The organism is Micromonospora palythoicola, assembly GCF_036689795.1.
GTDB lineage: Bacteria > Actinomycetota > Actinomycetes > Mycobacteriales > Micromonosporaceae > Micromonospora > Micromonospora palythoicola.
Map to the genome: position 1 here is coordinate 1 of NZ_JBAGKI010000015.1, position 55,271 is coordinate 55,271.

General features: G+C 71.6%; 59 protein-coding genes, 1 pseudogene and 1 riboswitch (1 of these 61 running past the window's edge). Of the genes and pseudogenes, 22 read left to right on the forward strand and 38 right to left on the reverse strand.

What is annotated here, in order from left to right; all coding sequences use genetic code 11:
• Positions 1-301: 301 nt before the first annotated feature.
• The 5 genes from dusB to V5O40_RS09205 all read right to left on the reverse strand — a co-directional run bounded on the left by dusB (position 302) and on the right by V5O40_RS09205 (position 5,048).
• A complete protein-coding gene (gene dusB, locus V5O40_RS09185; protein ID WP_332905160.1) occupies positions 302-1,450 on the reverse strand; it encodes a tRNA dihydrouridine synthase DusB in 1,149 nt (382 codons plus the stop codon).
• A 54-nt stretch (positions 1,451-1,504) separates the two neighbouring features.
• Positions 1,505-2,356 (reverse strand): hypothetical protein, encoded by an 852-nt coding sequence (locus V5O40_RS09190; protein WP_332905085.1) that lies wholly within the window; start codon positions 2,354-2,356, stop codon positions 1,505-1,507.
• Positions 2,357-2,478: 122 nt separating this feature from the next.
• The gene (locus tag V5O40_RS09195) at positions 2,479-3,858 is read right to left on the reverse strand and encodes a glycine--tRNA ligase (protein WP_269737765.1); all 1,380 of its coding nucleotides are present in this window, start codon (positions 3,856-3,858) and stop codon (positions 2,479-2,481) included.
• A gap of 112 nt (positions 3,859-3,970) precedes the next feature.
• Positions 3,971-4,468 (reverse strand): Rv0361 family membrane protein, encoded by a 498-nt coding sequence (locus V5O40_RS09200; RefSeq protein WP_408631848.1) that lies wholly within the window; start codon positions 4,466-4,468, stop codon positions 3,971-3,973.
• A gap of 238 nt (positions 4,469-4,706) precedes the next feature.
• Positions 4,707-5,048, reverse strand: a complete 342-nt coding sequence (locus V5O40_RS09205) for an antibiotic biosynthesis monooxygenase (protein WP_164449440.1) — start codon at positions 5,046-5,048, stop codon at positions 4,707-4,709.
• 29 nt (positions 5,049-5,077) lie between these two features.
• On the opposite strand from V5O40_RS09205, the gene V5O40_RS09210 reads away from it, so the two are divergent.
• From V5O40_RS09210 to V5O40_RS09240, 7 genes are all read left to right on the forward strand, one after another.
• Positions 5,078-5,335, forward strand: coding sequence for a hypothetical protein (locus tag V5O40_RS09210; RefSeq protein ID WP_269737767.1), 258 nt, complete (start codon positions 5,078-5,080; stop codon positions 5,333-5,335).
• A 54-nt stretch (positions 5,336-5,389) separates the two neighbouring features.
• A complete protein-coding gene (locus V5O40_RS09215; RefSeq protein ID WP_332905086.1) occupies positions 5,390-6,397 on the forward strand; it encodes a metal ABC transporter substrate-binding protein in 1,008 nt (335 codons plus the stop codon).
• Positions 6,394-7,158, forward strand: coding sequence for a metal ABC transporter ATP-binding protein (locus V5O40_RS09220; RefSeq protein WP_332905087.1), 765 nt, complete (start codon positions 6,394-6,396; stop codon positions 7,156-7,158). The genes V5O40_RS09215 and V5O40_RS09220 overlap by 4 nt, the downstream gene beginning before the upstream one ends.
• A complete protein-coding gene (locus tag V5O40_RS09225) occupies positions 7,155-8,024 on the forward strand; it encodes a metal ABC transporter permease (protein WP_332905088.1) in 870 nt (289 codons plus the stop codon). Before V5O40_RS09220 ends, V5O40_RS09225 begins: the two co-directional genes overlap by 4 nt.
• A 37-nt stretch (positions 8,025-8,061) precedes the next feature.
• Positions 8,062-8,361 (forward strand): ArsR/SmtB family transcription factor, encoded by a 300-nt coding sequence (locus V5O40_RS09230; RefSeq protein WP_093407467.1) that lies wholly within the window; start codon positions 8,062-8,064, stop codon positions 8,359-8,361.
• Between the two features lie 236 nt (positions 8,362-8,597).
• A complete protein-coding gene (locus V5O40_RS09235) occupies positions 8,598-8,996 on the forward strand; it encodes a Fur family transcriptional regulator (protein ID WP_210941453.1) in 399 nt (132 codons plus the stop codon).
• Between the two features lie 165 nt (positions 8,997-9,161).
• Complete coding sequence (locus V5O40_RS09240) at positions 9,162-9,773, forward strand: hypothetical protein (RefSeq protein ID WP_281603250.1); 612 nt, start codon at positions 9,162-9,164, stop codon at positions 9,771-9,773.
• 92 nt (positions 9,774-9,865) lie between these two features.
• Here V5O40_RS09240 and V5O40_RS09245 read toward each other — a convergent pair whose 3' ends face one another.
• From V5O40_RS09245 to V5O40_RS09280, 8 genes are all read right to left on the reverse strand, one after another.
• Positions 9,866-11,776, reverse strand: coding sequence for an acyl-CoA dehydrogenase family protein (locus V5O40_RS09245; RefSeq protein WP_332905162.1), 1,911 nt, complete (start codon positions 11,774-11,776; stop codon positions 9,866-9,868).
• 213 nt (positions 11,777-11,989) lie between these two features.
• Positions 11,990-12,490: a DUF6328 family protein gene (locus V5O40_RS09250; RefSeq protein ID WP_332905089.1), complete on the reverse strand. Its 501-nt coding sequence runs from the start codon at positions 12,488-12,490 to the stop codon at positions 11,990-11,992.
• A 109-nt stretch (positions 12,491-12,599) separates the two neighbouring features.
• Entirely contained in the window at positions 12,600-13,430 is an 831-nt protein-coding gene (locus V5O40_RS09255) for an alpha/beta fold hydrolase (RefSeq protein WP_332905090.1), read from the reverse strand.
• Positions 13,431-13,525: 95 nt separating this feature from the next.
• Positions 13,526-14,305 carry a MerR family transcriptional regulator gene (locus V5O40_RS09260; protein ID WP_332905091.1) on the reverse strand — a complete coding sequence of 260 codons (780 nt, stop codon included), beginning with the start codon at positions 14,303-14,305 and terminating at the stop codon, positions 13,526-13,528.
• Positions 14,306-14,349: 44 nt separating this feature from the next.
• A complete protein-coding gene (locus tag V5O40_RS09265; protein WP_332905092.1) occupies positions 14,350-15,111 on the reverse strand; it encodes an ABC transporter permease in 762 nt (253 codons plus the stop codon).
• Positions 15,108-15,905: an ABC transporter ATP-binding protein gene (locus tag V5O40_RS09270; protein WP_332905093.1), complete on the reverse strand. Its 798-nt coding sequence runs from the start codon at positions 15,903-15,905 to the stop codon at positions 15,108-15,110. Before V5O40_RS09270 ends, V5O40_RS09265 begins: the two co-directional genes overlap by 4 nt.
• A 78-nt stretch (positions 15,906-15,983) precedes the next feature.
• Positions 15,984-16,889: a TIGR03943 family putative permease subunit gene (locus tag V5O40_RS09275; RefSeq protein ID WP_332905094.1), complete on the reverse strand. Its 906-nt coding sequence runs from the start codon at positions 16,887-16,889 to the stop codon at positions 15,984-15,986.
• Positions 16,886-17,827 (reverse strand): permease, encoded by a 942-nt coding sequence (locus V5O40_RS09280; protein ID WP_332905163.1) that lies wholly within the window; start codon positions 17,825-17,827, stop codon positions 16,886-16,888. The genes V5O40_RS09275 and V5O40_RS09280 overlap by 4 nt, the downstream gene beginning before the upstream one ends.
• A gap of 332 nt (positions 17,828-18,159) precedes the next feature.
• Positions 18,160-18,265, forward strand: a riboswitch (TPP riboswitch).
• Between the two features lie 72 nt (positions 18,266-18,337).
• Here V5O40_RS09280 and V5O40_RS09285 point away from each other — a divergent pair.
• The 3 genes from V5O40_RS09285 (at position 18,338) to V5O40_RS09295 (ending at position 21,262) form a co-directional block, all read left to right on the forward strand.
• Positions 18,338-18,928, forward strand: coding sequence for an ECF transporter S component (locus tag V5O40_RS09285; RefSeq protein ID WP_332905095.1), 591 nt, complete (start codon positions 18,338-18,340; stop codon positions 18,926-18,928).
• 97 nt (positions 18,929-19,025) lie between these two features.
• Positions 19,026-20,465, forward strand: a complete 1,440-nt coding sequence (locus V5O40_RS09290) for an ABC transporter ATP-binding protein (protein WP_332905096.1) — start codon at positions 19,026-19,028, stop codon at positions 20,463-20,465.
• Entirely contained in the window at positions 20,462-21,262 is an 801-nt protein-coding gene (locus V5O40_RS09295) for an energy-coupling factor transporter transmembrane component T family protein (protein WP_332905097.1), read from the forward strand. Before V5O40_RS09290 ends, V5O40_RS09295 begins: the two co-directional genes overlap by 4 nt.
• Before the next feature lie 168 nt (positions 21,263-21,430).
• Here the strand turns inward: V5O40_RS09295 and V5O40_RS09300 are convergent, their stop codons facing one another.
• Complete coding sequence (locus V5O40_RS09300; RefSeq protein ID WP_332905098.1) at positions 21,431-21,658, reverse strand: hypothetical protein; 228 nt, start codon at positions 21,656-21,658, stop codon at positions 21,431-21,433.
• Between the two features lie 402 nt (positions 21,659-22,060).
• Between V5O40_RS09300 and gndA the strand changes: the two genes are divergently transcribed.
• On the forward strand, positions 22,061-23,506 hold the full coding sequence (gene gndA, locus V5O40_RS09305; protein ID WP_332905099.1) for an NADP-dependent phosphogluconate dehydrogenase: 1,446 nt from the start codon (positions 22,061-22,063) through the stop codon (positions 23,504-23,506).
• A 101-nt stretch (positions 23,507-23,607) separates the two neighbouring features.
• Here gndA and V5O40_RS09310 read toward each other — a convergent pair whose 3' ends face one another.
• From V5O40_RS09310 to recO, 3 genes are all read right to left on the reverse strand, one after another.
• Positions 23,608-23,793, reverse strand: coding sequence for a hypothetical protein (locus V5O40_RS09310; RefSeq protein WP_164449425.1), 186 nt, complete (start codon positions 23,791-23,793; stop codon positions 23,608-23,610).
• Positions 23,794-23,906: 113 nt separating this feature from the next.
• Positions 23,907-24,683 (reverse strand): isoprenyl transferase, encoded by a 777-nt coding sequence (locus tag V5O40_RS09315; protein ID WP_332905164.1) that lies wholly within the window; start codon positions 24,681-24,683, stop codon positions 23,907-23,909.
• A gap of 32 nt (positions 24,684-24,715) precedes the next feature.
• Positions 24,716-25,597 carry a DNA repair protein RecO gene (gene recO, locus V5O40_RS09320; protein ID WP_332905100.1) on the reverse strand — a complete coding sequence of 294 codons (882 nt, stop codon included), beginning with the start codon at positions 25,595-25,597 and terminating at the stop codon, positions 24,716-24,718.
• A 126-nt stretch (positions 25,598-25,723) separates the two neighbouring features.
• Between recO and V5O40_RS09325 the strand changes: the two genes are divergently transcribed.
• A complete protein-coding gene (locus tag V5O40_RS09325) occupies positions 25,724-26,575 on the forward strand; it encodes a DUF4097 family beta strand repeat-containing protein (protein WP_332905101.1) in 852 nt (283 codons plus the stop codon).
• Here V5O40_RS09325 and V5O40_RS09330 read toward each other — a convergent pair.
• From V5O40_RS09330 to hrcA, 11 genes are all read right to left on the reverse strand, one after another.
• On the reverse strand, positions 26,562-27,695 hold the full coding sequence (locus V5O40_RS09330) for an acyltransferase family protein (protein ID WP_332905102.1): 1,134 nt from the start codon (positions 27,693-27,695) through the stop codon (positions 26,562-26,564). The two genes, V5O40_RS09325 and V5O40_RS09330, sit on opposite strands and share 14 nt — an antisense overlap.
• Before the next feature lie 171 nt (positions 27,696-27,866).
• Positions 27,867-28,754 (reverse strand): GTPase Era, encoded by an 888-nt coding sequence (gene era, locus V5O40_RS09335; RefSeq protein WP_332905103.1) that lies wholly within the window; start codon positions 28,752-28,754, stop codon positions 27,867-27,869.
• A 22-nt stretch (positions 28,755-28,776) separates the two neighbouring features.
• Complete coding sequence (locus V5O40_RS09340; protein WP_332905104.1) at positions 28,777-29,154, reverse strand: cytidine deaminase; 378 nt, start codon at positions 29,152-29,154, stop codon at positions 28,777-28,779.
• On the reverse strand, positions 29,147-30,529 hold the full coding sequence (locus V5O40_RS09345) for a hemolysin family protein (RefSeq protein ID WP_408631847.1): 1,383 nt from the start codon (positions 30,527-30,529) through the stop codon (positions 29,147-29,149). The genes V5O40_RS09340 and V5O40_RS09345 overlap by 8 nt, the downstream gene beginning before the upstream one ends.
• Positions 30,529-31,002 (reverse strand): rRNA maturation RNase YbeY, encoded by a 474-nt coding sequence (gene ybeY / locus V5O40_RS09350; protein ID WP_203996152.1) that lies wholly within the window; start codon positions 31,000-31,002, stop codon positions 30,529-30,531. Before ybeY ends, V5O40_RS09345 begins: the two co-directional genes overlap by 1 nt.
• A 15-nt stretch (positions 31,003-31,017) precedes the next feature.
• Positions 31,018-32,070, reverse strand: coding sequence for a PhoH family protein (locus tag V5O40_RS09355; protein WP_332905105.1), 1,053 nt, complete (start codon positions 32,068-32,070; stop codon positions 31,018-31,020).
• Positions 32,071-32,253: 183 nt separating this feature from the next.
• Positions 32,254-33,642, reverse strand: coding sequence for a serine hydrolase domain-containing protein (locus V5O40_RS09360; RefSeq protein WP_332905106.1), 1,389 nt, complete (start codon positions 33,640-33,642; stop codon positions 32,254-32,256).
• Positions 33,639-33,998: a histidine triad nucleotide-binding protein gene (locus V5O40_RS09365; RefSeq protein WP_164449415.1), complete on the reverse strand. Its 360-nt coding sequence runs from the start codon at positions 33,996-33,998 to the stop codon at positions 33,639-33,641. Before V5O40_RS09365 ends, V5O40_RS09360 begins: the two co-directional genes overlap by 4 nt.
• Before the next feature lie 45 nt (positions 33,999-34,043).
• On the reverse strand, positions 34,044-34,778 hold the full coding sequence (locus V5O40_RS09370) for a 16S rRNA (uracil(1498)-N(3))-methyltransferase (protein ID WP_332905107.1): 735 nt from the start codon (positions 34,776-34,778) through the stop codon (positions 34,044-34,046).
• 1 nt (position 34,779) lies between these two features.
• Positions 34,780-35,925: a molecular chaperone DnaJ gene (gene dnaJ / locus V5O40_RS09375; protein WP_269737789.1), complete on the reverse strand. Its 1,146-nt coding sequence runs from the start codon at positions 35,923-35,925 to the stop codon at positions 34,780-34,782.
• Between the two features lie 73 nt (positions 35,926-35,998).
• Positions 35,999-37,021: a heat-inducible transcriptional repressor HrcA gene (gene hrcA / locus V5O40_RS09380; protein ID WP_269737790.1), complete on the reverse strand. Its 1,023-nt coding sequence runs from the start codon at positions 37,019-37,021 to the stop codon at positions 35,999-36,001.
• A 211-nt stretch (positions 37,022-37,232) separates the two neighbouring features.
• On the opposite strand from hrcA, the gene V5O40_RS09385 reads away from it, so the two are divergent.
• Positions 37,233-37,808 carry a DUF4870 domain-containing protein gene (locus V5O40_RS09385; protein WP_332905108.1) on the forward strand — a complete coding sequence of 192 codons (576 nt, stop codon included), beginning with the start codon at positions 37,233-37,235 and terminating at the stop codon, positions 37,806-37,808.
• A gap of 27 nt (positions 37,809-37,835) precedes the next feature.
• On the opposite strand, the gene hemW is transcribed toward V5O40_RS09385, so the two are convergent.
• Complete coding sequence (gene hemW, locus V5O40_RS09390; protein ID WP_332905109.1) at positions 37,836-39,059, reverse strand: radical SAM family heme chaperone HemW; 1,224 nt, start codon at positions 39,057-39,059, stop codon at positions 37,836-37,838.
• 20 nt (positions 39,060-39,079) lie between these two features.
• Between hemW and V5O40_RS09395 the strand changes: the two genes are divergently transcribed.
• The 3 genes from V5O40_RS09395 to V5O40_RS09405 all read left to right on the forward strand — a co-directional run bounded on the left by V5O40_RS09395 (position 39,080) and on the right by V5O40_RS09405 (position 42,070).
• Complete coding sequence (locus V5O40_RS09395; protein WP_332905110.1) at positions 39,080-39,868, forward strand: enoyl-CoA hydratase-related protein; 789 nt, start codon at positions 39,080-39,082, stop codon at positions 39,866-39,868.
• A 118-nt stretch (positions 39,869-39,986) separates the two neighbouring features.
• A complete protein-coding gene (locus tag V5O40_RS09400; protein WP_332905166.1) occupies positions 39,987-40,946 on the forward strand; it encodes a hypothetical protein in 960 nt (319 codons plus the stop codon).
• Positions 40,947-41,164: 218 nt separating this feature from the next.
• On the forward strand, positions 41,165-42,070 hold the full coding sequence (locus V5O40_RS09405; RefSeq protein ID WP_281582053.1) for a phytanoyl-CoA dioxygenase family protein: 906 nt from the start codon (positions 41,165-41,167) through the stop codon (positions 42,068-42,070).
• Between the two features lie 86 nt (positions 42,071-42,156).
• Here the strand turns inward: V5O40_RS09405 and V5O40_RS09410 are convergent, their stop codons facing one another.
• From V5O40_RS09410 to V5O40_RS09425, 4 genes are all read right to left on the reverse strand, one after another.
• Positions 42,157-42,801: an MOSC domain-containing protein gene (locus V5O40_RS09410; RefSeq protein ID WP_332905111.1), complete on the reverse strand. Its 645-nt coding sequence runs from the start codon at positions 42,799-42,801 to the stop codon at positions 42,157-42,159.
• 140 nt (positions 42,802-42,941) lie between these two features.
• Entirely contained in the window at positions 42,942-43,229 is a 288-nt protein-coding gene (locus V5O40_RS09415; RefSeq protein WP_164449407.1) for a GlsB/YeaQ/YmgE family stress response membrane protein, read from the reverse strand.
• 214 nt (positions 43,230-43,443) lie between these two features.
• Complete coding sequence (gene lepA, locus V5O40_RS09420) at positions 43,444-45,318, reverse strand: translation elongation factor 4 (protein WP_332905112.1); 1,875 nt, start codon at positions 45,316-45,318, stop codon at positions 43,444-43,446.
• 94 nt (positions 45,319-45,412) lie between these two features.
• On the reverse strand, positions 45,413-45,946 hold the full coding sequence (locus tag V5O40_RS09425) for a DUF4240 domain-containing protein (protein ID WP_332905113.1): 534 nt from the start codon (positions 45,944-45,946) through the stop codon (positions 45,413-45,415).
• Positions 45,947-46,034: 88 nt separating this feature from the next.
• Between V5O40_RS09425 and V5O40_RS09430 the strand changes: the two genes are divergently transcribed.
• Both V5O40_RS09430 and rpsT read left to right on the forward strand, forming a co-directional pair.
• A complete protein-coding gene (locus V5O40_RS09430) occupies positions 46,035-47,015 on the forward strand; it encodes a phosphotransferase family protein (protein ID WP_332905114.1) in 981 nt (326 codons plus the stop codon).
• A gap of 266 nt (positions 47,016-47,281) precedes the next feature.
• On the forward strand, positions 47,282-47,548 hold the full coding sequence (gene rpsT, locus V5O40_RS09435; RefSeq protein WP_278179234.1) for a 30S ribosomal protein S20: 267 nt from the start codon (positions 47,282-47,284) through the stop codon (positions 47,546-47,548).
• A 101-nt stretch (positions 47,549-47,649) separates the two neighbouring features.
• Here rpsT and V5O40_RS09440 read toward each other — a convergent pair whose 3' ends face one another.
• From V5O40_RS09440 to V5O40_RS09450, 3 genes and pseudogenes are all read right to left on the reverse strand, one after another.
• Positions 47,650-48,225 carry a hypothetical protein gene (locus tag V5O40_RS09440; protein WP_332905115.1) on the reverse strand — a complete coding sequence of 192 codons (576 nt, stop codon included), beginning with the start codon at positions 48,223-48,225 and terminating at the stop codon, positions 47,650-47,652.
• Positions 48,222-49,202 carry a DNA polymerase III subunit delta gene (gene holA / locus V5O40_RS09445; RefSeq protein ID WP_332905116.1) on the reverse strand — a complete coding sequence of 327 codons (981 nt, stop codon included), beginning with the start codon at positions 49,200-49,202 and terminating at the stop codon, positions 48,222-48,224. Before holA ends, V5O40_RS09440 begins: the two co-directional genes overlap by 4 nt.
• 121 nt (positions 49,203-49,323) lie before the next feature.
• A pseudogene (locus V5O40_RS09450) lies at positions 49,324-50,916 on the reverse strand (ComEC/Rec2 family competence protein); the annotation flags it as partial.
• Between the two features lie 127 nt (positions 50,917-51,043).
• On the opposite strand from V5O40_RS09450, the gene V5O40_RS09455 reads away from it, so the two are divergent.
• The 4 genes from V5O40_RS09455 to V5O40_RS09470 are packed head-to-tail and all read left to right on the forward strand — an operon-like array spanning position 51,044 to position 54,313.
• Positions 51,044-51,697: a helix-turn-helix domain-containing protein gene (locus V5O40_RS09455; protein WP_332905117.1), complete on the forward strand. Its 654-nt coding sequence runs from the start codon at positions 51,044-51,046 to the stop codon at positions 51,695-51,697.
• The gene (locus V5O40_RS09460; protein ID WP_332905118.1) at positions 51,694-51,855 is read left to right on the forward strand and encodes a hypothetical protein; all 162 of its coding nucleotides are present in this window, start codon (positions 51,694-51,696) and stop codon (positions 51,853-51,855) included. Before V5O40_RS09455 ends, V5O40_RS09460 begins: the two co-directional genes overlap by 4 nt.
• Entirely contained in the window at positions 51,852-52,556 is a 705-nt protein-coding gene (locus tag V5O40_RS09465; RefSeq protein WP_332905119.1) for a DUF2637 domain-containing protein, read from the forward strand. The genes V5O40_RS09460 and V5O40_RS09465 overlap by 4 nt, the downstream gene beginning before the upstream one ends.
• On the forward strand, positions 52,553-54,313 hold the full coding sequence (locus tag V5O40_RS09470) for a type IV secretory system conjugative DNA transfer family protein (RefSeq protein ID WP_332905120.1): 1,761 nt from the start codon (positions 52,553-52,555) through the stop codon (positions 54,311-54,313). The genes V5O40_RS09465 and V5O40_RS09470 overlap by 4 nt, the downstream gene beginning before the upstream one ends.
• 182 nt (positions 54,314-54,495) lie before the next feature.
• On the opposite strand, the gene V5O40_RS09475 is transcribed toward V5O40_RS09470, so the two are convergent.
• Complete coding sequence (locus V5O40_RS09475; protein ID WP_332905121.1) at positions 54,496-54,660, reverse strand: hypothetical protein; 165 nt, start codon at positions 54,658-54,660, stop codon at positions 54,496-54,498.
• A gap of 405 nt (positions 54,661-55,065) precedes the next feature.
• Positions 55,066-55,271, reverse strand: the end of a protein-coding gene (locus V5O40_RS09480; RefSeq protein ID WP_332905122.1) for a hypothetical protein. Its footprint extends 235 nt past the window's final position; 206 of the gene's 441 nt are visible here — the last part of the coding sequence; its start codon lies beyond the right edge, outside the window; the stop codon is at positions 55,066-55,068.

Here is a 55,271-nt window from a genome sequence, read left to right on the forward strand (position 1 = left end):
AGGCCTCCTCCCGCATGAGCATCGCCGCCCTCGCCGACTGGATCGCCACCCGCGGCTACAGCCCCACCTCCTGACCACCCCAACACCCCGACGGGCCGACCCCACCCGGGGCCGGCCCTTCGTCGTCCCCACCCCACCCCCGCCCGGGGAGAGGACAACATCAGGGATGTTGCCGCGTCGCGCCACGGTCAGCCAGCAACATCACCGATTCTGCTGCCGTCCGCTGCCAGCGGGCATCATCGCGATGGGCGGCGGGCGGGCGGCGGCGGAATGGTGGCTGCGAGAACCGGCGCTGGCGGGGTCAGCCGCCGGAGTCGTCCAGCTCGGCGCCCTCGGGCACGGTGTCGTCGTCGCGGCTGGCCAGCCAGCCGTCGGGCAGGAAGACCTTGCCCGGCGAGTTGGTTCGGCCGCGCGGCTGGCCCAACGTCTCCACTGGGAAGGGCACCGCCGGATCAAGCTTGCCCAGCAGGTCGTCGAGCTGGGCCAGGCTGTCGATCATCGCCAGGGCACGGCGCAGCTCGCTGCCGACCGGGAAGCCCTTGAGGTACCAGGCGACGTGCTTGCGGAAGTCGGTGCAGCCGTCCCGCTCACCCCGGGCCGGGTTGCGGGCGCCGGCGGTGAACTGCTCGACCAACAGCTCGGCGTGCCGGCGCATGGTCACCGCCACCTCGCCGAGGGTGGGCAGCCGCCGCTGCGGCGAGCCGTTGAACGCCGCCTCCAGGTCGGCGAAGAGCCACGGCCGGCCGAGGCAGCCACGGCCGATGACCACACCGTCGACGCCGGTGTGCGCCACCATCCGCAGCGCGTCGTCGGCCTCCCAGATGTCGCCGTTGCCGAGCACCGGCACGTCGAGGGCCTGCTTGAGGGTGGCGATGGCGTCCCAGTCGGCGGTGCCCGAGTACCGCTGCGCGGCCGTACGCCCGTGCAGGGCGACCGCGGCGACGCCGGCCTCCTGCGCGGCCAGCCCCGCCTCGACGTACGTCAGGTGGTCGTCGTCGATGCCCTTGCGCATCTTGACCGTGACCGGCACCTTCGCGGGTGACGCGGCGTCCACCGCGGCCCGCACCAGGCGGGCGAAGAGCCGCCGCCGCCAGGGCAGCGCCGCGCCGCCGCCGCGCCGGGTCACCTTCGGCACCGGGCAGCCGAAGTTCAGGTCGATGTGATCGGCGAGGTCCCGCTCGACCACGATCCGCACGGCGGCGGCGGTGGTCTCCGGGTCGGTGCCGTAGAGCTGGAGGCTGCGCGGGCGCTCGTCCGCTCCGAACGCGATCATCCGGAGCGTCTTCGGGTTCCGCTCGACCAGGGCGACGGTCGTGATCATCTCGCAGACGTAGATGCCGCCGCCCTGCTCCCGGCAGAGCTGCCGGAAGCCGACGTTCGTGATGCCGGCCATCGGGGCGAGCACCACCGGCGGCCACACCCGGTGCGGCCCGATGGCCAGCGGCGGCAGGTCGGTGGCGGGACGGAGGGCGGTTTCCACCGCTCAAGGGTACGCAGGCCGTGGTCAGCTCCGCCGCCACGGCCACCGGCGACCGCCGCCGTCCGGCTCCGAGGCACTCCGAAGAAGCTCCGCCGTCGCCCGTAGCTTGTGCCGGATCTCCATGCCGGCCACGCCGAGCAGATCGGCCAGCTGGCTGCCCTGCTCGACCACCAACCGGGCACGCTCGACGTCGCCGATCATCAGCAGCGCCGGCGCGTAGATCGAGTACGTGTTGGCCAGCTCCCAGATGGTGATCGGCTGCTGCGGGTCGAGCGCCTTCAGACGCAGCTCCGTCGCCCGGGAGGCGGCCAGCGCCGCCTCCTGGGCATCGGACGCCGCACCCTGCTCCTGATGGCGGTGCAGCAGAGCGTTCGCGTAGTTGTGGTAGGCGGTGGCCATCGCCGCGCGGGTGCGCGGCCCCGCGCCGGGCGGCGGACCGGCGGTGTGCAGACCGATCTCGATCGCCTTCTCCAGCAACTGCAGCCGGGGACCGGGGCTGCCGGCCACGAACGCCGACTCGCCGGAGTCCACGAACGCGGTGATCAGCTCGGCCAGCGCCTCGTCCCGCCGCGGCTGGGTCGGATCGGGATGCTCCGCCGCCACCGCCTGATGGATCTCCGCGAACAGGACGATGGCCTCGTGGCCCGCCTCCTTAGCCCGTTCGTGGCGGCCCAGTGCGGTCGACAGCATGCCGTACCGCCACAGGGCCCGGGCCAGCTGGCGTTGATCGTGCCGGTCGACCCGGCTGCCCGCGACGGCCTGCCGGTACGCCTCGATGACCCGCGGCCAGAGCGCGTCCGCCTGCTGCCAGCGCGCCGGCTGGGTGGAGTACTCCCGCGCCCGTTCGAAGATCTCCTCGCGTGCTTCCGGCTCCACGTCGTCGGCCCTTCGTCGTCTCCGTGCGGCTCTGCCCGCCCTGGAGACATCATTGGCCATGGATGCCAGTCGCATGACCCGGTGAGTGCGGTCCGGACCGCACTCACCGGGGCGAGCCGGGATCAGCAGCCGGGCAGGTGGTCGATCAGGTAGCGCTCGACCTGGTCCAGGCCGATCCGTTCCTGGGTCATGGTGTCCCGGTTCCGTACCGTCACCGCGTTGTCGTCGAGCGTGTCGAAGTCGACGGTGACGCAGAACGGGGTGCCGATCTCGTCCTGCCGGCGGTAGCGGCGGCCGATCGCCTGCGAGTCGTCGAACTCGACCACCCAGCGCTTACGCAGGTCGGCGGCGAGCTGCTTCGCCTTCGGCGAGAGCGCCTCGTTACGTGACAGCGGCAGCACCGCCACCTTGACCGGGGCCAGTCGCGGGTCGAAGCGCATCACGGTGCGCTTGTCGACACCGCCCTTGGTGTTCGGCGCCTCGTCCTCGTCGTACGCCTCGAGCAGGAAGGCCAGCACCGCGCGGGTGAGACCGGCGGCCGGTTCGATCACGTACGGGATCCACCGCTCGCCCTTGGACTGGTCGAAGTACGACAGGTCGACGCCGGAGTGCTTGCTGTGCGTGGACAGGTCGAAGTCGGTGCGGTTGGCGATGCCCTCCAACTCGGCGAACTCGGTGCCGCCGAACTGGAACCGGTACTCGATGTCGACGGTGCGCTTCGAGTAGTGCGAGAGCTTCTCCTTGGGGTGCTCGTAGAAGCGCAGGTTGTTCTCCGACAGGCCGAGGTCGAGGTACCAGTTCCAGCGCTCGGCCAGCCAGTACTCGTGCCACTGCTCGTCGCTGCCCGGCTCGACGAAGAACTCCATCTCCATCTGCTCGAACTCGCGGGTACGGAAGATGAAGTTGCCCGGGGTGATCTCGTTGCGGAACGACTTGCCGGTCTGTGCGATGCCGAACGGCGGCTTCTTGCGGGCGACCGTCTCGACGTTGCGGTAGTTGACGAAGATGCCCTGGGCGGTCTCCGGCCGCAGGTAGTGCAGGCCCTCGTCGCTCTCCACCGGGCCGAGGTAGGTCTTCATCAGACCGTTGAACATCCGGGGCTCGGTGAAGGTGCCCTTGTTGCCGCAGTTGGGGCAGTTCAACTCGGCCAGCGAGGTCGGCGGACGGCCGTGCTTGGCCTCGTACGCCTCCTCGAGATGGTCGGCGCGGAACCGCTTGTGGCAGGACTGGCACTCGGTCAGCGGGTCGACGAAGGCCTCCAGGTGCCCGGAGGCGGCCCACACGTCCCGGGCGAGGATCACCGCGGAGTCCAGACCCACCACGTCGTCGCGCTGCTGGACCATGGTCTTCCACCACTGCCGGCGCACGTTCTCCTTGAGTTCCACGCCCAGCGGACCGTAGTCCCAGGCCGACCGGGTGCCTCCGTAGATCTCACTGGAGGGGAAGACGAAGCCTCGGCGCTTGGCGAGGCTGACGACGGCGTCGATACGGTCGGCTGGCATTTTTCCTCCTACGCCGACTGGCGGTCGGCGGGGACGTCACGGTCGGCGGGGACGGTTCGGGACCACGGTACGACCGGTGCGGTCCCGAACCCAGCACATTACCTGCGGCCGTTCAGTTGACTCCGCAGACCTCCATGCCGCCGGTCTGCGGATCCTGGGCGAGCACGACCTGCTGGCGTTCCTGGCCGCCGCCACGGTAGGTCACCTCCACCGGCACGGTGAGCGTGGTGGTGTCCACCTCACCGACCCGGTAGGAGGAGATCTGCGGTTCGGCGGCGGAGCGGCGCTCGAACTCCTGCCGGGACTCGCGCCGCCGGGCGTCCTCACAGAGTTGGTCGTACGCCCGGCCGTAGTCACCGTCGGAGAGCGCCCGGTAGTAGTCCCCGGAGACCGTGCGGCCCTGCTCCTCGATCGCCTGCACCCCACTGACCAGCAGGCCGACGATCGCGGTACCGCCACCGCCGCAACAGAGCAGCAGGGCCAGCGCTCCCGCGCCGAGACCGAGCCAGAGCCGGGACCGACCTCCCTCGGTCGGCGGCGCCGCGAACGGCGGCGCCACCCCGGGGCCGGGCGGCGGCACCGGCGCCCCCTGCTCCGGGCTGGACGGCAGCGGACCGGGCGGCAGCTGACCAGCGGCCGGCGGGCCGGGCACCTGGTGGGCCGGCGGAGAACCGGGCGACGTCGGGCTGGGCGGTGGCGCCGCCAGGCCCGGCTCGGAACCGGGCGACGTCGGAGCGGGTTGCTGTTGGCCGGCGGGCGGCGGCGCATCGGTGCCGGGCAGCGAGGGGTCTGGTGGTGGGGCTGCCGGTCCGGGAGCGGTCATGGGAGCCAGCGTAGTGCCCGGCGACTCAGCGGTAAGGACCCGCAGCCCGGTCGCTGGCCACCGTGACCACGTCCCCGCCCGGCACGGCGGTCGCCAACGGCTCGTACGCGGACGGCTCGTCGAGACTCTCGGCGAGCAGCGGCACCGCTGTGATCTTCACGTCGAATCCGCCGAGGGCACGGCGGTAGGTGCCCACCGACTCCCACTCGGTGACCAGGCACCAGTGACGGGGGTCGTCCAGCGCCCGGACCAGTTGTCCGCGCTGGTAGCCGGGCCGGGCGGCCAGCGCCGCGAGGGCCGCGTGGGCCCGGGCGGCGAACGCCTCGGCGACGTCTTCGTCGACCACGAACCGGTTGGTCACCAGCACCGGCTCCTCCTCCTCGTAGAGTCTGTGGGATGCAGCGTACGCAGCCTGGGATCGCCGCCCGACTGGCCCGGACCAACCCGACGACGGTGTTCCTGGTCACCCTCGTCCTCGCGCTCGTCGCGTTCTTCGCCCCGGGCGTGATCGGCGGGCTGTTGACGCTGTTGCTGGCCGGCGCGCTGGCGGCCCTGCTGGTGACCACCTGGTCGGTACAGACGCCGCAGACCCGGGCGATCCGGCTGATCGTGCTGACCCTGCTGGTCACCGCCGGTCTGGTGAAGCTGCTCTGACATGCAATCATGCGTTTTTGACAATCATTGTCGTTGTCGCGGAAAGTCGAGGACATGACCTTCCGCTCCGCCCCGCGCGCCCTGGCCACCGCCACGGCCGCCCTGCTCGCCCTGACCGGCGTCACCGCCTGTTCGAACGACGACAGCCCGGCCGGCGCCGACCCGCAGCGGGTCGACGTGGTGGCCGGTTTCTACCCGTTGCAGTTCCTCGCCGAGCGGATCGGCGGCGACGCCGTGGCCGTGACCAACCTGGCCCGCCCCGGTGCGGAACCGCACGACCTGGAGCTGAACCCGGGCCAGGTCGGCCAGATCAGCGAGGCGGAGCTGGTCCTGTTCCTGCACGGCTTCCAGCCCGCCGTCGACGAGGCGGTCGAGCAGCAGGCCGGTGACCGTGCCTTCGACGTGGCGACCGTGGAGCCCCTGCTGGACGCCACCGCCGGCGGCCACGACCACGGCCACGAGGGCGAGGAACACGCCGAAGGCGAGGAGCACGCCGAGGAGGAGCACGCCGAGGAGGAGCACGCCGAGGAGGCGTCCGACGGTGCCAAGGACCCGCACGTCTGGCTCGACCCGACCCGACTGGCCACCATCGGTGACAAGCTCGCCGAGCGGCTCGGCACGGTCGACCCGGACCGGGCCGGTGACTACACCGCGCGGGCGGCCGCCCTGCGTACCGAGCTGGAGAAGCTGGACACCGAGTTCGCCGAAGGGCTGAAGACCTGCCAGCGCCGGGAGATCGTGGTCAGCCACACCGCGTTCGGCTACCTGGCGCAGAAGTACCAGCTGGAGCAGATCGGCATCACCGGGCTCACCCCGGAAGACGAGCCGTCCCCGCAGCGACTGGCCGCGGTCACCGAAGAGGCCCGGGAACACCAGGCCACCACGATCTTCTTCGAGACGCTGGTCAGCCCGAAGGTGGCCGAGACCATCGCCCGCGAGGTCGGCGCCCAGACCGCCGTGCTGGATCCGATCGAGGGCCTGTCAGCCGAGGGCGACGGGGACTACCTTTCGGTGATGCGTACCAACCTGCAAACCCTGAGGACGGCGTTGAGCTGCTCGTGACACCTGACGTCATCACCGTCACGCACGGGGTGGTCGGCTACGACGGCCGCCCCGTGCTTCGTGACGTTTCGCTCACCGTGACCGCCGGTGAGGTGGTCGCGGTCCTCGGCGCCAACGGCTCCGGCAAGTCCACCCTGATCCGCGCCATCCTCGGCCTCGTCCCGCTGAGCGCCGGCACGGTGACCCTCTTCGGCCGACCGGTCCGCCGGTTCCGCGAGTGGCACCGCGTCGGGTACGTCCCCCAGCGCCTCGGCGCGGGCAGCGGCGTGCCGGCCACCGTCGCCGAGGTGGTCGCCGCCGGACGGCTGGCCCGCCGGGGAGTCCTGCGTCCACCCGGACGCACCGACCGGGAGGCCGTCGCCGAGGCGCTGCGCGCCGTCGGCCTGGCCGACCGGGCGAAGGACCCGGTCAGCACCCTCTCCGGCGGCCAGCAGCAGCGCACGCTCATCGCCCGGGCCCTGGCCGGGCGGCCCGAACTGCTGATCCTCGACGAGCCGACAGCCGGCGTGGACGCGGCCAGCCAGGAGGCGTTCGCCGGTGCGCTGCACGACTTCACCGTCGGCGGAGGCACCGTCCTGCTCGTCGCCCACGAGCTGGGTCCGCTGCGCCCGGTGATCCGCCGGGCGATCGTCGTACACCAGGGGTTCGTGGCGCACGACGGCGCCGTGCCGGAGCCGGCCGGGCACCACGCCGCGCCCGACCATGACCACGTGCATCCGCACGGTCCCGAGGAGCCCGCCGGGCTGTGGAGCGCACGATGAGCCTCTTCCAGTACGAGTACATGCAGCTTGCTCTGGTCAGCGCTCTGATCATCGGGCTGACCGCGCCCGCGCTCGGCATCTACCTGGTGCAGCGGCGGCTGGCGCTGATCGGCGACGGCATCGGGCACGTCGCGCTGACCGGGGTCGGTGCCGGTCTGCTCTTCCAGACCTCCCCCGTGATCATGGCGGTGATCGCGGCCACCGTCGGCGCGGTCGCCATCGAGCTGATCCGCGAGCGCGGCCGTACCTCCGGCGACCTGGCCCTCGCGCTGCTGTTCTACGGCGGCATCGCCGGCGGGGTGGTGCTGGTCGGGCTCTCCGACAGCACCAGCTCCAACCTCAACGCGTACCTGTTCGGGGCGTTGAGCACGGCGTCCCGGGCGGACGTCGCCACCATCGCGGTGCTCGGTGCGGCGGTGCTGATCGCGATGATCGGGCTGCGGCCGGCGCTGTTCGCCGTCTGCCACGACGAGGAGTACGCCCGCGTCTCCGGCCTGCCGGTACGCACGCTCAACCTGCTGCTCGCGATCACCACGGCGATCACGGTGACGATCGCCATGCGCGCGGTCGGCGTACTGCTGATCAGCGCGCTGATGGTCGTCCCGGTGGCCACCGCGCAGCAGGTCACCCGGGGGTTCCGCAGCACCATGGCGGCGGCGATGGCGCTGGGTCTGTTCGCCGGCGGGGCGGGCATCTGGATGGCGGCGCTCGCCGACACCGCGCCCGGCGCCTCGGTGGTGGTGCTCGCGATCGCCTCGTTCGTGGCGGTCACCCTGCTGGCCGCCGGTTGGCGCCGGCTCCGGCGGACCCGACCCCAGCCCGCGCCGGCTCCGGAGCCCCACGAGGTGGTGCTCGGCGGGTCCTGATCCTGAGCGCTGCACCGGTATTGGTTACCGTTGCAGGGTGACCAGCGGATCCGGCTATGACGCGTACGAGGGTGCCAGTGAGTTGCTGCGCGCCCTGTCGGCACCGATCCGGCTGGCGATCGTCAGCGAGCTGGCCGGCGGTGAGCGCTGCGTGCACGAGCTGGTGGACAAGCTCGGGGTGGCTCAGCCGCTGGTTTCCCAGCACCTGCGGGTGCTTCGTGGGGCGGGCGTGGTCCGGGGTTCCCGGCGCGGGCGGGAGATCGCCTACACCCTGGTCGACGAGCACGTCGCGCACATCGTGGCGGACGCGGTCAGCCACGCCGGGGAGGGATCATGAGCGAGCAGAGCGAGCGAATCATCAAGCTCAGTGCGGATGTGCCTCATGACGGCACGCAGCGAAGCGGAGTGGCGTCATGAGCGAGCAGAGCGAGCGAATCATCAAGCTCAGTGCGGATGTGCCTCATGACGGCACGCAGCGAAGCGGAGTGGCGTCATGAGCGAGCAGAGCGAGCGAATCATCAAGCTCAGGGCGGATGTGCCTCATGACGGCACGCAGCGAAGCGGAGTGGCGTCATGAGCGACAGTGGTACGGCGGTTCGTAACACCCGTCAACGTTCGGCGGTGAGCGCGCTGCTCGCCGAGACGGAGGGCTTCCACAGCGCCCAGGAGCTGCACGCGATGCTGCGCGATCGCGGCGAGCGGGTCGGGTTGACCACGGTCTACCGGACGTTGCAGGGGCTGGCCGACGCGGGCGAGATCGACGTGATGCGCCCACCGGGCGGTGAGCACCTGTACCGCCGGTGCAGCGAGGGGCACCACCATCACCTGGTCTGTCGAGCCTGTGGGCGTACCGTCGAGGTCGCCGGCCCGACCGTGGAGACCTGGGCCGATCGCGTCGCCGCACAGCACGGTTTCACCGACGTCAGCCACACCCTGGAGATCTTCGGCACCTGCCCCACCTGCGCCCGCTAACCCCAATGCCGCTCCCACCCGCCCACCACCCGCCGATCTTGCACTTCCGGTCGGGACAGAAGCTCCCAGAGCGGGCATGTCGGCGCCCACAACTGCAAGATCGGCGAGTTTTGCCGGGCGGTTGTCGGGGTGCCGGGAGGCGGGGCACGTGGCAGGCTGTCCGGCGTGAAGATCTACGCTGATCGTTTCCCGACCGCGCTACGACAGCTGCTCACCGACCTGCTCGTCGTCGCCTGGGTGTACGCGACGATTCGGGGCGCACTGTGGCTGCACGACCTGGTGCAGAGACTTGCCGTACCCGGACAGAAGCTGGAGGGGGCGGGCGGCGGGCTCGCCGACAATCTCGCCGAGGCCGGCGGCAAGGTCGGCCGGGTGCCGCTGGTCGGCGACGAGCTGACGGCACCGTTCGAGCGGGCGGCCGGTGCCGCCCGCTCGCTGGCCGAGGCCGGCCGCGACCAGCAGGAACTGGTCGATCAATTGGCGCTGGCGCTGGCCGTCGGCCTGCTGATCGTGCCGCTCGGACTCGTGGTGTTCGGCTGGCTGCCGCTGCGGGTGCGTTGGATGCGCCGGGCGGGCTCGGCGGCGACGCTGGCCGCCGCGCCCGCCGGTCGGGATCTGCTGGCCCTGCGCGCGCTGGCCGGCCAGCCGCTGCGCAAGCTGACCCGGATCGCCCCCGACGTCGCCGAGGCGTGGCGACGCGGCGACGACACCACAGTCAACGCACTGGCCGCCCTCGAACTCCGCCGCCTCGGCCTCCGCGACCCCCACCAACCCTGACAGCTTCCCCTCCCCTGTTGATCAAGAAGTTTGGGTCGTGAATCTCGCCGATACAGACCAAAACTTCTTGATCAACAGGGCGGGCGCCTCTGTCAGGGGGTGGGGGGTGGGGGGAGGCGGCGGCGGGCGTCGTCGGTGACGGTGGAGGGGCCGGGGGTCCAGGGGGCCACCCAGGGCAGGTCGGTGGGTGGGGTGACGACGCCGTCCTCCAGGGCCGCGTAGCGGCCGGCGAGGATGCGCTTGGCGGCGGTCACGTCGATCGAGTCGGTGTTCTCCCACAGGGCGGTGAACAGGGCGTCGACCCGGACCTTGGCCTGCCGGCAGAACAGGTCGGCCAGTTCCACGTTCTCCGGCCGGGTGTCGCGCTCGGCGCGGGCGCGTACGCAGACCGCGCTCATCGCGAACAGTTCCGCGCCGATGTCCACCACCCGGCCGAGGAACGCCTGCTTGCGCTCCATCTTCCCCTGCCAGCGGGACATCGCGTAGAAGGTGGACCGGGCCAGCTTCCGGCTGGCGCGCTCCACGTGACGGAGGTGGCCGGCGAGCGGGCCGAACTCGCCGTACCCCGTGGGCTGCTGCCCCTTGCCGACCGCGAGGGTCGGCAGCCACCGCGCGTAGAACGCACCCGCCCGGGCACCGGCCTTCGCCTTGCGGGCGAGCCCGGCGTCGGGATCGATGATGTCGCCCGCCACCGAGAGGTGCGCGTCCACCGCCTCACGCGCGATGAGCAGGTGCATGATCTCCGTCGAGCCCTCGAAGATCCGGTTGATCCGCAGGTCGCGGAGCATCTGCTCGACCGCGGCCGGACGTTCGCCCCGGGCGGTGAGCGAGTCGGCCGTCTCGTACCCCCGGCCGCCGCGGATCTGGACCAACTCGTCGGCGATCCGCCACGCCATCTCGCTGGCGTACAGCTTGACCAGCGCCGCCTCGATCCGGATGTCGTTGCGGTCGTCGTCGGCGAGCAGGCAGCAGAGGTCGAGCATGGTCTCCATGCCGTACGTGGTCGCGGCGATGAAGGAGAGCTTCTGGGCGACCGCCTCGTGCTCACCCACCGGCCGGCCCCACTGGACCCGCTCCGCCGACCACTCCCGGGCCACGTTCAACGCCCACTTGCCGGCGCCGACACACATCGCCGGCAGCGACAACCGGCCCGTGGTCAGGGTGCTCAGGGCGATCCGCAGCCCCTTGCCCTCGCCACCGATGACGTTCTCCTTCGGTACGAACACGTCGTGGAAGCGGGTGAGGCTGTTCTCCAGTCCACGCAGGCCGAGGAAGGCGTTGCGCCGCTCGACGGTGATGCCCTCGGCATCGCCGTCGACCACGAAGGCGGTGATGCCGCCACGACGCCCCTCGGTCTTCGGCACCCGGGCCATCACCACGAGCTGGGTTGCCACGGTGCCGTTCGTGGCCCACAGCTTCACGCCGTTGATCCGGTAGCCCGCTCCGTCGGGCGTCGGTTCGGCGGTGGTCGCCAGGCGGGCCGGGTCGGAGCCCACGTCCGGCTCGGTGAGCAGGAACGCGGAGACCTCCCCGGCGGCCAGCCGGGGCAGGAAACGGCGCTTCTGCTCGTCACTGCCGAACATCTTCAACGGTTGCGGCACACCGATCGACTGGTGCGCCGACAGCAGCGCGCCGATCGCCGGGCTGACCGAGCCGGCCAGCATCAACGCCCGGCAGTAGTGCAGGTTGCTCAGGCCCAGCCCGCCGTACTCCGGACCGATCTTCATCCCGAAGGCACCCAGCCGGGCCAGCCCCTGGAACACCTCGTCGGGGATCCGCGCGTCGCGTTCGATCGCCGCGCCGTCCACCTCGCTGGCGACGTAGTCGCGGAGCCGGCCGAGGAACTCCTCGGCGCGGGTCTGTTCCTCCGGATCCGGCCGCGGCCACGGATCGATCAGGTCGAGCCGCAGCCGCCCCAGGAAGAGTTCCTTGCCGAAGCTGGGCCGGTCCCAGGTGGTCTGCCGGGCCGCCTCGGCGACCTGACGCGCCTCCTTCTCGGACACCTGGCCGGCCGCGTCCGGAGTGGACGCCCGGCTCGCGGTCTCCGGCGACGGGTCGGCGTGACGGCTGTCGGTGGCTGACGGACGGTGGTTCTCGGCGATGGCCACGGCAAACCCCCGGGCTCGATCCGGACAGTCGGACTGTTCCGCCTGCTCAGCAGGCTACCCGTGTTCGTTACCCAATGGTAGCCACGGATATCCGTGGCAGTGGCCGGCTCAGTCCTGGTTCAGGCCGCTCGGGTCCTCGTCGTCGTCGATGTCGTCCTCACCCCAGTTGCGCCGGGCGAACGGCAGGATCATCCACAGGGTCAGGAACCACAGGGCGGCGACGGCACTGAGCACGAAGGCGACCGGTCGGGCGAGCACGAAGTCGGTGATCAACAGCACCGAACTCACCATCGCGATCAGCATGAAGGCGAGACCGCCGCTGGCCATCCGGTGGGCGAAACGCACCAGTTCCGGCTTGCGTCCCTGCCGGAACAGCGCCCGGTGGAAGGCCACCGGAGAGATGATCATCGCGGTGGCACCGGCGGCGGCCAGCAGCGCGACGATGTAGACGTCCCGCTGGAACTGGGTGGTGTCGTCGAAACCGGCGCTGAACGGCAGGGTCAGCAGGAAGGCGAACAGAATCTGCACGCCGGTCTGCGCGACCCGCAATTCCTGCAACAGGTCGGCAAAGTTGCGCTGCCACCGCTGCTTCTCGGTTTCCTTCGACACCGCGAACCTCCGGGAGACTCCGCCGGCCAGCCGCCGGCGGCAACGCTGATGCCCCACCGGGCACCACCCGAAACCCGCTCGCAATGCCCGGTGCCCGCTCTCCGTCCGCTCAAACCGAGGGGGCGACCCGGGCCAGGATCGCCTCGGCCAACGGCGCCGGTGCCTCGTCCGGGATCCAGTGGGTGACCCCGGCCAGGTCGACGAATCGGAACTCCCCGGTCACGTGCGCGGCGCACGCCTGCGCGGCCACCCGCCCGATGGCCACGTCACCGTCGCTCCAGACGAACGTGGTGGGCACCGACACCGGGCCGGTCGCCGCCAGATCCGCCTTCGACATCGCCCGGTACCAGTTCAAGGCGGCGGTCAGCACGCCCGGCTCGCGCATCGGATCGGCGTACGCCGCCACCCGTTCCGCGTCGCCGACGCCGCGCAGTAGCCGGCGCAACCCGAGCGCGCCGAGCGACAACAACGTCTTCTCGGCCACCCCCGGCTGCCGGAACAGCAGCATGTACGCCGAGCGTGCCTTCTGTTGCGGGTCGTTCGCCAGCGCGTACGCCATGGCGGCCGGGTGCGGCACGGAGACCGCGGTCAGCGTCCGTACCCGGTCCGGATGGGTGGCCGCCAGTGCCCACGCGACGACAGCGCCCCAGTCGTGCCCGACCACGTGCGCGGCGGGCACCCCGAGGGCGTCCAGCACCGCCACCGCGTCGGCGACGAGTTCCCCCAGCCGGTACGCCTCGACCTCGGCGGGCCGGGCCTGCGGCGAGTAGCCCCGCTGGTCGAGCGCGTAGCTGCGCAGACCGGCGGCGTGCAGGGCCGGCAGGACCCCGTCCCACTCGCCCGAGTGCTGCGGAAAACCGTGCAGCAGCAGCACCGGATCGCCCTGCTCCGGACCGCCGACGGCGACGTCGAACCGCAGACCTCGGGCCTCGATACGCATCCCGGCAGCCTACCGGGAAGCCGGGCCGGCGCCGGCTGAGCGGCATCCCGCAGTCGGCGGCTCCCGGTGCCGGCCACGCAACCGGCCGACGCAGCTCAACCGGGTGGCTCGGCCAGCCGCTCCAGCCGGTTCCAACCGGCCCAGCCACGCTCACGCAGTAACTCCCGCAGCCGCACCATCCGGGGGTCGGACTCGACGGCAAGCGCGTCCACCAGGTCGTGCGGCAGCTCGTCGCAAGCCTCGTCGCTGACGTAGAGCTCGCCCGCGGCGTACGCCTGCTCGGCCAGGCAGGCCATGATGTCCGCGGCTTCGGCCAGCCGTGAATCGTCGTCGACGTCACTGTCGAAGATCTCGGAGAGCACCCGGTAGAGCCGGACGACCCGCAGGTCGTCGAGCTGTGCGAGTTTGCCGGGCATGAGTTCGCGGACGCCGTCGGGCCAGCGGGCGGCGACCAGGATCCAGCCGTCCCGTTCACCCGCGACCACCCGCTCGGACGCGCCGATCTCCCGAAGCCGGTCGAGGTAACCGACCACCTCCGGAGGAAGGATCAGGGCGTCACCGGCAGCGAGGTCTGCCAATTGCCGGCGGCTGGTCTCCAGCCGTTCCACCTCGTCGCGCAGGTGGTTGTCGATCCCGCGGATCGCCTCGACGAAGGTCACCTCGTCGGCTTCGAGAAGCTGATCGATCCGGGACAGCGGCACACCCGCGTTGGCGAGCGTACGGATCTTGATGAGCGACACCACCGCCGTCGCCCCGTATCGCCGGTAACCAGCGGCGTCCCGCTCCGGCTCGGGCAGCAGCCCGATCTGGTGGTAGTGCCGCACGGTCCGCACCGTGACGCCGGCGTACGCCGCCAGTTGACCGATCGTCAGCATGCTCCGAGTCTGCCTTCACCACACCCGCTCCGGTCTGCACCGACTCATGCGATCCTCCGCCGGTAGGAGACGGTGGCGGCGAGGTAGGCGACGACGAGGATGCCGACACACCAGCCGAGTGCGGTCCAGATGTCGGAGCCGACGGGCTGCTGGTTGTACAGGTCCCGGATCGCGTTGACGATGGCGGTCACCGGTTGGTGCTCGGCGAAGGCCCGCAGCGGGCCGGGCATGGTGTCGGTGGGCACGAAGGCCGAGCTGACGAACGGCAGGAAGATGAGCGGGTAGGAGAACCCGCCCGCGCCGTCCACCGACTTCGCGGTGAGGCCCGGTACCACGGCGAGCCAGGTCAGCGCCAGGGTGAGCAGGGCCAGCATGCCGGCCACCGCGAGCCAATCAAGCACATCCGCCCCCGAGCGGAAGCCCATGAGCAGGGCGACGCCGACGACGGCCACGAGTGAGATCAGGTTGGCGACCAGCGAGGTCAGGACGTGCGCCCACAACACGGAGGTCCGGGCGATCGGCATGGACTGGAACCGCGCGACGATGCCGCCCTGCAGGTCCTGGAAGAGCCGGAAGGCGGTGTATGAGATACCTGACGCGATCGTGATGACCAGGATGCCCGGCAGCAGGTAGTTGACGTACGAGTCGGACCCGCTGTCGATCGCACCGCCGAAGACGTAGACGAACATCAGCAGTAGCGCGATCGGCATGATCGCGGTAGTGATGATGGTGTCCGGGCTGCGGTAGATGTGCCGCAGGGACCGTCCCAGGAGCACGGCGGTGTCGCCGAGGAAGTGCTTGTTCACAGCTGTTCCCTTTCCCTGCTCGCACCGACGAGAGTGAGGAAGACGTCTTCGAGGCTCGGTCGTTTCTCGACGTACTCGACCTCGGCGGGTGGCAGGATCCGTCGCAGCTCGTCGAGGGTGCCGTGCACGATGATCCGGCCCTCGTGGAGGATCGCGATCCGGTCCGCGAGGTGTTCCGCCTCGTCGAGGTACTGGGTGGTGAGCAGCACGGTCGTGCCGCCCTGAGCGAGTTCCCTGACTGCCTGCCACACCTCGATGCGCCCCTCCGGGTCCAGGCCGGTGGTCGGCTCGTCGAGGAAGACGACCGGCGGATTCCCGATGAGACTCATCGCGATGTCCAGCCGGCGACGCATGCCGCCGGAGTACGTCGCCACTCTCCGGTCGCCCGCCTCGGCCAACGCGAAGCGCTTCAGCAGGTCGTCCGCGATCGAGTCGGGTGCCTTGAGGTGACGGAGCCGGGCGACCAGGACGAGGTTCTCCCGCCCGGTCAGGATCTCGTCGACGGCCGCGAACTGCCCGGTGAGGCTGATGGACCCACGCACGTCGGCGGCCTGTGTCGCGACGTCGAAGCCGTTGACGTGCGCGGAGCCCGCGTCGGCCTTGAGTAGCGTGGAGAGGATCTTAACCACGGTGGTCTTGCCCGCTCCGTTCGAGCCGAGCAGGGCGAAGATGCTCCCCCGGGCGACATCGAGGTCCACGCCGCGCAGCACCCGCAGCTTCTGGTACGACTTCTCCAGCCCCCGCACCCGGATGGCGGGCTCCGGAGGCTGACTGGTGGTCACCGGGACGTTCATGCCGGTCAGCATGGCGGGCTGACGCAGCGTCATGGTCAAGCCGGCAGCGGCACCGAATCTCGCAGGGGGTGACGCGGGTCAGTCGTACGGGCGTTTGGGGACGGGCACCTGCCGCCAGGACTCGACCTCGAGGTAGGGGATCTCGGCGTCGTTGACCGGGTCCCGGCCGAGCCGGTCGCTGTAGCGGCCGATCACCTCCACCCAGCTGTCGTCGGGCAACCCGGCCGGCACGTCGCCGGTCAACCCGAGCTTGACCGGGCGGCCGTCGGCGGCGCAGCAGGACAGCACCATCCGGGCCAGGATCGGCTGGCCGTCCGCGCCGGTGACGATGAAGCCGGTGAGCTGCACCCGCCGGTCGCCGATCGACGTGCCCCGGTCGAACAGCGCCCGCGAGGCGTAGTCCAGGACGCTGACCTGCACCGGGTCGCCCTCCGGCAACGGCGGGTAGTCCGACTGCTGTTGGCTGCTCAGCGCGGTGCCTGCCTGGCCCGCCGCGTACGAGCCGAGGGCCGGCGGGGCGACCAGCAGCAGGCCGAGCACGGGCAGGATCAGCAGCCAACCGACCCGTGGCTCGTGATGGGCATGCCCGTGTCCGTCGTGCCCGTCGGCGGGCCCGTTCGCCGGGCCGCCGGCGCCGACGTCCGGGACGTCGACGCTGCCGCCGGCCGGGACACTGCCGCTGATCGGGACACTGCCGCCGGCCGGGACACTGCCGCCGGCCGGGACGCCGCCGCCGACGGCGGCACCGTCGCCACCGGCGGGAGCGCCATCGGGATCACGAGCCGGGGCCAGCACGCGGGGGGCCGCGGGGCGCAGCTCGTACCAGAGGGTCATGATCGCGGCGGCGACCAGCAGCAGACCGGCGGCGATCAGGAAGGGACGCAGCCCTTCCTTGACGTAGCGCAGGTAGAGGTCGGTGACGCTGGCCCGGATCACCGCACCGCCGAGCAGCAGCAGGATCACCGCCTGCGCCTGCCGGTTCACAGCAGCACCGTCCCGGCGCCGGCGGCGACCAGCAGGGCCACCACGAAGGTGGTCGGTGCGAACCGGAAGGCGAAGCGGCGACCGAAGACACCGGCCTGCATCGAGATCAGCTTGAGATCGACCATCGGTCCCACCACCAGGAAGACCAGTCGGGACGTGAGCGAGAACTGGGAGAGCGAGGCCGCGACGAAGGCGTCGGCCTCCGAGCAGAGCGAGAGCAGCACGGCGAGCAACGCCAGCGCCAGGATCGACAACCACGCGTTGTCGGCCAGGGTCTGCAACCACCGCTCCGGCACCAGCACGTTGATGCTGGCGGCGGCCATCGCGCCAAGCACCAGGAAACCACCGGCGTGCGTCACGTCGTGGCGGACCGCGGCCCAGAAGGCCCGGCCCCGGGACGCGTCGTCCAGTTCCGGACGACGCGGCATCCTGATCCATTCGGTACGCCCGAGCCGCAGCCAGAGCCAACCCATGATCATGGCGACGATCAGGCTGGCGACGCCCCGGGCGAGCACCATCTCGGGGTTGTTCGGGAAGGCGACCGCGGTGGCGGTGAGCACGATCGGGTTGACGGCCGGGGCGGCGAGCAGGAACGCCAACGCGGCGGCCGGCGTGACACCGCGCCGGATCAGTGACCCGGCGATCGGCACCGAACCGCACTCGCAGCCCGGCAGCACCACCCCGGCCGCGCTGGCCGCCGGTACCGCCAGTGCCGGGTGTCGGGGCAGCGCCTTCGCCCAGAACGAGCGGGGTACGAAGACCGCGATCACGGCGGAGAGCAGCACGCCGAAGACCAGGAACGGCACCGCCTGCACCATGATCGAGACGAAGACCGTGGTCCAGGTCTGGATGCGGGGATCGTCCAGGGCGGCGGCGATCGGCTCCCGAAAGATGATCAGGATGATCAGCAGCGCCGCCAGGACCTCCACCGAGCCGATCCGGTCGCCGAGCCAGCGCCGGGGCGGCTCGTCGCCGGCAGGCTCCGGTGGGCGGGTTTCGGTGTCGACGCCCCCGGCCGAGGATCGGGGCTCCGGTTCGCCCGGGACGGCCCGGTCAGTGTCTATGGTCACCCGTCACCCTTCGGCCGTGGCGGATCTGCGGACTGAGATTACCGTCCGGCGCGGATGACGTCGATGGATGTCACAGATTTGGCCGGCCGCACCCGCGTCCCCGGCCGACCGGACCAGCCGTACGCGAACACCCGTCGTGACCTGGGTGGATCACATTGCCGGTGGATCTTCCATGGTGTTAGCGTCGGCGGGACAGACAACACCTCCGACAGGGGAGCGCACAGCGCTGAGAGTGCGGGTCCGCCCGCAGACCCTCCGTACCTGATCTGGGTAATGCCAGCGCAGGGAGTTCGGTCCACCTCCAGCCCGCCACCGTCCGGCGCCGCCGGGCGGGGCGTGCGTCTTGCCTGGTTCGCATCCGGACTGGGAGCAATCATCGTGCAGACAACTGACAGCAACCGCTGGCGCACCATCGACATCGTGGTGGCATCGGTCATCGCGGTCGCCTTCGGCGTCATCTTCTGGGCCTGGGGCGTGGTGTGGAGCGCCACCGAGGGCGCCTTCAGCTTCTTCCCGCCGGCGCAGACGCTCATCTACGGGGTCTGGCTGGTGCCGGCCGTCCTCGGCGGCCTGGTCATCCGCAAGCCCGGCGCGTCGCTGTACTGCGAGCTGCTGGCGGCGGTCATCTCCGCCCTGCTCGGTAGCCAGTGGGGCACCATCGTCCTGTTGCAGGGGCTGATGCAGGGCCTCGGTGCCGAGCTGGCCTTCGCCGCCTTCCGGTACCGCTCGTACCGGCTGCCGGCCGCCCTGCTGGCCGGCGCGCTGACCGGCCTGAGCGCGGCGATCTTCGACTTCGTCTACTGGAACGCCGAACGCGACATCGCCACCTACCGCCTGCCCTACGCCGCGCTCACCATCGTCAGCGCCACCGTCATCGCCGGCGCCGGGGCCCACGCCCTCACCCGCGCCCTCACCCGCACCGGGGTCCTCGACCGCTTCCCCGCCGCCCGCGAACGCCCCCTCGTCTGACCTCGGAACCCATTCACGTTGATCATGAGGTTGGCGGCAACTCCGATCTCCACAGCAATCGTCAACCTCATGATCCACCGGGAGAAAGGAGGGAGGGATGGGTGCGGGGGTATGGGTGCGGGGATTCGGGTGGCGGCATGCCGGGAGGCGTGGCTGGGCGGTACGTGGGGTCGATCTGCGGGTGGAGCGCGGTGAGAAGGTGCTGCTGCTCGGGGCGTCGGGGGCCGGTAAGAGCACCCTGCTGGCGGCGTTGGCCGGGCTGCTGCCCGAGGACTCCGGGGAGCACGAGGGCACCATCGAGATCGACGGCCGGCCGGTCGGCGAGGCCCGCGAGGGGGTCGGCATCGTCTTCCAGGACCCGCAGTCCCAGCTCGTCATGGCCCGCAGCGGCGACGACGTGGCGTTCGGGCTGGAGAACCGGGGCGTGCCGACCGGACAGATCTGGCACCGGGTCGACGAGGCACTGGGCCGGGTCGGCTTCCCGTACCACCGGGACCGGCCCACCGCGGCGCTCTCCGGCGGCGAACAGCAGCGCCTCGCCCTCGCCGGCGTACTGGCGCTGCGTCCCGGTCTGCTGCTGCTGGACGAACCCACCGCCAACCTCGACCCGACCGGTGCCGCCCTGATCCGCGCCGCGCTCGCCCGGGCGGTGGACGCCGACACCACCCTGATCCTGATCGAACACCGGGTGGCCGAGGCGCTGCCCCTGGTCGACCGGGTGGTGGTGCTCGAACCCGGCGGCGGGATCCGCGCCGACGGCCCGCCGGAGGCGGTCTTCGCCGCGCACGGTGACGCCCTCGCCGCAGCGGGAGTCTGGGTGCCCGGCCGCACGATCCCGCCGCGCCGGGCCGCCGGTCCGGCCGGTGAGGTGCTGCTCACCGCCGAGCGGCTCGGTCAGCCGCCCCGGCTGTCCCCCACCGACCTGGCCGTACGCGCCGGTGAGGCGCTCGCCGTGCTCGGTCGCAACGGCGCCGGCAAGTCCACCCTGGCGCTGCTGCTCGGTGGACTCCTCCGGCCCGGCACCGGGCGGCTGGCGGCGGGCCCGGAACTGGCCGGTGTGGACTCGCGGACCGCGCCGCACCGGTGGCGGGCGCCGGCGCTGACCCGCCGGATCGGGTCGGTGTTCCAGAATCCAGAGCACCAGTTCGTCACCGGCACGGTCTTCGACGAACTGGCCCTGGGGCCGCGGCGGACCGGGGTGCCCGAGCCGACGGTCCACGACCGGGTGGCGCAGCTGCTGGATCGGTTGCGGCTGGACCGGCTCGCCGCCGCCAACCCGTACACCCTCTCCGGTGGCGAGGCGCGGCGGCTGAGTGTGGCAACCGCCCTGGCCACCGCGCCCCGCCTGCTGATCTGCGACGAACCCACCTTCGGCCAGGACCGGCGCACCTGGCGGGAACTCGTGGATCTCCTCGCCGACCTGCGCGACGCCGGCCACGGCCTGGTCGCCGTCACCCACGACGCCGAGTTCGTGGCCGCGCTGGCCGACCGCACGCTCACCCTCACGCCACCCGACGCCGACCCGGTGCCGCGATGATCAGCCTGGAGCCGATCGCCCGGCCGGGCGCGCCGCTGGCCCGGCGCAATCCGGTGGCCAAGCTGGCGGCGGCGATGCTTTTCGCGTTTCCGCTGATGACCACGCTGGACCCGGTCACTCCGGCCATCGCGATCGCGGTGGAGTTGGCGGTGCTGCCGCTGTTCGGGGTGCACCCCGGGCTGCTGGCCCGACGGGCCTGGCCACTGCTGGCCGCCGCGGGCGGCATCCTGGTCACGCTGGTGCTCTTCGCCGCCGACCGGTCGGGCCGCGTACTGCTCGACGCGGGGCCGATCGTGGTGACCTCGGGCGTACTGGTCACCGCGCTCGGTCTGGTGCTGCGGCTGTTCGCGGTGGCGCTGCCCGGTGTGATCGTCTTCGCCACCACCGACCCGACCGACCTGGCCGACGCACTTGTGCAGAACGCCAAGGTGCCGGCCCGGTTCGCCATCGGGGCACTGGCGGCGTTCCGGTTGGTGCCGCTGCTCGGTCAGGAGTGGCAGATGATCACCGTTGCGCGCCGGGCGCGCGGAGTCGAGGCAGGCCGCGATCCGGTGGCCCGGCTGCGGCTGTTCGTCTCGACGGCGTTCACCCTGCTGGTCGGGGCGATCCGGCGGGGCACCCGGCTCGCCGTGGCGATGGACGCCCGAGGCTTCGACAGCGGCGTGCCGCGCACGGTCGCCCGCCGCCAGCGGTTCGTGGCGGCCGACTGGCTGCTCGTCGTCGGCGCGACGGCGACCGCCGGGGCCGCGCTGGCCGTCAGCGTGGCGCTCGGCACCTTCCGCCCGCTGGTCGGCTGACGCGCCACCGCCACCCCCGACCGGATCGAAGCGCCGCCGGCACCGAGGTGCCCCCGGCGCTCGACTGTCCGTTCCCGACCTGCCGCCGGCCGACCTGAACGCCGCGACGCGGGCAGGCGACGGGCCGAGTGCGCTCAGCGACGCGCACCCGGCCCTCGCGCCGGCCCGTCAGCTACGCCGGAAGGCGTAGCGGCGGACCTGGCCGGTCCGCTGGCCCCGTCCGACACCGGAGGCACCGGTGGCCGGTGGCCCCGCCTTGGGGGCGGCGGGCCGCCCGGTCGGCAGGGTGGGAACCGGCGCGATCGCGACGTCGCCCAGGTTCGCCGGCGTGACGGCGGCCAGTTCCGCCGAGTGGCGGTCGGGACGGGATTTCCGGGAGCTGCGCTTGGCGGGCATCTGTGCCTCCTCGCTCGGCCGGCGACCGGTTGGCCGGTCGGTCGGCCGCGTCGTGAGGACCGCCACCTGGGCGGTCGGGGACGGATGGGACTGCTGCCCCGGGACCGACCACGGAGGACGCCATCGCCGATGGCGGGTGGACACACGCGGACGCCCGGGAGCGCACGGGTCGCGGCACGACAGCGGCGAACCCGGCTCGGGAAAGAGGGCGTCAGTAGCGCATGCCCGCACGTTATCGCCCAGCCGAGGTCGGCGCAGCCGAATTAACGTCACCGCTCCGCGCGGGGTCGTGGTGCGCTACGCGACCACCTGATGACCAGCGGTGGGGGGACGGCGCACGGCGCCCGGGGGCCGCGATACCGTCGCAGCACTACAGGCAGACGGCGGAAGGTGGCGACGAGGATGGCGGATCGGGCTACGGCGCAGATCGGTGTGACCGGGCTGGCGGTGATGGGCCGCAACCTGGCCCGCAACCTGGCCCGCAACGGGTTCACCGTGGCGTTGCACAACCGCTCGCCGGAGCGGACCCGGTCGCTGGTGGCGGAGCACGGCGACGAGGGCACCTTCGTCCCGACGGAGTCCCTGGCGGACTTCGTCGCCGCGCTGGAGCGGCCCCGCGCGGTGATCATCATGGTCAAGGCGGGCGGGCCCACCGACGCGGTGATCGACGAGTTGGTGCCGCTGCTGGAGGCGGGCGACATCATCATCGACTGCGGCAACGCGCACTTCGCCGACACCCGCCGCCGCGAGGAGGCGCTGCGGGCACACGGCCTGCACTTCGTCGGCACCGGTGTCTCCGGTGGCGAGGAGGGCGCGCTGTGGGGGCCGAGCATCATGCCGGGCGGCTCGGCCGAGTCGTACCGGAAACTCGGACCGATCTTCGAGAAGATCGCCGCGCAGGTCGACGGCGTGCCCTGCTGCCAGCACGTCGGGCCGGACGGCGCCGGGCACTTCGTCAAGATGGTCCACAACGGCGTCGAGTACGCCGACATGCAGCTCATCGCCGAGGCGTACGACCTGCTGCGGGCCGGGCTGGGGGCGGAGCCGGCGGAGATCGCGCAGATCTTCCGGGAGTGGAACTCCGGTGAGCTGGAGTCGTTCCTGATCGAGATCACCGCCGACGTGCTGGCGCACACCGACGCCGCCACCGGGCAGGCGTTCGTGGACGTGGTGCAGGATCGGGCCGAGCAGAAGGGCACCGGCCGCTGGACCGTCCAGATCGCCCTCGATCTGGGCATTCCGATCACCGGCATCGCCGAGGCCACCTTCGCCCGGTCGCTGTCCGGGCACGTCGGTCAGCGCGAGGCCGCGCAGCGGGCCTTCACCGGCAGCGGCGAGAAGTGGCAGGTCAGCGACCGCGAGGCGTTCATCGAGGACGTACGCCGGGCGCTGCTGGCCTCGAAGATCGTCGCGTACGCCCAGGGCTTCGACCAGATCCGTGCCGGCAGCGCCGAGTACGACTGGGGCATCGACCTGGGCGGCACGGCGACGATCTGGCGCGGCGGCTGCATCATCCGGGCCCGGTTCCTGGACCGGATCAGGCAGGCGTACGACGAGCAGCCGGAGCTGCCGACCCTGCTGGTGGCACCGTGGTTCGCCGACACCGTGCGCGACGGCGTGCCGAGCTGGCGACGGGTGGTGGCCGAGTCGGCCCGGGCGGGTGTGCCGGCGCCCGCGTTCGCCTCGTCGCTCGCCTACTTCGACGCGCTGCGGGCGGACCGGCTGCCGGCCGCACTGATCCAGGGGCTGCGCGACAACTTCGGCGCGCACACCTACCGCCGGGTCGACCGGGACGGCTCGTTCCACACCCTCTGGGCCACCCCCGACCGTGCCGAGGTCGAGGCCTGACCTCGGCGCCGGCATCTCCCGAGACACCGCATCTCGCGGTATCCCGTCGAGGGATACCGCGAGATGCCGTATTGCGGGGCTACCGGTCGCGCCGGTCGCCGTCAGAAGAAGCGGCGGCGCTTGGCCTGCTTGGGGCGGATCAGGTCGGCGCCCTTGTTGAGCAGTCGGGTGGCCCGGTTGGGGCCACGCCGAGACTCCAGCGTGTGGCTCAGTTTCCGGGCTCCGGCGGCGGCGACCGGTACCGCGATGGCCATCACCGCCCACTGCCCGATGCGCTTGCGGATCATATGGGTTCACCTCCGTCAGTGGCTGCTGCCAGCGGTCATACCCAGCGTGGCCGCCCGCTATGCGCCCGGGTGGCCGGAACCACCCGGCGCCGACGTGGTCGGGGCCACGGACCTCAGGTCGTCGGGGCCACGGGATTGGGCAGCGCGCCACCGAACCGACGGTCACGCTGGGCGTACAGCTCGCAGGCGTACCACAGGTGGCGGCGGTCGAAGTCGGGCCAGAGCGTGTCCAGGAAGATCAGCTCGGCGTAGGCGCTCTGCCAGAGCAGGAAGTTCGAGGTCCGCTGCTCGCCGGAGGGCCGCAGGAACAGGTCCACCTCGGGCACCTCGGGGTGGTAGAGGTACCGCCCGACCGTCTTCTCGGTGACCTTGGCCGGATCGAGCCGGCCGGCGGCCACGTCCCGGGCGATCGCGGCGGCCGCGTCGGCGATCTCCGCCTGCCCGCCGTAGTTCACGCAGAACTGCAGGGTCAGCGTCGAGTTGCCGCGGGACATCTCCTCGGCGGTCTGCAACTCGCCGATGACGCTCTTCCACAGCCGTCCGGCCCGACCGGACCACACCACCCGCACCCCGAGGTCGACCAGTTGATCCCGGCGGCGGCGGATGACGTCCCGGTTGAAGCCCATCAGGAACCGCACCTCATCCGGGGAGCGGCGCCAGTTCTCCGTCGAGAAGGCGTACGCCGACAGGTACGGGATACCCAGTTCGATGGCGCCCTCGACGGTGTCGAAGAGGGAGAACTCCCCCGCCTCGTGGCCCTTGGTGCGGGGCAGGCCGCGCTCCTTGGCCCACCGACCGTTGCCGTCCATCACCACGGCGACGTGGCGGGGCACCGCCTCGGACGGCAGCGCTGGCGGTCGGGCTCCCGACGGGTGCGGTGTCGGCGGCACCGGCTCGCGCCGCCCGGCCCTCGACGATCGGATCACTCGGTCTTCTCCCTGCTCACGTCCTGTGACGCCCGGTCGGGCGGCAGCACTGCACCGGCGGGGGCGACCATGCCGCCGTCGCTCGATCGCCGCGCGCCGGGTGCCGACGGCAGCCCACCCCGGTCCACCAGCGGCAGCGAGCGTAGCGCGCGTTCCAGGTGCCACTGCAGGTGCGCCGCGACCAGGCCGCTGCACTCCCGGCGTACCCCGTTCTCGGTGGCATCGGCGACCCGCCAGTCACCGACGGTGAGCGCCGACATCAGGTCGATGGTGGCCGGGGCCGGATGGGCGGCTCCCGGTGGTCGACAGTCCGGGCAGACCGCTCCCCCGGCCGGCACCGAGAACGCCCGGTGCCGGCCGGGGGTGCCGCAGACCGCACAGGCCGTCAACGCCGGTGCCCAGCCCGCCAGCGCCATCCCGCGCAGCAGGTACGCGTCGAGCACCAGCGTGGTGGCGTGCTCGCCGTCGGCGAGGGCCCGCAGCGCGCCCAGGGTGAGCTGGAACAGGCGCAACGACGGTTCCCGCTCGACCGGGGTGAGGCGCTCGGCGGTCTCGGCGATCGCGCTGGCCGCGGTGTAGCGGGGATAGTCGCCCAGGAACCGTTTGCCGTACAGGTCGATCCCCTCGACCTGGCTGACGGTGTGCAGCGAACTGCCCAACTCCCCCTTGGGGTCACCGGCCAGTTGCAGGTCGACGTGCCCGAAGGGCTCCAACCGGGCGCCGAACTTCGACGTGGTCCGGCGCACCCCGCGGGCGACCGCCCGGAGCCGGCCGTGTCGCCGGGTGAGCAGGGTGATGATCCGGTCGGACTCGCCGAGCTTCTGCACACGCAGCACCACCGCGTCGTCGCGGTAGAGCTGTCGGCGGTACCCGGCCATCGCGCCATTCTCCCCTCCGGCTCGAAATCAGGTCCGACCCCGGGTCGGAATTCAGGGTCCGCTCGGGGTCGCCGTGCCGACGAACCCGGATGCGCGGCCGGTCGCACCGGTCGTAGCGTGCTCGGCATGGCTTCCTACCGGACCAGCGCCGCCCCCCGACCCACCGCCACCGCAGTGCGCCGATCCACCGCGCGGTGGGGGCGCGCCGGACGCCGGAGCGCCATCGCGGTCGCCGCGACCACCGCCCTCATCGTCCTGGTCGGGTGCGACAAACTGTCGTACCGGCGGCTGGACTTCGACACCACCGAGTCCGCCCCGATCACCGCGATCCAGGTGCTGCCCGGCGCCGGCGACGTGGTGGTCCGCGCCGACGGCGCGGCGGACGGGGTACGCGTCAAGCGCGTGGTGCGCTACCAGGGTGACCAGCCGGACGCGACGTACGAGGTCAGGGGCGCCGAGCTGGTGCTGGACACCTCCTGCGGCCCCCGGTGCAGCGTCTCCTACGAGGTGACGGTCGGCGAGGGGGTGAGCGTACGAGGCGAGACCGGCTCCGGGAACGTCGACCTGAGCCGGGTCGGCCAGGTGGATCTCAAGGTCGGCTCCGGCGACGTACGGGTGGCCTCGGCAACCGACGCGGTACGGGTGGAGACCGGCTCGGGCAACGTCGAGGTGTACGACGTGAGCGCCCCCGTCGTGGTGCGGGCCTCCTCCGGAAATGTGACGGCAAGCCGGCTCGGCGGCAGCGTGGACGCGGAGGCCAAGTCCGGCAACGTCACCCTCGAACTGGACAAGCCGGCCTCCGTGCGGGCGCACGCGTCGAGCGGCAACGTCGAGCTGACCGTGCCGAAGGGCGGGTACCAGGTCCGATCGAGGGTCGGCTCCGGCCGGACCGACCTGGGTGTGACGCACGACCCGTCCGCCGCATCGGTGCTCGACCTGCGCACCGGCAGCGGCAACATCACCGTCACCGTGCGATGACGTCCCCGTCCCGGCCGCGCTGTCGCGGGACCGGGACCGGGACCGGCGGCCCGGCACCCGCCTCGTGATCCTCGTCGGCGCGGGACTCCGCGTGCCGGCGGACGGGGCGTGACGTTGGGCGACGGCCACCGGGCACCAGCTCCGGCGGGCGTCGCGCCGCGACGTCCTCGACCCATCCCACCACCGCCGTGACCAGGCCGACCAGCAGGAAGACCAGGGCAACCCGGACCGCCAGGCCCAGCAGATCCTGATGCGACCAGCCGACCACGTCGACCAGCGGGGTGAGTGCGACCACGAACGCCATGTGCCACAGGTAGACCGTCAAGGCCCGCCGGTTCAGCACGGTGACCGCCCGACCGACCAGCGCGTTCCGGTCCACCCAGGCGGCGGTCGCCGGTGCCCGGCCCAGGGCCACCAGGATGAACGCGGCCGACCAGAGCGCGTTGCCGAGCGGAATGTCGTTGAGGTCGTGGCCGCGCGGACCCTGATGGGTCAGGATCCACGCGCCGCCCACCGCCGCCAGCGCCAGCGCGGTCGGCACCAGAATCCAGCCGCTCAGGCGGCGCAGCAGCCCGCTCTGGTGGGCGAAACCCAGCAGCCACGCCCCGAAGTAGAGCCCGAAGTGGCGCAGCACGACCGGCGGGTTCTGATAGATGCCCAGCTCGATGACCAGCAGCAGGCAGTACGGAGCGAGCAGGGTGGGTAGCGGGAACCGCCGGAACAGCCACAGCGCGACCGGGGAGGCGAGCACGAACCACAGGTAGTCACGCAGGTACCAGATCGGGCTCAACGCCAGCGCGCCCCAGTAGTTCGCCGGCGGGTCGGCCACCGGGAACAGCCAGAGCAGCACCGCCGGGGTGAGCGGCAGCCCGGTGAGCAGCATCGCCGGCACGAAGACCACCGCGACCACCCACAGCGACGGCAGCAGCCGCCGCAGTCGCCGGCCGACCGCCGCCGGTCCGGACGCCGCCAGGGACGCGGCCATCAACGAACCAGCCAGCGCGAACATCACCGACATCGCCGGGAACACCAGCGTAAGCGATCCCCAGCCGGTGACGTGGTAGACGACCACCCGCACGATGGCCAGAGCGCGCAGCAGGTCCAGGTATCTGTTTCGCATCAGCCTGCATCTGTGTCGGGGGCGCGGAGGCGGTTGCCTACCTACCCTCCGCCGACCGCCGACAAAACAGCCAGAGACCCACCGGGATCGTGAAAATCCGCATATGCCTGACCGATGCCGATCATACGATCCGAGGCCGTTCGCCCGCTTCCTCGATACCGCCGGATCGGTTCAGAACCCGAGTTTGCGCAACTGCTTCGGGTCGCGCTGCCAATCCTTGGCCACACGTACGTGCAGATCGAGGTAGACCTTCGTACCCAGCAGTTCCTCGATCTGCCGTCGGGCGGCGGTGCCGACCCCCTTGAGCCGCGCACCCCGATGCCCGATGACGATCGCCTTCTGACTCGGCCGCTCCACGTACACGTCGGCGTAGATCTTCGTCAGCCGACCCTCCGGGAGCATCTCCTCCACCACCACGGCGATCGAGTGCGGCAACTCGTCCCGGACGCCCTCCAGCGCGGCCTCCCGGATCAGCTCCGCCACCAGCACCTGCTCCGGGTCGTCGGTGAGCATGTCGTCCGGGTACAGCTGCGGCGACTCGGGCAGATAGCGGGTCATCACCTCCACAAGCGTGTCGACCTGGTGCCCGGAGACCGCGCTGACCGGCACGACCTCCGCGAAATCCCCCAGCTCACTGACCGCCAGCAGCTGCTCGGCCAGCCGCTTGCGATCGACCAGGTCGGTCTTGGTGACCACCGCCAGCACGGTCGCCTTCAGCTCGGCCAACTCGCCGGTGATGAACCGGTCGCCCCGGCCGATCGGCTCGTCGGCCGGAATGCAGAGGCCGATCACGTCGACCTCGCTCCAGGTCTGCCGCACCAGATCGTTGAGCCGCTCGCCCAGCAGGGTGCGGGGACGGTGCAGCCCCGGGGTGTCGACCAGCACGAGCTGCGAATCGGGTCGGTGCAGCACCGCCCGGATCACGTGCCGGGTGGTCTGCGGCTTGTTCGACGTGATCGCGATCTTCTGCCCGACGATGGCGTTGGTCAACGTGGACTTGCCGGCGTTGGGCCGGCCGACGAAACACGCGAACCCCGCCCGGTAGGAGCGCTCGGTCATGCCCGCACTCCGCCGCGCCCGTTCACTCGGTCACCGTGCCGAGCACCGTGCCGTCCGGCCCGGCCAGGTGCACCGGCGCGTCGGCGGCCAAATCACGCACCGCCGCGTAGCCGGCTCCGTCCAGGGTGGACGCCTCGGTCACCACCACCGCGGCCTCCAGCCGGGTGGCACCCGCCGCAGCCGCCGAGGCGACCGCCAGTTGCAGCGCGGTGATGGTCAGCGAGGGCAGCGACACGCTGGCCGCCGCGTACGTCCGGCCGTCCTGGTCCCGGACCGCGGCGCCCTCCACCGCGCCCACCCGTCCCCGGGCCCCCCGGGCGAGGACGACCAGCTTGCCGTCCTCGGCGCTCAGTTCGGTGCCACTGGACCGGACGGCCGGTACGGCGGGTGACTCAGGCATCGGCGGGCTGCCTCTCCTCGGATCGGTCGGTGTCGGAGCGGGCCACGGTCGGCGTCCCACCCGGGTCGTGCTGCGTGTCGGTCGGCTCCACCCGGCGCACCAGCACGGTGTCGATCCGGTTACGGCGACCGGTGGTGCCCTCGGCGACCAGTCGCAGCCCGGCCACCTCGACCTGCGCCCCCGGAATCGGCACCCGCCCCAGGGCCTGGGCGAGCAGCCCACCCACGGTCTCCACCTCGTCGTGCGGCAGCTCGGTGTCGAACAGCTCGCCGAGATCCTCGACCGGCAGCCGGGCGGTGACCCGCACCGCACCGTCGGGCAACTGCTCGACCGGCGGGCGCTCGACGTCGTACTCGTCGGTGATCTCCCCGACGATCTCCTCGAGGATGTCCTCGATGGTGACCAGGCCGCCGGTGCCGCCGTACTCGTCGACCACGATGACCAGGTGGTTGCGGGCGGCCTGCATCTCCGACAACAGGTCGTCGACGGGCTTGGACTCCGGCACGAAGGTCGCCGGCCGCATCAGCTCGGCCACCGGCAGCTGATGGTCCTCGGCGGCCCCGCCCTGGGTACGCCGGATCAGGTCCTTGAGGTAGAGGATGCCGAGCACGTCGTCGACGCTCTCGCCGATCACCGGGATCCGGGAGAAGCCGGAGCGCAGGAACAGCGCGAGCGCCTGGGACAGATTCTTGCCCGACTCGATCCACACCATCTCGGTACGCGGCACCATCACCTCGCGGGCGATGGTGTCACCGAGCGCGAAGACCGAATGGATCATCTGCCGCTCGCCGTGTTCCACCACGCCCCGCTGCTCGGCCAGGTCGACCAGCTCCCGCAGCTCGACCTGGGTCGCGAACGGCCCCTCCCGGAAGCCACGGCCCGGGGTGACCGCGTTACCGATCAGGATCAGCAGGGACGCCAGCGGGTTGAGCACCCGGCCCAGCCAGCGCACCAACGGTGCCGCCGCGCGGCCCACCGCGTACGCGTGCTGCCGGCCGATGGTGCGCGGACCGACGCCGACCACGACGAAGCTGACCACGGTCATCGCCCCGGCGGTGACCAGCGCCGCCCGCCAGCCCGCGCCGAATGTGTCCACCGCCACCAGCGCCACCAGCGTGGTGGCGGTCAGTTCGGCGAGCAGCCGGAGCAACAGCAGCAGATTGAGGTGCCGGACCACGTCACCGGCGACCGTCTGGAGGGTGCGCGCACCCCGGATCCCCTCGCGGGCCAGTTCGGCCGCCCGGGCCGGCGAGACCGCGGCCAGGGCGGCCTCGGTCATCGCGATCAGGCCGGCGAGCACCACCAGCCCGGCAGCGAACACGAGCAGTTGCAGGTCGGGTAGGCCGGTGGCGGACGCGGCCAGCGCAGTTTCCATCACCGGGAGCGGGCCGACCGCCAGCTCGCCAGCAACCGGGCCTGGAGCCCGAACATCTCCCGCTCCTCCTCCGGTTCGGCGTGGTCGTAGCCGAGCAGGTGCAGTACACCGTGCACGGTGAGCAGGTGCAACTCGTCGGCGGTGCGGTGCCCGGCGGTCGCGGCCTGCTTCGCGGCCACCTCCGGGCAGAGCACGATGTCGCCGAGCAGCGCCGGCTCACCACCGGCGGCGGCGCTCTCACCCGGCCCGTGGTCGACGCTGCCCTCGTCCATGGGAAAGGCCAGCACGTCGGTCGGACCGTCGCCACCCATCCAGCGATGGTTCAGCTCGGTCATGTAGTCCACGTCCACCAGCAACACGGACAGTTCGGCGAGCGGGTTGACCCCCATCTCGTCGAGCGCGTGCCGGGCGACGGCGAGCACGGCGTCGGTGTCGACCTCGGCACCGGACTCGTTGGCGATCTCGATGGACAACTGTCTTCCCTCGGTCTAGCGGCGCCGGCCGCCGCGGTTGCCCTGGGCGCTCCGCCCGGACACCGCGTGCACGCCCTGTGCCTGCTGGTTCTCGGCGTCCCACCGCGCGTACGCGTCGACGATCTCACCGACCAGTCGGTGGCGGACCACGTCGGCGCTGGACAACTGCGCGAAGTGCACGTCCTCGACCCCGGCCAGGATGTCCCGGACGACCCGCAGCCCGCTCGTCGTCCCACCGGGCAGGTCGACCTGGGTGACATCGCCGGTCACCACGATCTTGGAGCCGAAGCCGAGCCGGGTGAGGAACATCTTCATCTGCTCGGGCGTGGTGTTCTGCGCCTCGTCGAGAATGATGAACGCGTCATTAAGCGTCCTTCCCCTCATGTATGCCAGGGGGGCGACCTCGATCGTGCCGGCGGCCATCAGCTTCGGGATGGTCTCCGGGTCGAGCATGTCGTGCAGGGCGTCGTAGAGCGGGCGCAGGTAGGGGTCGATCTTCTCGTTGAGGGTGCCGGGCAGGAACCCGAGTCGCTCCCCCGCTTCGACCGCCGGCCGGGTCAGGATGATCCGGTTGATCTGCTTGGCCTGCAACGACTGCACCGCCTTGGCCATGGCGAGGTAGGTCTTGCCGGTACCCGCCGGGCCGATGCCGAAGACGATGGTGTGCCCGTCGATCGCGTCGACGTAGCGCTTCTGTCCCAGGGTCTTGGGCCGGATGGTGCGCCCACGCCGGGACAGGATGTTGAGGGTCAGGACCTCGGCGGGCCGCTCCGTACCACCCTGTTCGAGCATGCCGACGGTACGCCGGACGGCATCGGTGGTCAGGGTCTCGCCTTTCTCGATGAGTTCGAGCAGCTCACTGAAGAGCCGCTCGGCGAGGGCGTTGTCGGCGGGAGCGCCGGTGATGGTGATCTCGTTGCCACGCACGTGCACGTCACTGTTCACCGAGCGCTCGACCAGTCGCAGGATCTCGTCACCCGCGCCGAGCAGGTTGACCATGATCTTCGAATCGGGGACCGTGATCCTGGTCTGCACCCGGGGCGGGCCGGGAGGTGGGGTGCCGGTCATAGGTCGGGCCCGAGGGCCCTGCGCCACCTGCTCTCGATCTCGATGCCGGGCCCGTGGCACGGCGTGCGGACGTTGCCTCCATCGTATCGGGTCAACGGCGCGGACACGCTGCCCATTTCCACCGCTTCGACGCTCCGGCCGGAACGGGCGAAAAAGGGCATTCCGTCCAGCGAACCGCCCGGGTCAGCCGCGGAAGTCGAAGCCGTCGAAGGTCTCCTGGCGGCGGGTGAACCGGTAGGTCGCCCAGTGCATCCGGACCACCACGCCGGCCGCGTCCCGGGTGAGCCGGAGCAGCTCGCCGTTCTCCCGGCCGGAGACCGTACGCAGCACGTCCGGCTGGTCCGGCACCGGGGCGAACACCGCTGGCGGCTTTCCCGGCGGGTCACCGGCACCACGGGCCCGCAGGGCCCCCTCGTGCCACGAGAAGACGTACTCGAAGCCCTCGCCCCACCAGCGGCCGAGCAGCCCGCGCAGATCGGGCGGCGCCGGATCGCCCGGCCGCCACGGGTCGATGTCGGCCGGATCGTGCTCGACCGCGGCGGCGAGCAGCCGGTGCGGCAGCTCCAGCAGCTCGACGGCGGTGCCGGAGGAGCCCAGCACGGCGGCGCCGAACGCCCCGGGCGTGCCCTCGCCGCCCCGGCGGCCGTACGCCCCGGCGAGGAAGCCGGGCATCGCCCCGTCGTGCCCGACGTGCACCACCCGCTCCCCCTGCGGCACCAGGATCAGGCCGAGACCGAACCCGCCGGCCCACACCGCCTCGTCGGTGACCGTCACCGGCCAGCGCATCTCGTCGAGCGTGGCCGGGGCGAGCACCCGACCCGCGGCGTCCAACGCCGCCGGGTCGGCCAGGAAGGCGGCCCAGCGGGCCATGTCGGTCGCCGTGCTCCACAGTTGCGCGGCCGGGCCCACCGCGCCGAAGTCGGTTGGCGGCTCCGGATGCGCCTCGTCGGAGTACGCGTCGACCAGGAACCCGGTCGCGGCACGTGGCCCCGGAGCGGCAGTGGTGGCGGTGAGCCCGAGCGGGGTCAGCACCCGCTCGGTCAGCACCTCCACCCAGCTGCCGCCGCGTACCCGCCCGACCAGGTGGCCGAGCAGCGCCATGCCGAGATTCGAGTAGTGGTAGCGGCGGCCGGTCGGCAGCACCCGCTCGGCCCGGGCCAGCTCGTTGATCAGCTGGTCGGTGTCCGGCGCGCGCAGCGTGTCCCAGACGTCGCCGTACGGTTCGCGTTGCAGGCCGGCGGTGTGCGACAGCAACCGGCGTACGGTCAGCTCGCCGTGCGCCGGCAGGTCGAGGTGCCGGTGCAGCGGGTCGTCGAGGTCGAGCAGCCCGTCGTCGCGGCACTGCAGGACCAGCACGGCGGTGAAGGTCTTGGTCACCGAGCCGATCCGGAACCGGGTCTGCTCGTCCAGCGCCGTGTCGTTTCCGGTGCCGCCGGCGGTGCAGGTCCACAACGGTCGGTCGGCGCGGTGCACCGCCGCCGAGACCGCCGGCACCCGGGCCTGCGCCTGGACCTGCCGCACCATCCGCTCCAGCCGACCGGCGGCGGAGGTGTCGCCGGCGGCGGAGGTCATCCGAGGCTCCGGGCCAGCATCGGGCCGAGTGGGGCACCGCCGAGCACGTGCGCGTGCACGTGGAAGACCTCCTGGCCGCCGTACGCCCCGGTGTTGAACATCAGCCGGAACCCGTCGCCGAGCAGGCCCTCGTCCTCGGCCACCGCGGCGGCCGTGGCCAGCACCTCGCCGGCCAACGCCGGATCACCCTGCCCGAGGGTGGCCACGTCCGCGTAGTGCTCCTTGGGCACGACGAGCACGTGCACCGGCGCCTTCGGGTCGATGTCGCGGAAGGCGAGCGTGGTGGGCGTCTCGCGGACCACGGTGGCCGGAATCTCGCCGGCGACGATGCGGCAGAACAGACAGTCGCTTCCCATCCGGGCAGTGTAAGGAAGAAACGCTCGGCGCCGTCGCCGCGCGGCTCACCAGCGCAGCAGACGGGTGGCGAGGACCGCCAGGGCGGCCACGCCCGCGGTGGAGGTGCGTAGCACCGACGGGCCGAGCCGCACCGGTCGGGCACCGGCTTCCTGGAAGGCCGACAGCTCGGCCGGGGTGATGCCGCCCTCCGGGCCCACCACCAGCACGATCTCGCCGTGGTCGGGCAGCTCGACGGTGGTGAGTCGGTCGGTCGCCTCCTCGTGCAGCACGTACCCGGCGGCCGCCCCGGCGATCCGGCGCGTCACCGACGCGGTGCTCTCGTCCGGCGCGCCCGCCACCACCGGCAGCCACGCCCGCCGGGCCTGCTTCGTCGCCTCCCGGCTGGTGGCGAGCCACCTGCCCCGGGCCCGTACGCCCCGCTCGCCGCGCCACTGCACCACCGAGCGGCCCGCCGCCCAGGGGACTATCTCGTCCACGCCCGCCTCGGTCATCGACTGCACGGCCAGCTCGCCCCGGTCGCCCTTGGCGATGCCCTGGACCACCACCAGGCGGGGGTTCGCCGCGTCGACGTACCCCCGGTCGGTCACGTCGAGGTCGAGGGTGCCCCGGCCGACGGCGGTGACCACGGCGGTGGCGGTGCCGCCCCGACCGTCGGCGAGCAACACCTGCTCGCCGACGCGCAGCCGCTGCACGGTGGCGGCGTGGTGGCCCTCCGGGCCGTCCAGCACCGTCGAGGCGGCGGTGGGCAGCGACTCGACCAGGAACAGCGGGGCGGACACGTCAGGCGTGGCCGTTGAAGGCGTCGCGCATCCGGGAGAAGAAGCCACCCTGCTTGGTCAGCTCGGCGACCTCCTCGCCTCGGGTCTTGGCGAACTCGCGCAGCATCCGCTCCTGGTCGGCGTCGAGCTTGGTGGGGGTACGCACGTCCAGGTGGACGTAGAGGTCGCCCCGCCCGGTGCCACGCAGGTGCGGTACGCCCCGGGCCCGCAGCCGCAGGGTGCTGCCCGGCTGGGTGCCCGGCTTGACGTCGACCGGTTCCTCGCTGTCGAGCGTCTTGATGGTCAGCCGGGTGCCGAGCGCGGCGGCGGTCATCGGCACGGTGACCCGGCAGTGCAGGTCGTCGCCCTTGCGGGAGAAGACGTCGTGCGGCCGTTCGTGGATCTCCACGTAGAGGTCACCGGCGGTGCCGCCGCCCGGGCCGACCTCGCCCTGCTGGGCCAGGCGGATCCGCATGCCGTCCTCCACCCCGGCGGGGATCTTGACGGTCAGCGACCGGCGGGTGCGGACCCGGCCGTCACCGGCGCAGGTCGGGCAGGGCTGCGGGATGGTGGTGCCGTAGCCCTGGCAGACGGTGCAGGGCCGGGCGGAGACCACCTGGCCGAGAAAGGTGCGTTGCACCGACTGCACCTCGCCCCGCCCGCCGCACGCCTCGCAGGTGGCCAGGTGGGTGCCGGCGGCGGTGCCGGCGCCGGAGCAGGTGGTGCAGAGCACGGCGGTGTCGACGGTGATCGGCGCCTCGACACCGAAGGCCGTCTCCTGGAGGTCCAGCTCCAGTCGCAGGATCGCGTCGGCACCGGGGCGGGTACGCGGACGCGGGCCGCGTCCGGCGCCGGTGGCGCCACCGAAGAACGCGTCCATGATGTCCTGGAAGCCGACGAAGGGTCCGGCTCCGCCGGGGCCGCCCGGACCGCCGGGCCCGCCCCCACCGGGTGCCAGCGGGTCCCCGCCCAGGTCGACGATCTGCCGTTTCCGATCGTCCGAGAGGACCTCGTACGCGGCGTTGATGTCCTTGAACTTCTCCTGTGCCTCCGGATCCGGATTCACGTCCGGATGGAACTGGCGCGCCAGCTTGCGATAGGCGCGCTTGATCTCGTCGTCGGAGGCACCCTTGCTCACGCCGAGAATGCCGTAGTAGTCCCTGGCCACTGCGTTCCGTGTCCTCGTGTTCGTCTCGAGTTACGCCGTTCGGCGGCGGCAGCCTGCCGTCGGCCCTGACTTGTCAGTTCTGGGCCAGCAGCTCGCCCACGTAGCGTGCCACGGCCCTCACCGTGGCGATGGTTCCGGGGTAGTCCATCCGGGTCGGTCCGAGCACGCCCATCCCCCCGACGATGGTCGCGCCCGGGCCGTACCCGGTGCTGACCACGGAGGCCGCCCGCAGGTTGTCGTACTCGTTCTCGTCGCCGATGCGCACCCGCAGGGTGCTCGGCTCCACCTCGCCGATGAGCTTGAGCAGCACGACCTCCTCCTCAAGTGCTTCGAGGATCGGACGCAGCGAGCCCTGGAAGTCGAGCAGGCCGCCCCGGGCGAGGTTGGCGGTGCCGGCCAGGGCCAGCCGCTCCTCGTGCCGTTCGACCAGGGTCTCCAGCAGCACCGTGGACAGGGTGGTCATCGCCGGGCGCAGGTGCGGCGCGCAGTCGTCGATGAGGGTCTGCACCAGCGGCGGGGTCTCCGACAGGCGGACGCCCACCAGTTTCTCGTTCACCAGCCGGCGCAGGTCCAGCACGTCGTCGGCGGGGACCGGTGCGGGCAGCTCGACCAGCCGCTGCTCGACCCGGCCGGTGTCGGCGATCATCACCAGCATCAGCCGGGTGGTGGAGATCGGCACCAGTTCCAGGTGACGCACCCGGGACCGGGCCAGGCTCGGATACTGCACGACGGCGACCTGCCGGGTCAGCTGCGCCAGCAGCCGCACCGTGCGGTGCACCACGTCGTCGAGATCCACGGCACCGGCCAGGAAGCGCTCGATCGCCCGGCGTTCGGCCGGGCTGAGCGGCTTGACCCGGCTCAACCGGTCGACGAAGAGGCGGTAGCCACGGTCGGTGGGCACCCGCCCCGCGCTGGTGTGCGGCTGGCGGATGTAGCCCTCCTCCTCCAGCACGGCCATGTCGTTGCGAACGGTGGCCGGTGAGACACCGAGCTGGTGCCGCTCGACGAGCGACTTGCTGCCGACCGGCTCCTGGGTGGCGACGTAGTCCTCGACGATCGCCCGGAGCACGGCGAGCTTCCGGTCGTCCAGACCCATCCTTGCCACCTCCTGTCGCAGGTCAGCTCGCGGCGTCACGACCGCCAGAGGAACACTCTGGCACTCGACTGTAGCGAGTGCCAGTCTACGTCGGCGCCCCCGTCCACGCGATGATCAAGTCAGCACCTGTCGTCATCGAGCCGATCGGCGGGTTGACACTCGCCGGTGTCGCTCTGGTGCACCGTTGCCGCTGGCACCTACCGTGGCCTCCATGACTGAACCACCTCGTCCCCCGGACTCCGGCGACGAACCCACGACACCACTGTCCGGTTCGCCTGGCCAGGGCGGCTATCCCCCGCCCGGCGGCTATCCACCCCCCACCGGCGACCAGCCGCCGCCGGCCGGCTACCCCCCACCCGGCGGTTATCCGCCGCCGGGAGCACCCGGTGTCGGCTACCCGACGGGAGGCTACGGCGCTCCCGGTGGTGGCTACGCCAACAACGAGGACAAGACCTGGGTGCTGATCGCACACTTCGGCGGCCCGCTCGGCGTGGTCGTCGGCGGCGGGCTCTTCGGCTGGGTGGCACCGCTGATCGCGATGATGGTCCGCGGGCAGCAGTCCCCGATCGCCCGGGCGCACTCGGTGGCCGCGCTGAACTTCCAGCTCACCTGGGCGGTCGTCGGGGTGCTGAGCTGGGTGCTCGCCACGATCACCTGCGGCATCCTGTTCTTCGTGCCGATCATCGTCGCGATCGTGCCACTGATCTTCGGCATCATCGGCGGGGTGAAGGCCAATGAGGGTGTGCTCTACCAGTACCCGATGACCTACGCCTTCGTGAAGCGCTGACCGCGCCGACCGGTCTGATGACGGGGATCAGGGCAGCAGGTCGCGGACCACGGCGTCGGCGAGCAATCGGCCGCGCAGGGTGAGCACGGCGCGCCCGGCGGCGTGGGCGGGCTCGGCGAGCAACCCGGCGGCCAGCGCACGCGCCGCGCCGGCCCGTCCGGCGTCGGTCAACACGTCCAGCGGCAGGCCGCCGGCCAGTCGCAGGCGGAGCATGACGTCCTCCATGTGCGCCTCGTCGCCGGTGAGCACCTCCCGGGCCTGCCCGGGAGACTCCCCGGCGGCGAGGCGTTGCGCGTACGAGGCGGGATGTTTGACGTTCCACCAGCGCACCCCGCCCACGTGGCTGTGCGCCCCCGGCCCGAGGCCCCACCAGTCCCCGCCGGTCCAGTAGAGCAGGTTGTGCCGGCAGCGCGCCTGCGGCGTGCGGGCCCAGTTGGACACCTCGTACCAGGAGAAGCCGGCCGCGCCGAGGGTCGCCTCGGCGGCCAGGTACCGGTCCGCCGCCACGTCCTCGTCCGGGTACGGCAGCTCGCCCCGGCGCATCCGGGCGGCGAGTCGGGTGCCGTCCTCGACGATCAGGGCGTACGCGCTGACGTGGTCAACGCCGGCGGCCACCACCTGGTCCAGTGAGGCGGCGAAGTCCTCGGCCCGCTCCCTCGGCGTGCCGTAGATCAGGTCGAGATTGACGTGGTCGAAGCCCGCGTCGCGGGCCTCCAGGGCCGCGGCGGTGGCCCGGCCGGCGCTGTGCCGGCGGTCCAGCACGGCGAGCACCCCGGGCGCGGCCGACTGCATGCCCAGCGAGATCCGGGTGTACCCGGCCGCGCGCAGCTCCTTCAGCGAGGTGGGCGTCACCGACTCCGGGTTCGCCTCGGTGGTCACCTCCGCGTCGGCGGCCAGTCCCCAGGTCCGGTCGATCGCGTCCAGGATGCGGGCCAGGTCGTCGGTGGGCAGCAGGGTGGGGGTGCCGCCGCCGACGAAGACCGTCCGCACCCGTGGCGGCGGAGCGTCCTTGAGCACCCGGGCGGCGAGTGCCAGCTCCGCCAGCACGGTGTCGGCGTAGCCCGCCCGGCTCGCTCCGCCACCCAGCTCGTCGGCGGTGTACGTGTTGAAGTCGCAGTAGCCGCACCGGCTCGCGCAGAAGGGCACGTGCACGTAGACCCCGAAACCCCGGGCGCCCACGGACGCGCGGGCGGACGCGGGCAGCGACCCGTCGGCCGGGACGGGCTCGCCTGCTGGAAGGACGCCGGGCATGGCCACTAGTGTGCCCTGGCATGACCTCTCCCGACGCGCTCGTGCGGGTCGCCACGGCCCACGGGGTGACCACGCTCACCCTGGACAGCCCGCACAACCGCAACGCGCTCTCCACACCGTTGATGACCGAACTGCTGGCGGCGCTGGCCGCCGCGGTCGCCGACGACGCGGTCCGGGTGATCGTGCTGGACCACACCGGGCCGGTCTTCTGTTCCGGAGCCGACCTGAAGGAGACCGCGGCGGCGTACGCCAGCGGCTCGGTGCCCGCCGGCATGCTGGGTGACGTGCTCGCGGCGGTCCGGGAGTGCCCGAAGCCGGTGCTGGCCAGGGTCGCCGGCCCGGCTCGGGCCGGCGGCCTGGGCCTGATCGCGGCGGCCGACCTGGCGGTCTGCGCGGCCGAGGCCACGTTCGCCTTCACCGAGGTGCGGATCGGGGTGATCCCCGCGGTGATCTCCGCGACGGTGCTGCCCCACCTGACGACCCGGGCGGCGGCCGAGCTGTACCTGACCGGCGACACCTTCGACGGCCGGCGGGCGGCCGAGATCGGCCTGGTCACCGCCGCGGTGCCGGCCGAGGAACTGGACGCCACGGTGCGGCGGTACTGCGACTCGCTGGTACGTGGTGCCCCCGCGGCGCTGGCCGGGGCGAAGCGACTGCTGCGCCGTCCGCCCGCCGTCGACCTGCGCGCCGAGCTGGCCGAGCTGGCCGAGCTGTCCACCGGGTACTTCCTGTCGGCCGACGGGGTCGAGGGGGTCACCGCGTTCCGGGAGAAGCGGGCACCGCGCTGGGTGGCGGAACTCGGTAGGTGAGGTACGGCCGGGACGGGGAACCTCGGGTTGCGCGTGAGTGCCGGGCGGGGACGGAACCGGTCGGACGACACGTACGGGTCGATGCGGGACGTACGCTTGGCGGACCTTGACACAGGAGGTGCGGGTGCGATCTCGGGCTGTCGCGACGGGCTTCGTGGTCCTCGTCCTGATCGCCGCGATCGGGATGATCGTGGTGCTGAGGCAGGCCGGTGACGGGCTACGGCTGCCGCTGGCCGGCCGGGCCTGCACGGTGCAGGCCGACGGCGAGGTGACGCTCGACTCGCAGCAGATGGCGAACGCGGCGACCATCGCGGCGATCGGCGTGCAGCGCGAGATGCCCGAGCGGGCGGTGGTGGTGGCGCTCGCCACCGCGTACCAGGAGTCCGGGCTGCGCAATCTGACCGGTGGCGACCGCGACTCCGTGGGGCTGTTCCAGCAGCGACCGAGCCAGGGATGGGGCACACCAACCCAGATCCGCGACCCCCGGTACGCGGCTGGCAAGTTCTACGCGGCGTTGAAGAAGGTGCGCGGCTGGCAGGACATGCGGGTCACCGACGCCGCGCAGAAGGTGCAGCGCTCGGCCTTCCCGGAGGCGTACGAGAAGTGGGCCGACGAGTCGCAGGTGCTCACCCGGGCGCTGCTCGGTCACGCCAGCACGGCGGTCAGCTGCTCGGTGGGCGGTGATCCGGTGCTGCGCGGTGCCGCCGCCATCGCCGCGCTGACCGAGGGACTGTCGCTCGACTGGGGCCTGGTGGCCCTCCGCTCCGACGACGACCGGCGGGCGGGCCGGGGCTACTTCAGCTCCGCCGTCGACAGCTACGGCAACCCGACCCTGCTGAAGGTGGGCGTCAACGACTTCGAGCGGAGCCCCGCCGGCAGCCTGACGACCTCCGCCGAGGGCGTGCGGGCCGGCTGGCGGTACACGCACTGGCTGGTCTCCCACGCGAAGGAGCACGGGGTGAAGCGGGTCACCTACGACGGCCGGGAGTGGACCGCCAAGCGCGGCGACTGGAAGCGGTTGCCGGACAGCGACCGGGGCGACACGGAGGTCCTCGCCGAGGTCCACGCCGACGTCTGAGCGACCCCGATCTCCTTACCCGCAGTCACCGCAAAAACCGGCAATTAATCACGTAACACTCCGTCTCGCCACGTTGGGTGACGTGCGGTAGTCGAGCAACCGCCATCAGTCGTCATGCCTGTGGAAAGGTCACGGGGTGCCCCACGGGCCGTCCGGACGCGCGTTACGATCGGCGGCCTGTGCCAGAAATGGTTTCACCTCTTGGGGAGGGGTACGACGTGGCGTTCGACTACGGCGACCGGACCGGCTACGAACCGATCAGTGACGTCGACCGCAAGGAGTTCCACGAGCAGGGCTTTCTCCTGCTGCGAAACGTCCTGACCGAGGATCACCGAGCCGCTCTCGAGGCCGCGGTCGACCGGGTGTACGAGGAGGAGAAGGCCAAGGGCAACACCACCAAGGATGGCACCCTGCACCTGCTGGGTTTCCTCGAGCGGGACGAGCTCTTCGGCGAGCTGCTCACCCACCCGATCGCGTTCCCCTACATGTGGGGCCTGGCGGGCTGGAACATCTACACCCACCACAACCACCTCGACGTGACGCCGCCGGCGTTGGAGCCCGAGAAGCCGTACTGGGGTTGGCACCAGGACGGGTACCGGCAGAACTCCGACCCGGAGACGATGGACCCGAACCTGCCGCGGCCGATGTTCTCGCTGAAGGTCGCCTACGTGCTCTCCGACCTGTCGGAGAAGGGTCGGGGCGCGACGAAGGTGATCCCCGGCAGCCACCTGTGGAACTCGCTGCCCCGCCCGACGGACCTGAGCGTGCACAACCCGGACCCGGAGGGCACCGTCGAGATCACCGCCAACCCGGGTGACGCCTTCATCTTCGACCGCCGTCAGTGGCACTCCCGGTCGACGAACCTGTCGAACATCACCCGCAAGATGCTGTTCGTCGGCTACACCTACCGGTGGATCCGCCCGCTCGACGAGCTGCACCCCGACAAGGACGGCGAGTGGTACCGCAACCGCACGCCGGTGCAGCGCCAGCTGCTCGGTGAGGGCACCCACACGGCCAACTACTGGGGCATCAACTGGGACGGCTACATCGACGACGAGATCCCGCTGCGCAAGGAACTGAAGCAGCGCGGTCTGCTCAACCGCAACATCCCCTGGCTCCGCTGACCGGAGGAGTGACGACAGGCCCCGTGGCCACGCCTGGACGTGGTCCGGGGCCTGTCGTGTCATCTCGGCACGGACCGGCCGGTCGGTCAGCCGGCCGGCTCGCCGACCCGGCGACGCGCCTTCTCCCGGATCGGCTCGGGCAGCTCGTCGGCCGCCAGCAGCCTGGGCAGCAACGACGGCTCCAGGCTGAGCGCGCGGAACACCTCGCCGAGGGTCACCCCGTGCGCCGGCCGGTGCACGATCTCGATCGGGTCGCCGGCACCCACCGCGCCCTCGCGGAGCACCCGCAGGTACGCGCCGGGGGTAGCCCGCGCGGTGAACCGCTTGATCAGATCCGGTACGCCCCAGAAGCCGGCGAAGGTCCGGCACGGCGTGCGTGGCTTGGTCACCTGGAGCAGCGCCTCGCCGACGGCCCACTGCTCGCCGATCACGGCACCGGTCACGTCGACCGCGTACGTGGTGAGGTTCTCGCCGAAGCCACCGGGGCGGATGGTCCGCCCGAGGTCGGCCTCCCACCAGGCGGCGTCCTCCTCCGCGTACGCGTAGACGGCCTGGTCCGGGCCACCGTGGTGGGCCCGCTCGCCGATGAAGTCGCCGGCCACGCCGTCGAAGCGCAGGAGCACCGGCCCATCGGCCGGCCGCTTGTCGATGCCGCTGCGCCCGCTCGCGGCACCGGCCCACGCCGCTTCGGTCACGATCCCGACGTTCACCGATGCCACCCTGCCCGTCATGATCACATTCTACGGGGAACGGCCTCGGCGCGCCGCCCTCGCCCACCCGCGGACGGCTCAGGTCGATCGGCCTCCGGGCGTACCCATGCGCGAAAGGCGCCCGACCTCGGCGGTCGGGCGCCTTTCGACAGGTTCAGCGGTTACCGGTGGGTGACACCCCGGCGGTTGCGGCCCACCCCGGCGACCAGCGCGACGGCGACGGCGGCCAGCAGCACCTGGAGCAGCAGCTCCCGCCAGTCGATGCCGGCGGTCTCGGCGAAGCCGGACGCGCGGGCGATCACGGTGCCGAGCAGCGCGGCACCGACACCGATGAGCATGTGCAGCCAGATCGGCATGTTCTGACGGCCCGGTACCACCAGTCGGCCAAGCGCACCGACGATCAGACCAACGATCAGGGCGGTGATGATGCCCCAGACGGTGAGCTCCATGATCGCTCTCCTTCACGAAAGACGTTCAACGTTTGTGGTGTTCCTGTCGTGACCGCCTAATGCCCGACCCGCGAAGATCCCAAACCGGCTTTTCTGGCCGAGAGATCGCGACCACCCCGAAAGATCGCGCCATCGGCCCACACGCGAACGGGCGCCCGGCCGAGGTGGCCGAGCGCCCGTGGGGACGGCTGCGCCTACGTGCGCCGCCGCACGATCACTTCTTTCCGCTGCCCTTGCCGTCGGAGTCGGAGGAGAGCGCGGCGATGAACGCCTCCTGCGGCACCTCCACCCGGCCCACCATCTTCATCCGCTTCTTGCCCTCCTTCTGCTTCTCCAGCAGCTTGCGCTTACGGCTGATGTCACCGCCGTAGCACTTGGCGAGCACGTCCTTGCGGATGGCGCGGATCGTCTCCCGGGCGATCACCCGGCTGCCGATGGCCGCCTGGATCGGCACCTCGAACTGTTGGCGCGGGATGAGGTTGCGCAGCTTCGCCGCGATGGTGGTGCCGTAGGCGTACGCCTTCTCCTTGTGCACGATCGCGCTGAACGCGTCCACCGGCTCGCCGTGCAGCAGGATGTCGACCTTGACCAGGTCGGACGCCTGCTCGCCGGAGGGCTCGTAGTCCAACGACGCGTAGCCCTTGGTACGGCTCTTCAACTGGTCGAAGAAGTCGAAGATGATCTCGGCGAGGGGCAGCGTGTAGCGCAGTTCCACCCGGTCGGCGGAGAGGTAGTCCATGCCCAGCAGGCTGCCGCGCCGGCCCTGACACAGCTCCATCACCGCGCCGACGTAGTCGTTGGGGGTGAGCACCGTGGCCCGCACCGTCGGCTCGTACACCTCGGCGATCTTGCCGGTCGGGTACTCGCTGGGGTTGGTGACCACGACCTCGTCGCCGTCCTCCTGGATGGCCCGGTAGACCACGTTCGGCGCGGTCGAGATCAGGTCGAGGTTGAACTCCCGCTCCAGCCGCTCCCGGATGATCTCCAGGTGCAGCAGGCCGAGGAAGCCGCAGCGGAACCCGAAGCCGAGCGCACCGGAGGTCTCCGGCTCGTAGGTCAACGCGGCGTCGTTGAGCTTGAGCTTGTCCAGTGCGTCCCGCAGCGCCGGGTAGTCCGACCCGTCGATCGGATACAGGCCCGAGTAGACCATCGGCTTCGGATCCTTGTAGCCGCCGAGCGCCTCGGTGGCCGGCCGGCCGTTGATGGTGACAGTGTCACCGACCCGGGACTGCCGGACGTCCTTCACCCCGGTGATCAGGTAGCCGACCTCGCCGACGCCGAGCGCGTCCGCCTTGACCATCTCCGGCGAGATGACCCCGATCTCCAGCAGCTCGTGGGTGGCGCCGGTGGACATCATCTTGATCCGGTCCCGGGCGCCGATCCGCCCGTCGATCACCCGCACGTAGGTGACCACGCCCCGGTAGACGTCGTAGACCGAGTCGAAGATCATGGCGCGGGCCGGGGCGTCGGCGTCACCGACCGGCGGGGTGAACTGCCGGACGATCTCGTCGAGCAGGTACGGCACGCCCTCGCCGGTCTTGCCGGAGACCCTGATGCAGTCCGCCGGGTCGCCGCCGATCAGGTGGGCCAGTTCCTCGGCGTACTTCTCCGGCTGGGCGGCCGGCAGATCGATCTTGTTGAGCACCGGGATGATGTGCAGGTCGTTCTCGAGCGCGAGGTAGAGGTTCGCCAGCGTCTGCGCCTCGATGCCCTGGGCCGCGTCGACAAGCAGGATCGCGCCCTCACAGGCCGCCAGCGACCGGGACACCTCGTAGGTGAAGTCGACGTGACCAGGCGTGTCGATCATGTTGAGCACGGCCTGCTCGCCGGCCCGCTCGCCCTCGGCGATGGTCCACGGCATCCGGACCGCCTGGCTCTTGATGGTGATTCCGCGCTCGCGCTCGATGTCCATCCGGTCGAGGTACTGCGCGCGCATCTGCCGCGGGTCGACCACGCCGGTGAGCTGCAACATCCGGTCGGCCAGGGTCGACTTTCCGTGGTCGATGTGGGCGATGATGCAGAAGTTCCTGATCCGCGCCGGGTCGGTGGCACCAGGAGCGTTCGCGCCGGGATCGAGCGTCGGTGGCACAGCGGTCCGTTCTGGTCGGCTGACGTGAGCGGGCCGGCACGCGCCGGCCCCCTCTATGCTCCCACGTCCCCGGCGGGCGTCGGCCGGGCGTCCGTCACTCCTGCGGCGGCTCGACGAAGAGGGTGGCGAGCCGGGGCAGTCGGCGGCGGGCCTCCTCCTCGTCGTCCAAGTCCCAGAAGTCGTTCAGGTCGGGCTGCCGGATCGCCTCGCGCTCCCCCGGCAGGTCGCTCGCGGTGGCTCTGCGGTACGCGTCCCACGGCACCGCGAGCATGTCCGCGCACTCGAACTCCTCGCCGCTGAGCGAGGCGGACCGGATCTGTGGCAGCTCGGCCAGCGAGTCCGGGTCGGCGACCGCCCGGGCGAACACCTCCCGTCCCTGGGTAATCAGCCAACCCCGGAAGTACTCGAAGCCGTCGTCGGAGGCACCACCGTTGATCAGGTAGGCGGCGCCCCAGAGATCGACCCGGTAGGACGCGGTGAGGACCCGTTGCTGGTGGTGGGCGTACCCGACGATCTCCTCGGGGTCGCGGGCGGCGAGCAGCGCGACGGCCCGGGCGGCGACGGCGTCCGGCTCTCCCCCGCCGGTGCGGGCGCGGTCGATCAACTGCCAGAAGTCGTCGGTCCTCATGGCCCGCCAGTCTGGCAGACGCCGCCCCGGGCATCCGGATCCGCGCCGGAGGTCGCCCGCCCGGCCGGCCACCGGGCAGCATGGTCGGGTGAGTTCTGCGTCCCCGCCCGCGTACCATGCCACCGCGCAGCGGCCCGAGTGGTCGGCCCTGCCGGCGCGGCTGCGGGCCGCGGTGGCCACCCGGCTCGGCGCCCCGGTGGTCCAGGCCCGGACCGCCGGTGCCGGCTTCACCCGCGGCTTCGCCGCCCTGCTGCGCACCGCCGACGGGCGCCGCGCGTTCGTCAAGGCCGCGCCGCACGCCGAGCAACCGCACCTGGTCGACTGGTACGCCCGGGAGGCCGCGATCCTGAGCCGGCTACCGGCCGGGCTGCCGGTGCCCCGCCTCCGCTGGACGCTGTGGGAGGCGGGCTGGTTCGTCCTGTGCCTCGACGCCGTCGACGGTCACACCCCCCGGCTGCCCTGGGAGCAGGTCGAACTGACCGCCACCCTCACCGCGTTCACCGGCGTCGCCGAGGCGCTCGCCGATCCTCCGGCCGAGTTGACCGCCCTCGGCCTGCCCCACCTCGCCGACCTGGCGCGCGAGGACATCCTCTGGTGGGGCGAGGTCGCCGCCGGCCGGGAACCGGTGCCGCCGCTACCCGCCCCGGCCCGGGGACGGCTGGCCGAGCTGGTGGCGCTGGAGTCGCGCCTGCCCGGATACGCCGCCGCCGCGACCGGGCTGACCCACGGCGACCTGCGGATCGACAACGTGCTCGTCGACACCACCGGTGCGGCCTGGTTCTGCGACTGGTCGTGGCTGTGTCACGGGCCGGCCTGGTTCGACCTGGTCACCCTGCTGATCAGCGGATACGCCACCGGGCTGGACGTCGACGCGCTCTTCGCCGCCCACCCGGCCGCCGCCGACGCACCCGACGACGCCCTGGATGTCGCGCTCGCCGCCCTGGCCGGTTACCACCTCACCGCCGCGACATCGGCGCCACCCACCGCGTCGCTTCACCTGCCCGCCCACCACCGCTGGACCGGCGAGCATGCCCTCGCCTGGCTCTCCCACCGCCGCACCTGGACCTGACCCCACCCCACCCCCACCCCCACCCCCACCCCCACCCCCACACCGTTGATCATGAGGTTAGCGGCAGTTTGAAGATCAACAATTGCCGCTAACCTCATGATCAACCAGGGCAGGTGGGGGGTGGGGGGTGGGGGGTGGGGGGTGGGGCGGGAGGCTGTTTTGGCCTGTTCGAGCCGACCTGGTAACCTGGCTCTTCGCGCAGCGATGACGCATGCTCGTCGCGCGCACAAGCTGACCAACCCGAGCTATCAAGACGAGGCTGTCGCGTGGCGAACATCAAGTCCCAGATCAAGCGCAACCGGCAGAACGAGAAGCGCCGGCTGCGTAACAAGTCGGTCAAGTCGTCGCTGAAGACCGCCATCCGCAAGTTCCACGAGGCCGCTGAGGCCGGTGACGTCGAGAAGGCCACCGCCCTCATGCAGGATGCCTCGCGCAAGCTGGACAAGGCGGCCAGCAAGGGCGTCATCCACGGCAACCAGGCCGCGAACCGCAAGTCCGCCATCGCCAAGCGCGTCGCGTCGCTCGCCTCCTGAGTAGCGCCCAGTCCTGACGGAAGCCCCGAGGCGATGCCTCGGGGCTTCCGCACGTCCGTCCACCGGTCGTGCTCCCGTCCGGGCCCGACCGGTCGCCCGGTTCAGGAGCCGGGCTCGGCGGTGCCCGGTCGAGGTCCGGTCCCATCCCGATCCGCTGCCCGCCGGCTGCGGCCCGTCGCCTCGTGGCGCGCGTCGTGCGGGTTCCCACCCGCGCCGTCCGTGGGCCGGTCGGGTGCGCTGCCGAGGGCAGGCGGACGCTGCCGTGCCGCGCCGGGGTGCTCCACCTCCGCCGGCCCGGGCCGCACCACGACGCCGGGCACGCTGTGCCGCAGCCAGTCGACCCGGGCCCGGCCGACCACCGGCTCCATCTGTCGGCGGAACCGGTCGCGTTCCTGCTCGGGTACGGCTGCGGCGGAGCGCACCACCGCCGCGGCCACCAGATCGTTGAGCTTGACCATCACGGCCACCGTGGCGGGTAGCACGAGCACCGCCCACCAGGTCACCAGTTCCGCGAGCGCGAGCAGCGCCGCCAGCGCGATCGCGCCCTCGAAGAAGATGAAGCAGAGCACCCCGCCCGGGTTGACGAAGCGCAGGCCGAGCGCCCGCGCGTAGAACGGACGGTACCGTTCCTCCTCGGCCGGGATCGTGGCCCACGAGCCACGGAGGGCTCCGCTCACCTGACGCCGCCCCGCCGGGCTGCCGCCACCGAGAAGACCGCCTTCTCCAGCGCGTACGCCCGGTCGTCGGAACCGCCCTTGACCGCCGCGTTGCACTCCGCCGCCGCCCGCATGGCCAGGACCAGCCCGTCGGGGGTCCAGCCACGGGCCTGCCGTTGGGCCCGTTCCACCTTCCACGGCGGCATGCCGAGGCTGCTGGCGAGTTGGTAGGGACTACCCCGGCCGGCCGAGGCGACCCGGGCGACCGTACGGATGCCGTCGGCGAGGGCATCGGCGATCGGCACCGGATCCACCCCCACGTGCAACGCCCAGCGCAGCGCCTCGAGAGCACCCGGCAGGTCACCGACCATCGTGGCGTCCGCCACCGTGAAGCCGCTCACCTCCACCCGCCCCCGGTAGTAACGTGCCACCGTGTCGGCACCGATCCGGCCGTCGGTGTCGGCGATCAGCTGGGAGCAGGCCGCCGCGAGTTCGCGCAGGTCGTTGCCGACCGCGGCGATCAGCGCCTCGGCGGCGTCGTCCGTGCACCGTCCGCCGGCCCGGCGGATCTCGTCGCGGACGAAGGCCACCCGATCGCGGTGGCCCTTCAGCTTCGCGGCGGGCACCACCCGGGCACCGGCCGACTTCAAACCGTCGGCGAATGCCTTGCCCTTCGCGGCACCGAGATGCGTCACCACGAGCTGCACCTCGGGATCGGGGTTCTTGGCGTACGCCAGCAGGGCGGCGACCAGGTCCTTGCGGGCATCCTGACCGGACCGCAGCACCAGCACCCGACGCCCGCCGAACAGCGACGGGCTGAGCATCTCGTCGATCTCACCGACGGTGAGCTGACCAGCCTGGTACTCGCGCACGTCGACACCGGGGTCGGCGGCCCGGGCGGCGGCCACGGTTTCGGACACCGCGCGCGTGGCGAGCAGCTCCTCGTCGCCGAGGACGAGCACAATAGGAGCGGCACTGGCGGCGGTCACGCCGCCCATATTCGCACGCTCGGCCGGTCGGTCCAGTCTGCTCGTCCAGACTCTGCCGGTGGACCCCGCACTCAGCGCAAATCCAGACATAGAACTTATCTCCGTCTTTATGTCGTGAATTGCTGTCGATTCATGGTGGCGGGCGGCTCCGGTCGACGCCGGCACTCACCACCGCCAGCCCTCGGGGCGACCGCACCACCGCCACGTCACCGCCGACGTCGGTACGCAGCACCCGGGCTCAGCCCCGGGCCAGCCGGGCCAGCACCGCCCCGTTGGGGTGGCCGTAGCTATTCCCCGCGCCGACCGGCACCACCGCCACCGCCGGCCGCACCGCGTCAAGAAAGGCCGGATCCTGGTACGCGCTGCCGTGGTGGGCGACCTTCAGCACGTCGGCCCGCAGCCCGTCCGGCGGCAGCCGTTCCCGCAGCGCCCGCTGTTCCTCCACCTCGGCGTCGCCGGTCAGCAGGATCCGCACCCGGTCGACCGTGGCGAGCAGCACCAGGGAGTTGTTGTTCGGATCCGAACGGGTTCCGCGCATCGGGTACGGCGGGCCGAGCACGGTCAGGTCGACCCCGCCGGCCCGGTAGCGCCAGCCCGGCGGTGCGGCGACGACCGGCGTGCGGTGTGTCGCGGCGGTGCCGCGCACCAGGTCCCGGCCGGCCACCGGCTCCGGCCACTGCGGAACCAGCACCGTGTCCACCCGCCGGTCCCGGAAGATCCCGGCCACCCCGCCGGTGTGGTCCACGTGGAAGTGGCTGACGACCAGCAGCGACACCCGACGCACACCGAGCCGACGCAGGCAGGCGTCCGCCGCCGCCGGATCCGGACCGGCGTCCACCACGACCGCCTGCCCGGCCGCCACCGGCAGCAGTACCGTGTCGCCCTGACCCACCGCGCAGGCCGTGACGACCCAACCGTGCGGCGGCCAGCCGGGCGCGACCACCCGCACCGGCAGCGCGCCCAGCACGACCGCGACGGCGCAGACCGCCACCAGACGGCGCACCACCGGGCGTCGGGCGGCGACCAGCAACGCCACGGTCAGCACCGTCAGCAGCAGCGCCCCGGACACCCCGCCCGGCCATGGCAGGTTGCCCGCCGGCAGCCGCGCGCCGTACCGGGCGACCAGCACCAGCCACCACGCCGGCCAGTGCGCCAGCCAGGCGAGCAACTCGGCCCCGCCGGGCCAGATCGGCGAGAGCGTCGCCGCCGCGACGCCGAGCACCGTCGCGGGCGCGATCGCCGGCACCGCGAGCAGGTTCGCCGGCACCGCGACCAGACTGACCGTGCCGGTCAGGCCGGCGACCACCGGCGCACAGGCGAGTTGTGCGGCGGCCGGCACCGCGAGCGCCTCGGCCACCCCCGGCGGTACGCCCCGCCGGCGCAGACCGTCCCGCCATCCCGGCGCGAGCAGCAGCAGACCGCCGGTGGCCAGTACGGACAGCGCGAAGCCGGGATCACCGGCCAGATCCGGGTCCACCAGTACCAGCACCGCGACGGCGGCAGCCAACGCGGGCACCGCCGCCCGGGGGCGACCGGCCGCCAGCGCGGCGAGCCCGATCGCGCCCATGGTGGCCGCGCGTACCACGCTCGGCGACGGCCGGACCAGGATGACGAAGCCCACCAGGGCCAGCCCGCAGAGACCGACAGCCAGCGTCGGACTGGCTCGGGCCCAGCGGGCCAGCAACAGCACCGCCCCCACGACGATCGCGACATTCGATCCGGAGAACGTGACTTGAGGAGGTGAGTCAAGACCAGAACGGCCCCGGCAGGTGCGCCAACACCTGTGATCCGGGGCCTTGACCGACGCAGGAGGTCGGCCCGCTGTGAGTGTAGAAGCTGTCTCTTGGGCGTTGAACGACGCGCCCGACGTTCCCCCCGCCTGCTTGGCTGTACTGATCGGCCTCGCCAACCACGCGCACGCCAACGGCCGAGCCGCGTACCCGTCTCAGGAACGGCTCGCCCACTACGCCCGGAAGTCGACCCGCTCGATTCGTACCGACCTGGCGACGCTCGAACGGCTCGGCATCATCCGGCGCGGCGATCAGCGGCACGTCTTCCACCTGCCGACCGACCGGCGGCCGGTTGTCTGGGATCTCGCGATGGAGCGTCGCCGCACCGTTCCCGGTTCGCTTGACCCGTTCGCCGAGCCGGCATCCGGCAAGCCGACCGAGGTTCCCGAGGCTGTGGATAACCGCCCGGAAGCAGGCTTCCCCCCGGTGGAGACCGGCCGGAAGCACACTGCCGAGCGGCCGGAAGCAGGCTTCCGCACCGGCCGGAAGCAGGCTTCCTACGAACCGTCCTTGAACCATAAAGAACCGTCCTTCCGCGCAAGCGCGGGAGAGAGTTCTCCGAAGATCAACGGCAAGAAGACCTTCACCCCGCGCGCTCTCACTGGTGCTGCGCTGCCCGTACAGCGGGGCGTGGAGCAGTGCCCGAGGCACCGGGGTATGCCTGCCCACCGTTGCGGCGCGTGCCGCTCTGAGGCGCTGGCGGGTGGCCGATGAACGCCACCGCTGCCTACGCCCTGGTCCTGGTCCTCATCGGCGGACCCGTGGCGATGCTCTCGCCGTTCGTCATCGCTCGCCTGCTGGTCAACCAGCACGCCGACCAGGTTGCCGCCGACACCACCGCCCGCACCGCCCGCAAGGAGATCCGCCCGTGAACCTCACTTCGGTTGCCTCTCGCCTGAGCACCGGTCTCGTTGCCCTGGTCGCCGGCTACGCCTCGTTCTCCCACATCTTCGCCGTTGCCCGGTCGGCCGGTGAGCACGTCTCGGTTGCCGCTGTGCTCCCGCTGTCCATCGATGGGCTGATCCTGGTCGGCACGCTGGCGATGCTCGACGACAAGCGCAGCGGCCGGAAGCCTCGCCTGTCCGCTCGGCTGGCTGTGGCGTTCGGCATCATCGCCACCCTTGCCGCCAACATCGCATCGGCTCAGCCGACCTGGACGGCACGAGCAGTCGCCGCCGTCCCGCCGATCGCCTTCCTACTTGCCGTCGAGGTGCTGTCTCGGCGAGGCAAGCTGATTCACCCTGAGCCCGTCCAGCAGGTCAAGCCGGTCACCGCCGCTGAGCCGGTTGCCGTCGAGCCCGAGCCGGTCAAGGCTCAGCCGGTCAAGCGGACCACCGAGCCGAGCCGCAAGCCGGTTCCCCGGTCGCTCACGTCGGCTGACCGCGTGATGGCCGCTTGCCTGGCCGAGCCCGAGGCGAACAACGCCCGGCTTGCCGAGTTGGCCGGGGTAAGCCTGGCAACGCTCAAGCGGTACAAGCCGAAGCGGGTAGCGACAGGTTCGGCTTCCCCGGCGCAGCCTGCCGAGACCGTCGTCAACGGGCGTACGCCCGAGCTGGCCGGGGTGACGGCATGACCGAGCTTGAGCGGGCTCTCCGCAAGCTACAGCGCAAGCACACCGTGTCGCGGGTGGCCTACCGGTACCTCTCCGGTAGGCCGCTCAGCGGCAAGCCTGGCTACCCGTACCGCCACCGGGGACCGGGCCTGCTGGCCGGCTGGCAGCGTCAGATGATCCGGCTCAGCGTGCCGGCTACCGCTGCGCTGGCCGTGGCTCAGCCCGAGCAGGTCGGCTCACTGATCGGCTCCGCTGCGCTGGTGACCGGCTACCGGCTCAGGCGACGGTTCACCATGCGCCGGTTCAACCGGGAGTACGTAACGCCGACCCTGGCTGCCCTCGCCCCGGCGATGGGCCTACAGGCCGGCGTACGCCTGCACGTTGATCCGTCGTTGGGCAACCTCACTCCCCGGCTGGCGAAGCCGCTGAGCCCGGCTGAGACAGCCGTGCGGACCTGGTACGGCGAGCACGTCGAGCCGATCATCCGGTGGCTTCCTGAGCGCGCTCAGCGGGCAGCCTGGTCGGTGCAGCGCAAGGCCAAGCCGGTCACGTCCAAGCTGGCCGTGTTCCGCCGGCCCGTCGATGGCGACCAGGGTCCGCGTATCGAGCTGACCGCAGACACCCCGTACCTGACCAAGGAACAACGGCAGTTGGTGTCGTCCATCATCGGCAGCAAGATCCCCGTTGCCGACCTGGTCGAGTCATGGCACCAGGTCGGCCCTCGGGTGCGTGCCGTCTGGACTGTGCGCAAGCGTCCCCCGGCTCGGGTCGGCGTCGACCAGGTCGCCGAGCACCTGCCCCGGCTGGCCGAGTGGGAGTTCTACATCGGGCAGGGTGCGGGCGATCAGCCGGTGATCCTGTCCCTGCGGGACGACTCGCCGCACATCGCCGTATCGGCCGGAACGGGTGCGGGCAAGAGCGTGCTCGCCGAGTTGGTCGCCGTGCAGGTACTCGCCAGGGGTGGCCGGGTGGTCATCCTCGACCGCAAGGGCTCGCACCGTTGGGCACTCGGGCTGGCTGGCGTCGACTACTGCACCAAGCCGACGCAGATGCACGACGTGCTCGTGCGCCTGGCCGCGCTCGCCGATGAGCGGAACAGCTTGGCCATGCACGAGGCTGAGGACTGGGACCCCGGTCCGCGCGTGCTGGTCATCGCCGAGGAGCTGAACGCCACCATCGGGCAACTGGTCAACTTCTGGGCAGAGGCACGCGGCAAGGGAGACCCCAAGCGCTCCCCCGCCGTCTCCGCACTGGCTGACCTGCTGTTCATGGGTCGCAGCGCCAAGGTCAACGTGCTAGCCATCGCGCAGATGCTCACCGCTCGGGCCATCGGCGGACCCGAGGCGCGGGAGAACTTCGGCATCAGGTGCCTCGCCCGGTACACCGCGAACAACTGGAAGATGTTGGTGCCCGAGGCGGCCATGCCGCGCGCCTCGCGCACCCTCGGCCGGTGGCAGATCGTCATCGGCGGACAAGCCACCGAGACGCAGGTTGCCTACCTGTCTGCCAGCGAGGCTCGGGCGCTTGCATGTCCCCGGTCCCCGGAGACATCCCAGGTCAACGCCCTATCAAGCCCTGCCGGGGACTTCCTGACGCTGCGTCAGGCGGTAGATGCCGGAGTGCTCCCCTGGTCTCACGAGGCAGCCAAGAAGCGGCTACAGCGGGGAGTCGGTGAGGTGCCCAAGCCGCGAGGCAAGCAGGGGAACGCTGACCTGTACGCACGGCAGGACCTAGCTGTGTGGTCTGGGGCACCAGTAGCGAGGCGAGTAACCGACTGAGTACCCGGACCAATAAATCTCCGTCACCCTGTCGCAGCCTTCTGGGTGGTACGGGTAGCCTGCAACTTGATAGTAGAAGTCGCTACTAAGTCCGATGCGACTGGAGGAAGACCCCCGCCCCAGGTTTCCCAGGCCGCGAGGCGGAGGCCCTTCCCGCTTGATGTGGGCCTAGCTGACGGTCGTCAGTTGGGCCCGCATCCGTTTCCGGCCAGGGTTATCGCCAGGCCGGCGGCGTAGGTGAGCACCTTGAGTGCCAGTGCTACCCACTCCCCGACGTCCCGCCACCGGTTGGCGTTGGTCCGCCGGTCCCTCCTCGGGCCAGAAGGCCCCTTACGGCGCATGGTCACTCGCCATCCCTCCCGAGATCGCAGATCCGGGGGACCGTCCCCCGCGCGTCGGGGCGATGCCTGCCAGCCTTGATCTCGGTGACCAGGTAGGTCTGTTTCGTGCGCCGGAGACACCATAGCGAGCATGCCCACTGTCCGGCGTGACCAGGCACCTGATCGCACTAGCGTACGAACCCTCCTCCCGTACCCTTCTGAGGGTTGAACAGGGGGAGCGGCACCGCCCCGACGCCTGAACTCTGAAACATAAATCACGCTCGACACGCCTGGACTGTGCGCTATGCCTGGTTGTGCACGCAGCGACGGTTGAACCTCGGACAGCAGGAAGCGCCGGTCACCATCGTGGGATGGCCGGCGCTTCCTGCTGTGCTGGGGCAGTCGATCGCAACGCTCAGCCTCGCCCGCCTCTCACGCGGACTCGATTGCGGCTTCCGCACGATCGAGGTAGTCCCACCACTCTTCATCCTGACGATGGCAGGAGGCCAAGAGGTTCGCCGCCGAGACGAAGGCAAGGATGATGACGCTCTCGCTCGGCAGTTCGTCGGCGAACGGCTCACCGTTCACCAGCTTGCGGAGGAACGTGCTCACTTCCGCCTGGGTGGCCTGAGCCCAAG

Excerpts from the sequence above, each read along its gene's own strand:
- V5O40_RS09195 (WP_269737765.1), bottom strand. The coding sequence starts at position 3,858 with ATGCCAGCCGACCGTATCGACGCCGTCGTCAGCCTCGCCAAGCGCCGA.
- V5O40_RS09210 (WP_269737767.1), top strand. The coding sequence starts at position 5,078 with ATGCAGCGTACGCAGCCTGGGATCGCCGCCCGACTGGCCCGGACCAAC.
- V5O40_RS09215 (WP_332905086.1), top strand. The coding sequence starts at position 5,390 with ATGACCTTCCGCTCCGCCCCGCGCGCCCTGGCCACCGCCACGGCCGCC.
- V5O40_RS09225 (WP_332905088.1), top strand. The coding sequence starts at position 7,155 with ATGAGCCTCTTCCAGTACGAGTACATGCAGCTTGCTCTGGTCAGCGCT.
- V5O40_RS09235 (WP_210941453.1), top strand. The coding sequence starts at position 8,598 with ATGAGCGACAGTGGTACGGCGGTTCGTAACACCCGTCAACGTTCGGCG.
- V5O40_RS09255 (WP_332905090.1), bottom strand. The coding sequence starts at position 13,430 with ATGCGTATCGAGGCCCGAGGTCTGCGGTTCGACGTCGCCGTCGGCGGT.
- V5O40_RS09260 (WP_332905091.1), bottom strand. The coding sequence starts at position 14,305 with ATGCTGACGATCGGTCAACTGGCGGCGTACGCCGGCGTCACGGTGCGG.
- V5O40_RS09270 (WP_332905093.1), bottom strand. The coding sequence starts at position 15,905 with ATGAACGTCCCGGTGACCACCAGTCAGCCTCCGGAGCCCGCCATCCGG.
- V5O40_RS09290 (WP_332905096.1), top strand. The coding sequence starts at position 19,026 with ATGGGTGCGGGGGTATGGGTGCGGGGATTCGGGTGGCGGCATGCCGGG.
- V5O40_RS09295 (WP_332905097.1), top strand. The coding sequence starts at position 20,462 with ATGATCAGCCTGGAGCCGATCGCCCGGCCGGGCGCGCCGCTGGCCCGG.
- V5O40_RS09300 (WP_332905098.1), bottom strand. The coding sequence starts at position 21,658 with ATGCCCGCCAAGCGCAGCTCCCGGAAATCCCGTCCCGACCGCCACTCG.
- gndA (WP_332905099.1), top strand. The coding sequence starts at position 22,061 with ATGGCGGATCGGGCTACGGCGCAGATCGGTGTGACCGGGCTGGCGGTG.
- V5O40_RS09310 (WP_164449425.1), bottom strand. The coding sequence starts at position 23,793 with ATGATCCGCAAGCGCATCGGGCAGTGGGCGGTGATGGCCATCGCGGTA.
- recO (WP_332905100.1), bottom strand. The coding sequence starts at position 25,597 with ATGGCCGGGTACCGCCGACAGCTCTACCGCGACGACGCGGTGGTGCTG.
- V5O40_RS09325 (WP_332905101.1), top strand. The coding sequence starts at position 25,724 with ATGGCTTCCTACCGGACCAGCGCCGCCCCCCGACCCACCGCCACCGCA.
- V5O40_RS09330 (WP_332905102.1), bottom strand. The coding sequence starts at position 27,695 with ATGCGAAACAGATACCTGGACCTGCTGCGCGCTCTGGCCATCGTGCGG.
- era (WP_332905103.1), bottom strand. The coding sequence starts at position 28,754 with ATGACCGAGCGCTCCTACCGGGCGGGGTTCGCGTGTTTCGTCGGCCGG.
- V5O40_RS09340 (WP_332905104.1), bottom strand. The coding sequence starts at position 29,154 with ATGCCTGAGTCACCCGCCGTACCGGCCGTCCGGTCCAGTGGCACCGAA.
- V5O40_RS09345 (WP_408631847.1), bottom strand. The coding sequence starts at position 30,529 with ATGGAAACTGCGCTGGCCGCGTCCGCCACCGGCCTACCCGACCTGCAA.
- V5O40_RS09355 (WP_332905105.1), bottom strand. The coding sequence starts at position 32,070 with ATGACCGGCACCCCACCTCCCGGCCCGCCCCGGGTGCAGACCAGGATC.
- V5O40_RS09360 (WP_332905106.1), bottom strand. The coding sequence starts at position 33,642 with ATGACCTCCGCCGCCGGCGACACCTCCGCCGCCGGTCGGCTGGAGCGG.
- V5O40_RS09365 (WP_164449415.1), bottom strand. The coding sequence starts at position 33,998 with ATGGGAAGCGACTGTCTGTTCTGCCGCATCGTCGCCGGCGAGATTCCG.
- hrcA (WP_269737790.1), bottom strand. The coding sequence starts at position 37,021 with ATGGGTCTGGACGACCGGAAGCTCGCCGTGCTCCGGGCGATCGTCGAG.
- V5O40_RS09385 (WP_332905108.1), top strand. The coding sequence starts at position 37,233 with ATGACTGAACCACCTCGTCCCCCGGACTCCGGCGACGAACCCACGACA.
- hemW (WP_332905109.1), bottom strand. The coding sequence starts at position 39,059 with ATGCCCGGCGTCCTTCCAGCAGGCGAGCCCGTCCCGGCCGACGGGTCG.
- V5O40_RS09395 (WP_332905110.1), top strand. The coding sequence starts at position 39,080 with ATGACCTCTCCCGACGCGCTCGTGCGGGTCGCCACGGCCCACGGGGTG.
- V5O40_RS09410 (WP_332905111.1), bottom strand. The coding sequence starts at position 42,801 with ATGACGGGCAGGGTGGCATCGGTGAACGTCGGGATCGTGACCGAAGCG.
- V5O40_RS09415 (WP_164449407.1), bottom strand. The coding sequence starts at position 43,229 with ATGGAGCTCACCGTCTGGGGCATCATCACCGCCCTGATCGTTGGTCTG.
- V5O40_RS09425 (WP_332905113.1), bottom strand. The coding sequence starts at position 45,946 with ATGAGGACCGACGACTTCTGGCAGTTGATCGACCGCGCCCGCACCGGC.
- holA (WP_332905116.1), bottom strand. The coding sequence starts at position 49,202 with ATGGGCGGCGTGACCGCCGCCAGTGCCGCTCCTATTGTGCTCGTCCTC.
- V5O40_RS09460 (WP_332905118.1), top strand. The coding sequence starts at position 51,694 with ATGAACGCCACCGCTGCCTACGCCCTGGTCCTGGTCCTCATCGGCGGA.
- V5O40_RS09470 (WP_332905120.1), top strand. The coding sequence starts at position 52,553 with ATGACCGAGCTTGAGCGGGCTCTCCGCAAGCTACAGCGCAAGCACACC.